Below are 57,671 nucleotides of genomic sequence, written 5' to 3' on the forward strand. Positions count from 1 at the left end.
AAGGCGCATTGAGACATATTTATTATGTTAACTGCATCATTTGCGATAAAAAGCTTGTTTTGTTAGTCAAATGCTGCAATAAACACCAGTAGCAACCTGATTTTATAGAATATAGCGTTTTTATAAACGCTACTTGTAACAGTTCTTTTTGAGAAGGAACACGTTTTTCTAAAAAGGTCTAAACGTAAAATATCAGATATAGATAGTATTTAAACGAATGTTTCGTTTATCCCATATAGGCAAGCGAAACATTCAATGATGAGTAACCAATGAAGGATAAAAATATGGCCGGTCAAACGTTGTACGACAAACTTTGGAACGCTCACGAAATCACCAAACGTGACGATGGTTCAAGCCTGATTTATATTGACCGCCATTTGTTGCATGAAGTGACAAGTCCACAAGCATTTGAAGGTCTGGAATTGGCTAATAGAGCGCCATGGCGTTTGTCTGCCAATATCGCAAGCCCTGATCATAATGTACCAACCGTATCCAAAGAACGATTAGAAGGAGTGCCTGGTATCAAAGATAAGGTATCTCGCCTCCAAGTCGTCACATTGGATGATAACTGTACCAAATTTGATATTGCTGAATTTACTATTAACGATGCTCGTCAAGGTATTTTGCATGTGGTCGGACCAGAGCAAGGTCTCGTGCTACCGGGCATGACAGTGGTTTGCGGGGATTCACATACCGCCACACACGGCGCGCTTGGCTGTTTGGCTCATGGTATCGGTACCTCTGAGGTTGAGCATGTCTTAGCAACGCAGTGTTTGATTCAAAAGAAATCAAAAAATATGCAAGTCCGTGTCACCGGTAAGCTTGGGGCTGGCGTGACATCGAAAGACGTGGTGTTGGCTATTATTGCAAAAATTGGCACGGCAGGTGGGACAGGGTATGCGATTGAATTTGCAGGCCAAGTGTTTGAAGACATGAGTATGGAAGGTCGCATGACCGTTTGTAACATGGCGATTGAAGCGGGCGCTCGTGTGGGCATGGTCGCCGTCGATGACACTACCATTGATTATGTTAAAGGTCGCCCTTATGCGCCCAACGAATCACAATGGCAGCAAGCAGAAAGCTATTGGCGCACTCTATCTTCAGATGATGACGCGGTATTTGATGCAGTCGTTGAAATTGATGGTAGCCAAATAGCGCCGCAAGTATCTTGGGGAACCTCTCCTGAAATGGTCGTTGATATTACGCAGTCAGTGCCGACTCCTGATCAAGCTGTTGATGAGGCGCAAGAGGAAGGATGGTTGCGCGCTTATACTTACATGGGGTTAGAAGCAGGCCAAAAAATCACCGATATTCAGCTTGATCGTATTTTTATTGGCTCGTGTACCAACTCTCGCATCGAAGATTTGCGTGACGCTGCTGCTGTGATCAAAGGCCGTAAAGTTGCCAATAATATTAAAGAAGCCATCGTGGTTGCAGGCTCTGGACAAGTGAAATTGCAAGCAGAAGCAGAAGGGCTTGATGCAGTATTTACTGAGGCTGGGTTTGAGTGGCGTGAGCCGGGCTGCTCTATGTGTCTTGCAATGAATGCCGATAAGCTTGAGCCGCAAGAGCATTGTGCCTCTACGTCTAATCGTAACTTTGAAGGTCGTCAAGGCAATGGTGGGCGCACGCACTTAGTCAGTCCAGCGATGGCAGCAGCAGCAGCGCTCGCGGGCCACTTTGTAGATGTCAGAACCTTTTAAGGTGGATATTACTTTCATTAGTCAGTGACCAATACTCATCAATGACAATATTCTTTAATGACGATATAGTTGATAGGACATTTTATGCAAGCTTATAACACGCAAACGGGTATCGTGTGCCCACTTGATCGCGCAAATGTCGACACCGATCAAATCATTGCCAAACAGTTTTTAAAGTCTATTAAACGGACAGGCTTTGGCGTGAATCTATTTGACGATTGGCGTTATCTCGACGATGGTTATCCGGGTCAGGACAATAGCACCCGTGTTATTAATCCAGATTTTGTTTTGAACAAACCGCGTTACCAAGGTGCGACGATTTTGCTAGCACGTAGAAACTTTGGTTGTGGCTCTAGCCGAGAACATGCGCCTTGGGCGTTATCAGAGTATGGTTTTCGTACGGTTATCGCACCGAGCTTTGCTGATATTTTTTATAACAATTGCTTTAAAAACGGTATGTTACCGATTGTGTTGGATGAAGCGATTGTTGATACTTTGATGAAAGCCACCTTCGCCAATGAAGGCTATCAGCTAACCGCAGATCTTGAGCGTCAGGTGGTGATCACGCCGACAGGTAAAGAATATGCTTTTGAAGTGGACGCGTTTCGCAAACATTGCTTATTAAATGGGCTTGATGATATCGGATTGACGTTGCAACAAAGCGACGCTATCAAAGACTATGAACATAAGATGATGCAAAAAACGCCTTGGATATTCAATGACGTACGCGCATAAATGACAAGTTTATAAACGACGGTTCATATTGCCTATAAATGCGTGGGACAATAACAATGTCGCGTTAAGTTGAGTTATGGCGGTGAACTGGCTAAAATAAGAGACAATTTTTTATATTATTTTATTATCTTTCTTATAAATAGTAGCCGCCATTATGAATAAAAAACATTATGCGTTATGGACAAGCATGACTTTTGCCGCAAGCCTATTGTTATCAGGCTGTCAGGTATTAACCGGGTATCAGCAAATAGACAAGGCAGACAACGCAACGGTATGGACAAATAAGATTCAACCTATCGATGGTGAAGTGAATATTGCCTGCGTGGGTACATATCACTGCGAAATTGTGCAGATAGATAGAACGTTGGTTATCTCGTCTGACAGCCATGAACCCGTTGATTCAAGGATGCTGGCAACTTTGCCAAGTTACGACAGCGCTAAAAGTCCTACAGTTAACAATACGACAACCGCACCAATCAATATCGATATGAAGCCATTAATTGGTAAAAAAGACATAAAAATAGTTCCTTTGTCCGCATCTGCTATGCCAGGTTTGACCAATTATTACGCTCGAGTCATGCCTGCCAAGCACGAAGTACATGTCAATTTTTATCCAGAAAATAATAGAGACTATGTAGAACGTTTTGCCATGATTCACGACTTTGTCGACGCTGGCACCTACCAGCTACGTGCTTATCAAAAAAAATCCGCTACAAATTCTGGTAGCTTGTTAGAAACGGCATCTCCTGAACCGCTATGTATTGATCTGCTACAAGGCAGTCAAGTAAAGCGTCGATTCTGCAAGCAGTTGGACGCTGAACATCAAGGTGAGTTTGTGGAAACTGGAATGAGTAAGGCGTCATTAAAGGTGTCTAACGATCAAAAAATTAGCGCATAAAAGTCATATATTATTATTTAAAAGTTATTCTGCACTTTTTGCGACAGCTTTCGCGCCAATAATATAAATCAATTAATCAATAAAAACTTACCCGTTTAAAAGGACCAGTATGGCAACGATTTTAACATTAGCAGGCGATGGTATCGGCCCTGAGATTATGACCCAAGCTATTGATGTACTCAATGCGGTCAATAACACCTTTGAGTTGGGTTTGACACTTGAATCTGGTTTAATCGGTGGTGTGGCCATTGATGCAACTGGTGAGCCTTTACCAGATGAGACTTTAGCGCGCGCACGCGCAGCAGATGCCGTATTGTTAGGAGCGGTAGGTGGCCCTAAATGGGATGGAATTGAGCGCAGTAAACGTCCAGAGCGCGGTCTACTAAAAATACGCGGTGAGCTTGGATTGTTTGCAAACCTACGAGTGGCAAAGCTGTATCCGCAGCTTGCTAACGCGTCAAGCATCAAACCTGACATTATCTCAGGCCTCGATCTATTAATCGTGCGTGAGCTGACGGGCGGTATCTATTTTGGAGAGCCGCGCGGTATTCGCACATTAGAAAATGGTGAGCAGCAAGGCTACAACACCATGGTCTATAGTACGAGTGAGATCAATCGTATCGGCAAGGTTGCTTTTGAATTGGCACAAACGCGGGCGCAAGCAGCGGGTACGGCACCAAAGGTTTGTTCAGTGGATAAAGCCAATGTTTTAGAGGTCACTGAATTGTGGAAGCAGACGATGATTGCGCTACAACAAGCCAATTATAGTGATGTGGCTCTATCTCATATGTATGCTGACAACGCTTGCATGCAGCTGATCAAAGATCCTAAGCAGTTTGATGTGATGGTCACAGGCAATATGTTCGGTGATATTTTATCTGATGAAGCGGCAATGCTAACTGGTTCTATTGGTATGTTACCGTCAGCGAGTTTGGACGAAGCGGGCAAAGGTATGTATGAGCCTTGCCACGGCTCAGCGCCTGATATTGCGGGACAAGATAAAGCCAACCCATTGGCGACGATCTTATCTGTGGCAATGATGCTTCGTTATACCTTTAAGCAAGAAGCAGCTGCGCAAGCCATTGAGCAAGCAGTCAGTGATGTTTTGGACGATGGCCTACGTACAGTAGACATCTTAGATCGCAATGAGTCAGGACTAAAGCAAGTAGGTTGTAAAGAGATGGGCCAAGCAGTATTGGCCAAATTGGTATAAGTACAATCGCTCTGCTACTGATCACTTTTATACAGCCAGTTCAAACACAATTGATACATGAATAGCGACGTGCTACTGGTTTAAATTTTGCTTGCTTGCTTGCTTGTTATGCTTTCATAGATAGAGGCAGCGAAAACTTATCTCAGTAACATTGTATCGGTTTTAAAATGAATCGACTATATAAGTTTATATGGTTTTATTTACCCATAAATTGTTTAGCAATTTATGGGTTTTTTATTGCCTATAAATTGAGAGTTTACTATTAAGATATATATGGATAAAAAAGAATTTAAAATATTTATAAATCGACAAGGCCATTAACAGAGTTACTGTATAACGCGAGCCCTTTTAACACAAAGCTGTTATATGCTCACAGAAGAATATGACAATATAGGGTGCTTGTAAACAATAGAAATTCATGGTCAATTTAATGAATCATTATTTAATACGGAATAATAAACCCAAGCATACGAACAATAAATTTTAAAGAATTGGAATTTTTTTGATTCAAGTAACCATAGTTGATCAAATATAAAATAAATACAGCGTGACCGAATCAAATTTAGCCATCGTATAAAAAATCAAACTGAGTATTTTTATAAAAATTAGGAGCATTCAATGTATCAAGTAAAGAAGATAAGCACAGCGATAGCCACCATTGGTCTTTCTACCGCCTTTTTGATGAGTCATAGCGTTGCAGCAACCCCCGACAATATGAACACTAATCAGGCAACAAGTACGATCACTAATAATAATATGAGTCCGGTAACGAATGGTGTTAGCCAGCAGCCGACAGGGGATAGTAAGACGGTAAATTCGCTTAATAAGCTACTTCCTACCATAAAATATACGACAGACAATTTGCCCGCAATGGCAGAAAAGGTAAATACGGCAACATGGAAAACGGGTGAAAAAATAAACCGGACGACAGGGGCAAAATTGCAGGCACTATTAAACTGGCACTATAATGGCGTGGGACCTGTGGATGGATACTGGGGTAAAAACACGCGTAAAGCCATGCAAGCCTTCCAAAAAGCCAATGGTTTGAGTGTCACTGAAGATTTGAACAATGAGACATGGCAAGCGCTGACTAAAAATGAGAAGTTGATGTCACAGCCAGTATTAGTGAGCTATCAGTTAAGTGAGGCAGACGTTAATGTTAAAACCATCACGATACCTGCTGAAGCAGAAGAAAAAGCCGAGCTTGAAGGCATGTACTATGAAAGTCTTATGGAAGCCTTAGCAGAAAAGTTTCACGTTAGTGAGGAGTATCTAAAAACCCTTAATCCTAATGCCAAGTTCACTGCGGGTGAGACGATTACGGTCTATAATCCGGGCAATCCCAATACCAAGTCTGTTAGCCGAGTCGTCGCTGATAAGAATACTGAGACATTGTACGCCTATGATGATAACAACGAGTTAATCGCCAGTTATCCAACAACAGTGGGCAGTACGGCGACACCGTCGCCTACCGGTACACATACGGTAAAGGTGAAAGTACACGAGCCTAACTATACGTACACGGCTGATGATGGTACCAAGTCTATTATTCCGCCAGGACCTAATAACCCCGTTGGTTTGGTTTGGATTGGTCTTAGTAAACCTACTTATGGTATTCATGGTTCGCCAGATCCGTCTCGTATCAGTCGCCAAGCATCAGCAGGTTGTGTGCGCCTAACCAATTGGGATGCGTTAGCGCTTTTGGGCGTGATTAACAATGATGCTACGGTTGAATTTAAATAAAGGATAGAAGTAATTAAAAGTAATACTTCGATGATTTATAAAATTTAGACAAAAAAATACCGCTGAGACTAGCGGTATTTTTTATGGTAAAAACAAAACACTTAAATCAAAACTAAAACATTGATAGGCAATAATGAGCAGGTTAGCATTTTCATTATTATTATCAGTTAAACCACTCAAGCATTCATATCAAAGGTGATGTTATTTGACAATCGCCTGCAAGTATCTGAATACTCTTATAACCATTTTAGTTGAAAAATAAGGATTTAGTTTTTGCCACGATAAGTAATACGACCTTTAGATAGGTCATAAGGGGTCATTTCAACTTTAACCTTATCGCCCGTTAAGATACGGATATAGTGCTTACGCATCTTGCCAGAAATGTGCGCAATGATTTCGTGTCCGTTTTCTAAACGCACTTTGAACAAAGTATTTGGAAGGGTGTCGATGACTTCACCTTCAAATTCAATAATATCGTCTTTTGCCATAATTTATATCAATCGATTAAAAATAAGCCCATATTATACGTAAGTTGGTCGATTAAAGCAATACAGAACCTGGTTTTGACTTGACAGCTTGTAAGTGATATGTATGCAAGTCTATATTATTTAGTCGGGTAAGTTTAACCAAACAGGGGTCACAGGAGCGTCAGGTAGTAATCGTTGAAAGTGCTCAGGATAGTAAGCGTTGATAAAGTATAAGCCATCACCAGAAGCAGTGGGCGGTGCTATAGTACGGTCTTTTTTATGCAAAATGTTCAAAAAATCTGTTGGCGCAAGCTCATGTCTTCCGATAGCGTATAACGTACCCATCAAGTTACGAACCATGTGATGTAAAAACCCATCTGCCTGAATATCAAAAACAATGAACTGACCATGCGCAAAAAGGTTGGCATGACTAACGTTGCGTACTGGCTGATTGGATTGACAGGCTGCCGCGCGGTAGCTGCTAAAATCATGAGTTCCAACAATGTCAGCCGCTGCCAGCTGCATCGCGGCCAAGTCGAGCGGCTCGTAAATATGGGTGACTTGATGGTTAAGTATCGCCGGACGCTGAGCTTGATTGAGCGTAATATAACGGTAGCGACGAGCAATCGCACCAAAACGAGCGTGAAAGTCAGCTGGCATTGGTTGAATCCAGCGTAGAGCAATGTCATCGGGCAAAAGGCTGTTGACGCCGCGTAACCAGTTGTGGGTAGGGCGATAGGCACGGGTGGTAAAATGCGCAATCATATTGCTGGCATGAACGCTGGCATCGGTACGCCCAGCCGCAACAACCTCTACGGATTCATTGGCGACTTTACCGATGGCCACTTCTAACGCTTGTTGTACACCCATTACTTCTCGTTGCCGCTGCCAACCATGGTAATGCGTGCCCAAAAACTCAATGGCAATGGCTAACGTATAGGTTGGAGTAGGGTCAAGCTCGCTGGTTTGGTTTTCAGCCACGATTTCAATTTTAGACATTGTATTTTTAAAGCTTATAAAGTGAGACAGAAGGAATGGTTTTTATCTTTTTTTAATGGTGATATCCGTTTGGCTGACATTGTTCAACCAGCGCTGTTTGCGTCTTGCTGGGCTGTCATAACGGAGTAGCAACCATAGCAGACGCGCGTAAATAGCGGGAATTGTTAAACGACCACCCGCAATGACATGATGCTCGTACTGCCAACTACCGGCCGCGTAATTATCGCTAACACCGCCAAATGGGCATTGGCTGGCACCTATCACCATATGGCCTTTTTTATAAGCAAGATCTAATGTATCTGCTAATGTTTTTGAATAAGGCACATTGCCTGCCCCAAATCCCAATAAGATAATGCCAGATGGTGGCTGTGACAATACCGCTTGTAATTGATGATTGATGGTTTCGGCGTCATTGGGCAAACAATAAATGGCTTGTACACGCACGCTCTGAGCACGTTCTTGTATCTCACCCAAGACTTTTTGCTGATCATCAAGCCAATGCTGGCGACGAGTATCTGGTAGGTTTTTTATATAACTATTGGCCGGATATGCCGCTCGAGAGTGACCAGTAAAGGCCATTAAATCATGACTGTGAATCTTTTGAACCGTTTGTGCAGGCCATGCCTCACCGCCAAAATGAATCTTGACACCAGATTCACCAGCGCCTGCCAGTCTTAAAGCTTCATTGAGATTGTCCCAAGCGTCGCTGTGCGCATCGACACAATAAGTATGCAGCTGTTCAGCGTCTAATAACGGACGCATACTGCCAGTGAGGACAATACAAATATCACTGCCTGCAAAGGCTTCTGCTAAAAACGCGCCCAAATAACTTAAGGTGTCTGTCCCAGTGATCAACACAAATTGCCTATGACCTTGCTCATAAGCTGCTAATATCAGCTGATAAAAATGCACAAAATCATTGGGTGTTAACTGACTGCTGTCTTTAATCAGTGAATTGTTCAACCATGATATTTTTGATAAATGGGTGGCGCTCTCTTGATCTGACAGCAGTTTTTGTAACACAGGTAAAAACACGTCTGCTGATAACGATGCTAAGGGTTTGCCATAACTACCAAAAGTACCACCAGCGTAAATCAGTTGAATAGGATCGGATATTGTCTTTGTCATAGTAGAGATGGCTTAGTTGTGAGGCGATAAAAGAAAATAGAGGGGATAATAATAGGGAATATGTCTGTCGAATGCAAAAAAAACAGCAAGTACTCTATGTTATACAACCAAAGAGTACCTGCTGGAGAGTACTTGCTGAATAGGAACCAACCTATTTATTATGCCGTACGCTGAAGCAGTATTTTTGCTTGGTTTTGCTGCTCGTCATTACCGCGTGCTACGACTTCATTTAATAAACGCTTGGCACTATCGTATTCACCCAATTGGATGTATTGGTTGGCTAAGTCTAGTGTCACTTGGTTGCTATCCAATGACTTTACAAAGTCAAAATCAGCTGAAAAACGTGATGAGAAGTCTTCTGCTGATTCAGCGTCGCCATCGGTCGTAACAACAGTGTTGTCTGTAACAGGCGCTACAGAAGTAGGTACTGTTGAATCTTCCAACCCAAAGTCATCACTGAATAAAGTGTCATCTGCTATTAACGTATTGTCATCCAATACCAAGGTGTCAGTTGGGGCAGTTGGGGTGACATTGGTCGTTTCAGTAAGGTCGTTTTCTAAATCATTGTCATCGAACCGTACTTCTTCAAGGTTGATGTCTTCAAAGCTGTTGCTTGTAAGATTCTCAGTTTCAAGATCTCTACTTTCAACGGGACTGTCTTCAAGGTTGTTGTCTTGAGTACCAGTGTTTTCGAAATCGTGGTCTTCGAGCACAAAATTATCAAAGTCGCTGTTATCTTCCAAACTAGCTTCTTCACTACTAGTTTTTTGAACACTAGGCTCTTCCAAACGAAGTTCTTCAGTACGAGGCGTCTCATCTTCTAACGGGGTTTCCGTGCTATCTGATGCATCAAAATCATCTAAAGATAAAACAAAGTCATCCTCATTGTCCTCAATGGAGTCAACAGTCAAGGCTTCCGGTAGCGTTTCATTAGTATTGGTTTCAGTATCCGTTACTAAATCATCAAAATCTAGAATGAACTCATCGCTTTCTAACGCTATCTCATCACGAGTGTCATCAGAACCGCTGGTAGCGACAGGGATCTCTGCTGGCGCACTACTGTCTTCAGATACGTCAAAATTAAAATCAAAGTCGCTGATATCGCTATCGGTTTCATCGCTATTAGTTTCATTGGTAGTAGGGTTATTGAGGCTTTCACTGTTTTCTGTGTCTAATGAGGTGACAGGTGTGGTACCAGTTGCCGCTGGTTGGTCGAAATCATCTTCAAAATCGCTTAGCGTCAAATCAAAGCTATCTTCTACCGCGTCGGTGCTTGAATTGGCTTGATCAAACTCACTGAGGGCGATTTCATCATGACTTGAATCATCCGATAGAGTAGGACTGTCATCTTGAGCCATTGACTGATCCGATGACGGCTTTTGGTTATTTGCTTGGTTATCAACGAACTGGCCGGTAGGTAAGTCAAAGTCAATACTTTCAAAGTTGGCATCATTTTCTACGGGTAATTCTTGCGCTGCAATTGGGCTTTGCTCTTCAAAAAACAAACCCTTTAACTGATTGGCCTGCGCAATACTTTTTGCGTCATTATGCGCTTTAATGGCATCGTAAACTTGGTTAAAGTTTTCTGGCTGATCAATAGTGGCGTAGATGCCAAGCAGCTTCAATAACAGCTGGCTATCATTCGGCTTTTCAGTGAGGCCGCGATCAAGCGTTTCAATCGCTTTGTCATAGCGCTGTTGATCTATAAAGCGCTGAGCAATCGTAATGTGATCGAATTTTTTATCAATATCCTCACGGCTGTGAGTCGCAGTATCACTATTCGTTTTAACCGCTGGTGTTACAACCGCCGCTTTCTTTTCTGTTTTGATAGCGGGTTGTACTGAGGGCTCTTGGGCTTTCTTTTTGCGCAATACTAAACCAGCTACTAACACGATAAGCACCAATCCGGCGATGATATATAGCATATTGTCCATAGTTACTCCCACGCCTATGATCATGGCATATTGCATTGATCAGTCAGGCAATTATTGATTGCGTAGTTTTTTAAGACGAGCTTGTAGCTCAGCCAGTTTTTGGTTTTGTAATTGAATTTTTTTAGTATAGCTATCAAGCGCACTACTGGTCTTTGATAATTGTTGAGCTTGCGTCGCTGTGCTTTGTCTCGATGACTTGAGCGTCGCCAATATATCTGTGCTTAGACCTTTTCCTGTTTTTGTGGCGGATTTGGTTTGCGTACCGTCTGCACTACCACTACGATCGGGCGCAAGTACAGAGAACTGCGCTTGTGGTAGTGTCTGAGTTTTGGTTACCGCCGGTGTTTCAGGCGGCTTGGACGCCTTTGCTATCTCAGAGGGTTTTTTAGAAGGGGGTTGAGCACGCTTTGTCACAGCAGGCGTACTCGCTCTGCGGCTATATTGTCTTTGCGCGTTGATTGCCGATTCTAGTTTTTTCTGTGAGGGAATAACGTCGTAACTGGGCAAGCTTAGTTTGGCATCTGCTTTTAATTGATCGGCGTCTTTATTAATGAAAGCATCTGGGTTTTGTGCTTGAATCTGCTTCATCACTATGGGGACGTCTAGATTATTTTCTTGTGCAATTTGCTGCGCAATAAGCCATAAGCTATCGTTGCGTTGTACTTGATATTGCGCAGTAGCGCTACTGGCGCTTACATCACTAGATACCGCATTATTGTCAGATACAGCCGTGCTAGTGATGGCTTCAGACGCCGTGATATTAGTAGGTATGTTGCCAGTCGAGGCAGTGGTATTAGTAGTCGTGCTAGGATCTGAGTTGGGGCTCAAAGCATTAACGGCATCAGTATCTGTCGTCGCTACAGTAGGGGAAGCTGCCACCATATTTGCCGCTTTTTCGCCACTTGGTTGTATCTGACGAGTGACTTGTATATTGAGAATATCCAACTGTTTGTCAGTAACGACTGGCGCAGGTGTCTCATTAATGATATTGCTGGCAACGTTCTTATTATTAAAGGCATTATCGTTAGAGAAATTGTCATTAGAGAAATTATCGTTAGAGAAATTGTCATTAGAGACATTATTGATAGCATTGTCAGTTACATTGCTGCCAATAGTATTTGCATCGCTCGTTCTAGCATTTGCATTGGGACGGCCATTATCCAATTGTCCATTGTCCAAACGCCCGTTATCCAAACGATTGGGGGCATAGGCAAGGTTGTCACCTTCTGATGGGGTCGCAGTCGGTGCTGTGACACTAGGGGCTTGTACAGCAGGATTCTGAATACTGGGTACTGGCACATTAGCCACTGGCAACCTAGTAGTACCTGATGCATTTGTCGATGGCTGAGACGCTGATAAATCAGACGTTGACATTAAAGGCGGCGGTGCCCCTTTTCTGACAGTCAGTGGTCTGGCGTTACTCGCGGATACGCTTGGTAAGTTCGGTTTTGCAGCGCCTGTCACAATGCTTTTGGGTGTTTTAATAGGCAGACTGTCATTTAACGGCATCAACAGTGTTTTGGGAATGACATTGCGTTGACCTTTGTCATTGATGGTCAATACTACATCTGCAAAAGGTTTGGAGACAGGCTTTGAGGTGGTAATAACGACTTGACCGCTGGTCGCAGAGGTGGGCCTGAAGCGCACCGTCATCGAGTCGGTTTGGGTGAGTCCCATTTGCTGATAAATCGCAGAATTTGCCAAACTGGCTGAAAAATCTGCTGCTCGAATATCTGTGACCACAATGCTTGCGACTAGCGGCTCATGTTGGGCTGAGGTGACCACTGTTTTACCAATCGTAGCGGCATTTGCGCTTGAGGACAGCGCGGCATAGCTTATAGAACAAAGTAATGCCATCGATATCGCGCGATGTACGGTAGTCAAGCGATGAGATAAATGACAAGACATGAGCCGCCCTTTAGGATATAAGTTATCTTTGCTGTTATAACAAAATACCGTCTAGTTTACCAGCTTATTTCACAACTGTTGTGACCAATAAAGAAATGCCTGCACAATGTTTACTCGGCTTTTTTATCAAGCAGCATGGCGTCCCCATAACTAAAGAAGCGATATTGTCTTTCAATGGCATGCTGATAAGCCTGTTCGATGGCCGCTTTACCAGAAAATGCTGAAACCAGCATTAATAAGGTCGATTTTGGTAAGTGAAAATTGGTCAGCAATCGATCTATCACGCCAAACTTAAAACCTGGGTAAATAAAGATGTCCGTGTCGCCTGACCAGCTAGAGAGCGCTTGACCATTGACCGCGGTTTTTTGATACGCCGTTTCAAGGACGCGCGTCACCGTGGTACCAACAGCAATGACTTGATTGCCGTTTGCATGGGTCTGATTAATGAGCTCGGCTGTTGCTTGTGGCAAATGCGCATATTCACTGTGCATGGTGTGATTAAGTAGGTTGTCTGTCTTGACGGGAGCAAACGTGCCTGCGCCAACATGCAGCGTAACAAACGCCGTATTTACACCTTTTGCAGCAAGTTTTTCCAGTACCGACTCATCAAAATGCAAGCTTGCAGTTGGGGCAGCCACGCTGGCAAGCTTGGCTGGATCATGAAAAACCGTCTGATAACGCGTGTTATCCGTATCATCGGCATGGCGCTCAAAGTAGGGCGGAATAGGCAGCTCACCATAGAGCTCGAGATGCGGCAAAATAGGCGCGTCGAACGCCAAAACAAATAAGTTATCCTGACGACCAATCATCACTGCCGTCATATGCCCATCAGCAAGCGCCACGCGTTGCCCAAGCTTCAGCGCCTTACTGGCCTTTACATGGCAAAGTGCGATGTGTTCTTGATTAACAGGCTCATCATTCATATCCGTTAAGTGTAACGTTAGTGCCTCAACCTCTGAGAGGTTGACCAACCGCTCGATTAATACCTCAATCTTACCGCCCGTGTCTTTTTGACCAAATAAGCGCGCTTTCATCACTTTGGTATCGTTAAACACGATCAGATCACCGGCATTTAATAAGTCGGGCAACTCAGCAAATAAACGATCCTCTACACTGGCCGTATTTTTCTGATTATCAGTGGCTAAATGTAGAAGTTTTGAGGCGGAGCGCTGTGCTAAGGGATAACGAGCAATCAGACTGTCCGGTAGCTCATAGTCATAATCATCAACACTGAGATAGTCTAAGACAGCGTTGTCTGTATCATTATCAATTTGGGTGCGAGTCGTAGAATCTAGAGGATGAGAATCAGTCATAATCAGTCTTTAAAGGAAGGTAAATTTTGGCGTCATTGTAGCAGAAATGAGATTGTGAAAGCAGCGTTTAATAGAAGGAATTGATGCACCTTGACGCTAGTTAAATCATGCAAATAGCCTAAGCAAAATATTTAAAATCTTATTAAAATCTATTCACCATTTATAATTAAAAATATCATTCAAATAAGTTTAGCTGGGGCAATACCTGCGCGGCGGGTACTAATGATGAGAAGGTAACTCCTACCAGTCGAATCGGTAGCTGACGCGGGATATCTGAGAACAACTTATCAAGCCAATAATGAGCAGATTCGGCACTATCAAAAGCAGTCGAAAGCGTGTGTGAGCGAGTGATTTGGGTAAAGTCTGCGTATTTTATTTTGAGCGTAATGGTATAAGCGATAAGCTGCTTCTTTTGTAATTGACTGAAAGCATCCTCGTTTTGCTCATAAATCTGTACTCGTAGTGCATCATCATCGTTTAAATTCTCTGTAAAAGTGGTCTCCGAACCGACAGATTTATGCGTGCGCTCAGACTTTACAGCGCGCTCGTCACGGCCATGGGCAATATCATGATAAAACTGGCCACGCTTGCCAAACTCTTGTACCAACACAGTGGCTGACATGCTTCGAAGGTCAGCACCATTATTGATTCCCATGGCATGTAGACGCTGAGCGGTAGCTTTGCCAATACCGTGAAAACGCTCGATAGGTAATGTACTGATAAAGGCTTCGGCATCTGCTGGTGTAATGACGGCGATACCGTTGGGTTTATTGATATCAGAGGCAATCTTGGCTAGCATCTTATTAAAAGATACGCCAGCAGAAGCGGTCAAACCTGTATGCGCTAAGATCTCAGCCCTGACCCAATTGGCCATTAGCGTGGCTGAACCTTGATGGACTTGCAGTCCGGTGACATCTAGATAAGCCTCATCCAATGATAATGGCTCGACATGCGGCGTTAAGCGATACATAATTTGGCGGATATCATTGCTGACTGCTCGATAAACGTCGAAGCGCGGCCGGACGAAGATCACTTCTGGACAACGTTTGCGCGCCTCATAACAAGACATGGCAGAACGCACGCCAAACTGACGCACCTCATAACTGGCGGCTGCTACAACGCCGCGACCACTTGGATCGCCGCCGACCACCAAGGGTTTGCCGCGCAGCTCAGGAAAGTCGCGCTGCTCAACACTGGCGTAAAAAGCGTCCATATCTATATGGATAATCTTACGTGGGCTTGGAGGTTTAGAGGTTGTCATAGACTTTATTCTACCTGACATAAAGCTTTGATTCAGTATCAATTATGGCCACAAGCCATATATAGTTGATTCTAAATAACATGGATATAAGAAAGAATAGAGCGGGACTGGAACCAATTTTTCTTGCTTGCTGTGCCTTCGCAGGCAAGGGCATCAAAAAATGAGTCCCATTCTCGCTGTGTCTTTTTTATATTGGATTGACTATAACTATGTATTTAAAAACAGTGCTCAAACATATATTTGGTTAAGCTAAAATTAGCACTTAATAAAATATGTACAATGATTGGTATGTAAGACTAGGGCAACGTGCTACTAAGATAAGTTTTGCTTGCTTGCTGTGCCGGCGCAGACAGAGGCTACGCAAAATTTATCTTAGTAGCATTTCATTCGTTTTATTTGGTATCAACCATATGTGATGTGGTCATTTATCACAAACCATATACTGGCAAATATTACTACATGACTGATATTCAAAACGGAGTTTACTTGTGAAGAAGTTCGAAGAAATATGTCTGTTGGTCATTGATGACATCAAATCTGGTAGAAAAAAAGTGGGGGATAAGATACCTTCCATCCGAGCGATGGCAGAAAAACACAAAGTGTCTAAAAATACCGTTGTCACAGCCTATAACGTCTTGCTTGATCAGCACTGGATCAAGGCGCTGCCTAAGTCAGGATTTTATGTGGGTGAAGATTTGTCCAATACAGCGCTGCTAAACTCGACTCCTTTTTATACGGGCATTGATCTATTGGAACAGCAAATGATCGACCAGTCCCATCATAAACCTGGTGCGGGCCGTTATCCTAAGGAGTATATGGACAAGCTAAACCTAGAGCGCTACTTAGGGCAGGCAAGTGACAGTTTTGGGAGTGAAAGCGCTGAGCTGGCACACTTCGACCGTGGTAATGGTGATCCGGCAGGCAATGTGTTACTTCGAGGATTGATTGTCGATATCTTAAGCAAACGTGCGTTAAAGGTTGATTCGCAAAACGTACTATTGACCTACGGTACTAATCATAGTTTGGATTTGATTATCAGGCAGTTTTTGTCCAAAGGCGATCATGTCATCGTAGAGTCTCCTGGCTATTACCCGCTATTTAGCAAGCTTGAGTTGCAGCATGTTGGTATCAAAGCCATTAAGCGAACTAGACTTGGTTTGGATGTGACTCATTTAGAATCCATCATTCTTCGATTCCAGCCTAAGATTTTATTTTTGCAGCCTTTTGCCCAGAACCCGACAGGGACAGACTTGACGGTTCAAAACATGGCGGATATTGAAGCATTATGCATCAAACATAACGTACTCATTGTTGAAAATGATCCGTTTTTATTAGCAAGAGACGGCGCTGCCAGTTATTTTTTCAATCAAAACTGTCCCGTTATTTATGTCAGCAGCTTTTCAAAAACAGTGTCTGCTTCAATCAGATGTGGTTTTATCGTCGCCTCTCAAGCAATGATTAAATCACTCACGCGGCTAAAGATGATCACCGTCATTAATACCTCGTCCATCATGGAAAATATTCTCAATCATCTGATCACCAGTGGCACGTTGACCAATCATCTACAAGCGCTTAAACACCTATCTGCTGAAAAATCAGCCGCTGCTATCACTGCGCTAAATAAAATCGAGGGACTCACACTTTACCCGCACAATCCTAGCGGTAATTTTTTGTGGTTTCGTATTCCTATGGATGACAAAAAAGCGGTCAATGATGCCAAAGACAACAATATTTTTATCGCGCCAGGCAATCTTTTTTTTCCATCGGATCCGGCTTATTTTGCGTTAAGAGTGAATAAGTTTTATATAGACAAAACCACGGTTAAGTTTATTAAAACTATCATATTCAATAATCGTTAGATCCTATTATTACTCGTTATTGAAAACTATCCATTCTACTTTTAATGATGTTTTAAGTGGTTTTTAGTCCAATGTTCAACACGTCCTAGAGAAAATCACTCTGTATTTTCTCAAAAGATGCTGATATTTACAGATATTTTCGTAAATGTATTCAGTCAGATATATCGCTCATTTTCCCAGCAATCGCCTGTCCTAATGCAAAAAATTATACTAAAAATGGGTACAGTTTTCTGTGAAAAAGCTACTCTGTACCCTTGGAAGCATCTGCTGCCCATGATATTTCTATTAGAGCTGACGCTACCTATTAGACTATGGATAGGCTGGCGGGTAGAAATATGACAAGGAAGAGATCAACGCTCAATCACGAGGAGAAGGAATTTGTTGGCACTATTGGGATTTTTGACCATTGCGGTATTTTTGGCCCTGATACTAACTAAGAGAGTGTCGGTAATAGTTTCACTGATTTTAGTACCGATCATTTTTGCTTTGATTGGCGGTTTTGGTAGTGAGCTTGGCACCTTTATGTTGGATGGCATTGTGAGTGTGGCGCCCACAGGCATCATGTTAGGCTTTGCGATTTTGTTTTTTGGTGTGATGAACAATGCAGGCTTGTTTGATCCATTAATTTCAAGAATCTTAAAATTGGTTAAGGGTGATCCGGTAAAAATCACCATCGGCACGGTTGTCATCGCGATGATCGCTCACTTGGATGGCTCTGGCGCTTCCACTTTTTTGATTACCATTCCTGCACTGCTACCACTTTATAACAAGCTAGGCATGAGCCGTATTGTGCTGGCTGGTATGGTCGCGCTTGGAGCTGGGACGATGAATCTAACGCCATGGGGCGGGCCGACAGCGCGCGCGGCCGCTGCATTGGATGTCAGTACCGCCCAGCTATTCAATCCTATTATTCCCGCCTTTATCGCAGGTGTGCTCTGGATTATTTTTGTGGCTTATCTGGTCGGCAAAAAAGAGCGCAAACGCTTGGGTATTCAGGAGATGGAGCACAGCTTACAAGACGAGCTGACGGAAGAAGAACGCGGTATGCGCCGTCCAAAACTGTTTTGGTTCAATTTGGTTTTAACGGTTTTGACCATTGTAGCTTTGGTGCAAGTTTGGCTGCCGTTACCGATTGTCTTTATGGTGGCGTTTGCCGTCGCTGTACTCATCAACTATCCCAAACCGAATGATCAAATGGATCAGATCAAATCGCAGTCTGTGGGTATGATTACCGTTGTTTCTATTATTTTTGCGGCGGGTATCTTTACAGGGATTCTGTCAGGTACAGGCATGATTACGGCGATGGCGACCTCTTTGGTCAATATTATTCCAGATTCAGTAGGCGGCTTTATGGGCGTCATTGTCGCTACCATCAGTATGCCGCTGAGTCTTATCTTTACACCCGATGCGTATTACTTCGGTGTGATGCCGATTTTGGCAGAAACAGGCAGTGCTTATGGACTTGATCCGGTGCAAATTGGTCAAGCGTCTATGCTTGGACAGATGACAACTGGATTTCCTTTAAGCCCGCTCACTGCCTCAACGTTTTTGTTAATTGGTTTGGCAGGGGTTGAGCTTGCTGATCATCAAAAATTCGTTTTTAAATGGGCGTTTGGTACCACCATCGTCATGACCATCGTGGCTGTGATCACAGGTGTCATTATATAAATAGAAACGTCATATAAATAGAAAAATAGGGAAGTATGTTATGAAATCTATCAAAATCGGCTCGGGTGCAGGGTATTCAGATGACCGATTAGAGCCCGCCCTTGATATCATGCGACATGGAGAGGTCGACTATATTGTTTTTGAATGTCTGGCAGAACGAACGATTGCTATCGCGCAGCAGCGAAAAATGAAAAACTCGCAGCATGGCTATGATAGCTTGCTTGAATACCGTATGGAGCAAGTGTTACCGCTTTGCGCTGAAAAGAGAGTCAAAATTGTCACCAATATGGGGGCAGCCAATCCGAAAGCTGCTGCTGAAATGATCAAACAAATGGCTGAAAATCAAGGTTTGCATAACCTCAAAATAGCAGCCGTCACAGGTGATGATGTGTTCTCAGAAATCGGCCGCTATCAGAATCAGACGCTGCTAGAGAACGACAAACAGATCAAAGACCTTGGTTCATCAATCGTTTCTGCCAATGCGTATATCGGCGCGGCAGGTATTGTACGAGCACTAGAAGCAGGTGCAGATATCGTCATCACTGGTCGCGCCGCTGACCCCTCATTATTTCTAGGCCCTATGATTTATGAGTTTGGTTGGTCGTTTGAAGACGCTGAGCTCTTAGGTAAAGGCACGATAGGCGGCCATTTGATGGAATGCGGTGCGCAAATCACAGGTGGGTATTTTGCAGACCCCGGCTATAAAGACGTGCCGGAGCTTTGGAACGTAGGCTTCCCCATTATGGAAGTCGACGAACAAGGCGATTATCACATTACCAAATTGGCAGATGCTGGTGGTTTGGTGTCGTCAGCCACCGTAAAAGAACAGTTGCTATATGAGATCCATGACCCTGCCAATTATCTCACGCCTGATGTGATTGCTGACTTTTCTTATGTCCAAGTCGAAGAAGTGGCAAGCGATGTCGTCAAGGTATGTGGCGGCTCTGGCAAACCAAAGACGGGCTTGCTAAAAACCAGCATCGGCTACAAAGACGGTTATATCGCGGAAGCAGAAATCAGCTATGGCGGTGCAGGCTCAGTGGCAAGAGCGCAATTGGCCAAAACCATTATCGAAAAAAGACTGGCTGCCCAAAGTATTGAGCCAATTGAGATGCGTTATGATTTTATTGGTCTCAACTCTTTATACAGCAATGCGTTCCTCGATACACAAGAGGTGCCAGAAGCAAGGCTTCGGGTTGCCGCACGAACAGACGACGAGGCAGTCGCTAACGCCATTGTGCGAGAAGTCATGTCTCTTTACACCAATGGGCCAGCAGGGGGCGGCGGTATTCGCTCGAATATCAAGGAAATTGTCTCTATAGGTTCCATTTTGATTCCGGAAGCAGACACAGATATTAACGTTTCATATTGGGAGGTAACCTAATGAAATTACGCGACATAGCCCATTCCCGAACTGGTGACAAAGGCAATATATCCAATATCTCGCTAATCGCTTTTAAAGCAGAAGATTACGAGTTGATTAAGCAAAAAGTGACAGAAGCGACTGTAAAAGAATGGTTTAAAGACATCGTACAAGGCGACGTTGTCCGGTATGAGTTGGCAAACCTTAACGCCTTTAATTTTGTCATGTATGGGGCACTAGGCGGCGGTGTGACCAAGTCATTAGCACAAGATATGCATGGCAAAAGCCTAAGCTCTAAATTATTGGATTTAGAGATATAGATAAAAACTGGTAAAAATAAGAATTGTTTTTTGATATAGTCGATACTCAATAAAATCGATACATGACATTATAGGGCGCGGCTGATACAAATTTTTCTTGCTGGCTGCGGCGTGGCTGACAGAGGTGGCAAAACATTCATCCCAGACGCGCTGACTCTTTTTATAGTGATCTTACTATAAGCAATCCACATGAGTCTTTAAAGAGAGTGCCTTTATTTAAAGGTACTCTTTTTTGTTGAACATCGATTAATATATACTCTTCGATATCTCGACCTTTATTGATTATAGGTCATTTATCAGTTATCTAACGCATAATGATGCTCAAGATTTGACTAAAAAGGGAATAAGAAAATGAAAGGGATTACACGTTTTTCAAATAGTTTGATGGAAAAGTATCTGCCAGATCCGTTTTTGTTCGTCATTATCTTAACCGTGGTGATTTTCGTTCTCGGTTTGGGATTGACCGACTCTTCACCAGTACAAATGGTTGCCTATTGGGGAGAAGGGTTTTGGGCGCTACTGGCGTTCTCTATGCAAATGGTGCTGGTGCTAGTAACGGGCTTTGTACTCGCAAGCAGTCCGATATTTAAAAAGGGACTTGGTAAACTTGCAAGCTTTGCCAATTCGCCTAGCAGCGCCATTATTTCAGTGACCTTGGTATCACTGGCAGCCAGTTGGATAAACTGGGGATTTGGTTTGGTGATTGGGGCACTATTTGCCAAGGAGCTGGCGAAGCGGGTTGAAAACGTTGATTATCGCTTGCTGATTGCCAGTGCGTATTCTGGATTCATTATTTGGCATGCAGGTTTTTCAGGCTCCATTCCTTTGTCAATTGCGACAGAGGGGCATCCATTCGCTGATAAGATCGGTATTATTCCAACGAGTGCCACTATCTTTGCCACTTATAACTTAATCATCGTGGTTGCGTTGGTCATTATTGTCCCTGTATTAAACCGTCTAATGATGCCAAAAGCAGAAGACACGGTGACCGTCGATCCCAAGCTTTTGGTTGATCCTATCGCTGAGGAAGTGCCAGAAAAATCTGACATGACGCCAGCAGAGCGGTTAGAGAATAGCTGGACATTATCGATGGTCATCGGCCTGATGGGCATTGCTTTTATTGTTTATTATTTTGTCCAGAATGGCTTTGCGTTGACACTCGATTTGGTTAACTTTATGTTCTTGTTCCTTGGTATTATATTTCATGGAACACCTCGTAAGTATTTGATAGCGGTGCAAGAGGCCGTCAAAGGAGCGGGCGCTATCATTGTACAGTTTCCGTTTTATGCAGGCATTATGGGCATGATGACCGCGTCTGGTTTGGCGGCTATTATGTCAGAGGCATTCGTTAGTGTGTCGACAGCAGACACCTTACCGCTTTTTGCTTTTTTAAGCGCCGGACTGGTTAACTTCTTTGTTCCCTCAGGTGGCGGACAATGGGCGGTACAAGCGCCGATTATGCTAGAAGCGGCAGACATGCTTGGTAGTGATCCAGCAAGAGTAGCGATGGCTGTGGCGTGGGGGGACGCGTGGACCAATATGATTCAGCCGTTTTGGGCATTGCCAGCGCTCGCCATCGCAGGACTGAAAGCCAAAGACATCATGGGTTTTTGTGTCATTGTTTTATTCGTCAGTGGCGTTGTGATTGGGCTGGGCTTGTTGTTCTTATAAATAGAAATTAAAGGGCGAAGCCTTGCCTTTATAGGTGAGGCTTTTTTTTGCAAGATAGAAATGAAAGTAAGAGTTCAAGCAAGTTGTAAAAGTAAATTTTTATCAATAAAACAGTAATAAAGAAGATTACTGTCAATTTTACTGTTAAAAATATCAGTTCGAGATAAAAGTATTTACATATTCAAAGACAACAAAAAATCCCCAACCCTTATGACGTATGGGCTAATTGGACTTGCTTATACTACTGCTTGCTTGTACTACTATATGGTACCAGTAAAAGATACAGACTTAGCACAAGATATAGTTTCACCGCCACCGACGAACCAGAACCTAAATAGTGACAGCGGAAATACAGATGGTCATAATAACAAGTGGGCATGGGGTATAGCTGCAAGTGCTTTTTTTCTAGGAGCTATTGGGGTAATAGCATGGGGTATAGCAGTAGTATTTTCTTTTATAGATTATAAAAAGTTTAAAGAAAAAGATATAGAAATATCGCCAAAATGGATGGTTTTTATACCCATCTTCTCTGCACACGACAAAAAAATCATCCCCAACCGATTTTCATGGGTTTAGGGGTTAAAAAACTAACTAACTGTCGAAATACAGTCTTATCATTGTTAAAAAACACCAAACGAAGGCCCTCAATCAACAAATCTAGGCCAAGCGCAAACATACTAGCTTGAGGGCGAGAGTTTGACTTCAACTTGCGTTTTAACGGCTTATCTTTCTCTTTATAAATACCGACATGATAAGCCCAACAAAATGCTAAGGCATTAACTGCGACTAATTTACTGACCCGATCAAGATAGGTTAAGTAGGTATCTTCAAGGTTAAAGCCACGGCCTTTTAAGCAAGCAAATAAATTCTCAATTTCCCAACGCTTAGCATAGCTCGTCATCGCATCCACTGTTTCTAGTTAATTGGTCGCGACAATCACTAAACCGTGGTCTTTATCACGCTTGGCAAATACTCGAAATAAACAAAAATCGACAGTCAGTATCCACCCATGTCGATATGTTTCTTGATGGCTAACATAGCGCAATAATTCTTTAATCTGTACCAAATTGCCATGATTATTTCTCACTTTACTGTTCTTCTTAATACGTATGGCAAAGGGTATGTGATTATGCGTGAGCCAGTTAAACCATTTTTCGCCAACAAACTCTCTGTCTGCTAGTATCATCTCAAGGTTATCTTTGCCAAATTGTTTGATAAACCGCTCAATAAGTTCACAGCGTTCAAGATGGTTTGTATCACCTCGCTTATCTAGCGTTTGCCAGTATAAGGGAATGGCTATACCTTTATATACCACCCCTAGCATAAAGATGTTGAGGTTTCTTTTACCCCATTTCCAGTTGGTACGGTCAATGGTTAAGGTGACTTTGCCTAGCCCAAATGGTCGATATATCATCAAAGCCAGTTGATCGTAGTCAATCCTCGCTTCGGCGATAAATCGTTGTAGTCTGCGATAGTGACTGTCGGTCTTGCCACCATTAGGGATGTGTCTTGCTATTTTTTTTAAGATTACTGCTTTGAGCAGTAATCAGGGCGAGTATCATTAGGCTCAAACAAGTGATTCTTGCCTTGTTCATGCTCAGGTTTTGGCTTAAAGTTGCATTAAGTCTGTTAAGGTTTGGCATGGTCTAATTCGTCATAAAAATTACTATTATGCCTTTGCTTTAACAGACTTTTTTGTTTTTTTTGTCGTGTGTAGAGAAGAATAAGTTAAAGATTTTTTTACTAGCTGCTTTAGCGATAATCATTATCTAAGATAATCTCGTTAAAGCAGCCATGACTTAACTCTTAAATATTAAAAGTTAAGGGTAAATTTGAAAAATTAAGGAGTTAAAATGACTTTACGACATTCTTCTTCACGCTTTTCGAAAATTTCATAACCTTTAGCAGCGTCAGACAAATTCATACGGTGAGTAATAATAGCTTCAGGTGATAAATCACCATTTTCAATATATTCTAATAATTGCGGTAAATACTTGTGTACATGGGTTTGGCCCATTTTGAAAGTAAGCCCTTTATCAAAAGCGTCACCAAATAAGAAACCGTGAATGGGTCCTGCATACACACCAGGAACACTAACGACCCCGCCACGACGCACAGCTGCAATACATTGACGTAAAGCTGCACCACTTGACCCTTCAATTTTCAAATTGGTCATTATTGTTTCTAGCATACTGCCTTTGGCTTCAAAGCCAATCGCATCAATAACGCCATCAACGCCGCGATGTCCTTTGGTCTGTTCAATGATGAATTCAGCAGCATCTACCTTATCGAAATTAACCGGAATAGCCCCGTACGTATCTTTGGCATACTGCAAACGGTAGTCATTATGATCTACCACGAAGATCTGCTCAGCGCCTAACATTTTGGCACAGGCTGCTGATAATAACCCCACAGGCCCCGCACCATAAATAGCTACGGTTGAACCTTTAGTAATATTGGCATTAGTCACGGCCTGCCAAGCAGTCGGTAAAATATCTGATAAAAATAAAACCTTCTCGTCTGAGAGTGAGCCAGGTACTTTGAACGGACCAAAATTACCTTTAGGAACCCGTACAAATTCTGCTTGTCCACCAGGAATCCCACCATATAAATGGCTAAAACCAAATAAAGCAGCCGGTGGCGGAATTATTTTTTTATTAATAGCAGCGCCTGGGCCTGTATTTGTAGTCTCACAAGCAGACATTAGGTCATGCTGACAGAAAAAGCAGTTACCACATGCGATAACAAAAGGAATAACAACTCTGTCGCCTTTCTTAACAGCAGTGACTTCAGAGCCTACTTCTTCAACCACACCCATAAACTCATGACCGAAAATATCGCCTTCCTCGGTTGCAGGCATTTTGCCACGATACAAGTGTAAATCTGAGCCACAAATTGCAGTCGCAGTCACACGTAAAATAACATCATCTTTTTCTTGCAGTTTAGGGTCTGGGACATTGTCCACTCGCACATCTTTAGCACCGTGGTAGGTTAGAGCACGCATAATTTCTCCAATTAAGTAAAGATTGCAAAAGCTAGATAAACAATAAGCTGTGATAATACAAGATAAAAAATTATTAGAATCAGTGGTTTATGTTATCTAAGTTACGTATTATTCAATTATATTAGCACCTTGAAAATCGAGATTTATAATTAACGTGTGTTAAAAAGGTTGCGTGTTGTAAGTAAAAAGCGTAGTCGTGTAAACTAAGATGAGAGGGAAAACTATGTTGGGATATGGATGATTTAATTGCATTTATGAAGTGAATGTACATGTTGCCAATTCTATTGAAATAAATATTAAGGCAAATTACTAATTATTAGAAACAGTGTTAGTTTCTAAAAAATAAGTATAAAAAAGCCCTAGTCTTTATGATTAGGGTTTTTTTTATATATTGTGCCATTAGGTCTGACCATGAGATACAGCATAGGGTGGTTTTTGACAGAGACTAGGTATTCTTTGTCATCGGCTTTATGACTACTGATACTGCGGTCGGAGCTAATAGGCTTGCGAGCTTCCATGACTGATACCCCAATGTACATTTAAAAACCAGTGTACATAGTAGTGTACATCAGATGCATGGATTAGGATAGATAACACAGGACAGTATAAGACGCCAGATACAACAAAGCCCCTGATATCAGGGGCTTTAGCTATTCTATAAGATAGTATAGAACTATGTATTGGTACCAGTGGTCGGACTCGAACCGACACGCTTTTAAAGGCAACGGATTTTGAATCCGTCATGTCTACCAATTCCATCACACTGGCATGTTAGAAGATAATATCTATTATTGATTAGCCATAATAGTTCTTATCGAATTGGGCTACAGGGTTAACTCTGTATAGGCTGCGTATTATAGCAGCCTATTTTTAGCCGTCAAGAATTATTTTAAATTATTTACAATTAAGTCTTTTAAATACTCATTATCCAACAAACGCACGCTCAACAGCATAGTCCGCTTGTACACCCATACGCGGTGACACGGTCAAACCAAAGTCGTCCAAAATCGCTGAGACATCTGCGTTAAACGGCATACTGCCACATATCAAGACACGGTCATCGTCTTTGTTGATTGGCGGCAATCCAATGTCTTCAAAAAGCTTGCCTGACGTCATCAAATCGGTCACACGGCCTTGGTTTCTAAATTCTTCACGAGTCACCGTTGGATAGTAGATGAATTTTTCGCGATACCATTCGCCAAAGATCTCATCATTAGGCAGCTCGTTTTCGAACATGTCGCGATACGCCAAGTCTTCTGCGTGACGTACACCATGAACCAAAATGATTTTCTCAAACCGCTCATAAACTTCAGGGTCACGCGCCAATGCCAAAAATGGCGCCATACCAGTCCCTGTTGAGAGCATGTATAAGTGTTTGCCTGGGAGCAGATCGTCTAGTACCAGCGTACCTGTCGGCTTTTTGCTGACCAATAACTCATCGCCCACTTTGATGTGCTGCAAACGCGACGTCAATGGACCATCTGGAACTTTGATAGAAAAGAACTCTAAATGATCTTCATAGTTCGGGCTAGCAATTGAGTAAGCGCGTAACAGCGGCCTGCCATCAACAACGATGCCAATCATCGCAAACTCGCCATTGCGAAAACGTAAGCCGTCATCACGAGTGGTTTTGATGCTAAATAGAGAGTCATTCCAATGATGAACCTCTGTGACCGTTTCGGTGCGAAGTTTTGACATAAAGTCCTCGTCAATAAGTTGCTATCTTTGTCGTTAAATTTAGATGAGTATTAAATAAAGGTTTTCAATGTTAGATTACAGCGTATAAAGAAGTCTCTGAACCGTGATAAGTGTCTACAGAGCTGTCTTGCAAACATTAATTTTGTGAGCGTTCGATGATACCATGAATTTACTGACCAAAAATCTGAGCGCTATTCTAACATTTTATGGAATGTTGTCAGTATGTAGAGAGGGCTTGAAGGTCTATAAAAACGTACCATAGCGTACGATATGAAAAGGCTGGCATCGAATTGCTTGCTCATCATACCAAACTTTAAAATAAAAATCCGTCCAGCAGCAGTGATGCAGCATGATAAAATGGAATATCGTTAGCGAGTAATTTTGTAAGATTGGGCAGATGGGTTTGATAAAAGCATCTTGTCATTGATGGAGTGGGTCTATGGGTTATGACAATAGGTGTCGTGACAACGCGTCTCAAAAGGAGGAGCACCGTGCGCCAATCATTGGTTATCACCGTGCGCCGTTGACGCAAAAATTCGGTGCGCCAAGGCAGCCCAATTTGGTCGCAGTGACCAGTATCATCGAGATGTCATCGCCTTACGATACGCCAGCGGCTTTTATTGGTTTAGAGGCATTCAGTCACATTTGGGTCAGTTGGCAATTTCATCACAACTATATCGACAAGGACAATAGGCTTAATAAAACAGACAGCGGTTTTCGTCCGCAAGTACGACCACCAAGATTGGGCGGCAACCAAAAAATAGGGGTGTTTGCCAGTCGCAGTATGTATCGACCGTCAGCGCTGGGACTGTCTGTCGTCAAGCTTGAGCGTATTGAGATCATAGAAGGTCGCGCGTTATTGGTTATTAGTGGGGCAGACATGATAGATGCCACACCGATTATCGATATCAAGCCTTATATCGCTTATAGTGATGCTATTACCTATGCAGAGAGTGGCTTTGCCCCAGCTGCGCCTGTGTCGTTAGACGTAACCCTCACCGAGTCCGCTTCTCAGCAATTTATCAATCTGGTTAATCGAGGGCAAGTGAATAAAAGTATTACTGAAGCGACTGATACAAAATCTGTTACGATCTCTGCTCGTCTTCAGCAAATACAAAGCCAATTACTCGCCTCTGATATCGATACGATTAAAGCGCTTATCGCGCAAGACCCGCGCCCCGCTTATCGCCGTGATGACACAAAAACGTCGTTTGTGATGCGTTATAAGTCTATCGATGTGACCTTTCGGTTGGTCGAATCAAGGAGTTTACAAATAACCGATATGGTAGAGGTGAGGGGGTAGCGTGCCAAAAACGCCTCATCGCGCTTATTGCTTAGTCCTTTATTAGTAATAGAGTAATTGTTTATAAGGCTTTACACTAAAATCCATTTCTACATGAATTCGTTGCCAATAATAAAAGAAGCAAAATATGTCTGTACAGAACTATTCAATCGTGATTGATTTGCGTTGGTGCCTAGATGAATTGTTGGCAGACAAAGTAATCGATCAGCGTGGTTACAATCTTGTCATTACCAGTCGTCGTGATAAGGCGCAGCATCCACTATTGACCATCAGCGAGTTTGGTTTACCAAATGGCCATGCTCTTGATCAAAACGCTGAAACCAAATTGACGCTTACATGGCTGAACCAGTGGCTGGCAAGTAAAGCAGGGGTGTCACTGATTCGTATTGATCCTCTGAAAGTCGATGTCCCAGCCGTAACGCAACTGATGTCCTTTGAGTATGCACGCTCGCAACATATTTTACCGATTGAAGTAAAACTTGATGAAGTGATCATCGGTACAGATCAGCCGTTTTATACGGATTGGCAGGCGAGTATCGAAAAGCTGATAAAATCTAGAAGCTACCGCACAGTTTATATCAGTCCTGATCAGATTAGTCGTTACCGGCGGGAATTTTATCAAGTCACGCAAGCGATAGCAGGTGCGAATAGTGTCCATAAACGAGCAGCGGCAGATGTGACCAATGTCGAGGCATTATTGCAACTGGGTGATAACACCAACCCCGATGCCAATGACCAGCACATTGTCAGAGTCGTCGACTGGCTATTACAATATGCTTTTGAGCAGCGTGCCAGTGATATTCATCTAGAGCCGCGTCGTGAGACAGGTAAAGTGCGATTTCGTATTGATGGCGTGCTCCACACCGTTTATGAGATGCCGCTGGCCATTATAGTGGCCGTGACGGCACGTATCAAAATCCTAGGGCGGCTCAATGTTGCCGAAAAACGCAAACCGCAAGATGGCCGCCTAAAAACGCGTACACCAAAGGGATTAGAGACTGAACTGCGACTGTCTACCATGCCGACGGCTTTTGGTGAGAAATTAGTCATGCGGGTATTTGATCCTGAAGTACTGGTGCGCTCGTTTGCTCAACTTGGTTTGTCTGGCAAGCAGCTTGAAACGTGGCATGAATTGACCGCGCATCCCAATGGCATTATTCTCGTTACAGGTCCGACAGGCTCAGGGAAAACCACTACTTTATATAGTACGCTTAAACAACTGGCCACTGAGCAGGTCAATGTCTGTACGATTGAAGACCCTATTGAGATGATAGAGCCTGCTTTTAATCAAATGCAAGTCAATGCGGGCGTCGATCTATACTTTGCTGACGGTATTCGCTCATTAATGCGTCAAGATCCTGATATCATTATGGTGGGTGAGATTCGCGACGCTGAAACAGCAAATATGGCCGTACAAGCTTCATTGACAGGGCATTTGGTACTTTCAACGCTGCATACCAATGACGCGCCGAGCTCCTTAACGCGTTTGCATGATTTGGGTATTCAGCCATTTTTAACGTCAGCGACTATATTGGGCGTAATGGCACAGCGCTTATTACGGACACTCTGTCCGCATTGTAAACAAGCCATTGAGGTCACGCCAGAGAGTGAGATTGCCATTCAGTGGCAAGAGCTGGTGCAGCCTTGGCGTGCTACGTTGCCTACTCAAATTTATACGGCTCAAGGCTGTGAACACTGTCGTCATACTGGTTATCAAGGCCGTGTTGGCTTATATGAGATCATGCCATTGTCCAATGAGTTAAAAAAATTGGTGGCTGCTGATGCAAGTTTAGACGTGCTCAAACAGCAAGCGTACCGAGAAGGGGTGCAACCGCTGCGTTTGTCTGGCGCAAAACGTATTAGCGAAGGAATCACCACCATAGAAGAGGTGATGCGCGTTGTGCCACTGCACTGATCATTATTGCACTGATTATCATTATGAAAGGCGGTATAAACTAGTCAACCAAGTTCACGTGGTCTCGCAACAAAAGCGATCAATACTAGCGACCCGTGGTAAGTAAAATCGAACGCCATTCTACTAGTGTACTGTTAAACCCTACTTGAAAACAGCCTTCTTTAGAGCAATAAATACTCTGACAACCTTTAATTTTCAACACGCCCTAACCTAGCAGTACCTAATCTCGTTTTTTTATTTAGTCGTTTTATTAACGAAAACCTTTTTTTAATGTGAGTGCTTATGTTTACTGATACCCATTGCCATCTCAACCGTTTAGATTTAACCAAATACGATGGTCAACTGTCTGGCGCGATTGCCGCGATGAAAGACGCCAATGTCACCCGTGCTATGGCTATTATGTGTGATTTTGAAGAATATGATAACATCACTAAGATTGTTCAGACTTATCAGGATGAAACGCTCAATCTTGGTATGAGTGTGGGTATTCATCCTTGTGAGGATATCAGTGTCTTACAATCAGCTACGACTGAACGCCTGATAGAAACCGCTAGTGCCGATCATGTGTGGGCAATTGGAGAGACAGGATTGGATTATTACTGGTCAACGGAGAATAAAAAAGAGCAGCAAGACAGTCTTGCGCGTCATATTCATGCCAGTCAACGTCTAAAAAAACCACTGGTGATACACATGCGTGATGCCAAAGAAGATACGATTGATATCTTAAAAAGTGAAGGCGCTGAACATGGCATTATTCATTGCTTTACTGAAGATTGGGAAACAGCAAAACGCGCGCTGGATTTAGGATTTTATATCTCATTTTCAGGTATCGTTAGCTTTAAAAGTGCGCAGACGATTCAGGACGCCGCACGCAAAATGCCGAAAGATAGAATGCTGATCGAAACGGATAGCCCTTATTTGGCTCCTGTTCCCAAACGCGGCAGACCCAATGAACCTGCTTATGTACCATACGTCGCTGCTTATATCGCAGAAATGTATGGTTGCAACGCACAAGAAATAGGCGAATTGACTGCAAAAAACTTTGAAAATTTACTAGCACAGTATCATTAAAATCGTTATGCTATGACCAATCAGTCATTTATCAGTCCGCTATGTGGCTTATAGGCTGAGTGATTTTAATGATAAATTTGAATACGTGATTGCCCATGTTTATTTAGAAAAATAAGCGTACCTTCTGTTGAAACTGCCAAGCCGTCCTTGCATAGACTTCTACTTTTTGCTGATGCGCTAACATAAACAACGGTGGTATGCTTAATCTTGTCAGATTTTAGGAGGGATTATGAGTCGTCAGCATCAGTTCAAGGCACGAGAAGAGAATATCTTAGCGATGGCAGAGCAACTACTACTCGAGTCGGGCGATGGTGATATTACTTTGGACAGTTTGGCAGATCAGCTCGATTTGGCTAAAGGTACACTGTATAAGCATTTCTCCAGCAAGGACGAGCTTTATTTGCGCATTATTATCCGCTATGAAGAGCAATTATTTGATATCAATCGTATAGATGACTGTCCATCAGCAGGCGTGGCCCGAATGATTTTTCAGCAGTTGTTCAATCCGCAAAAAGCAATGCTACTTAACCAAATTGAAGAGCGCTTAGCGGCATCGGTGACTGGTCTTAATCGCTTATTTGGCGAGCTATATGATATTCGTCGTCAGCGTATGAAACGTCTGATCGATATCATTAGTGCGTATTTAAGGGATGAGCATAGTAGTCTGAGCACTCGTGATTATTTGTCCTCTATTTGGGCAATGGGTCAAGGCGGGGCAGGCCTGTTGAACTCAAGCTTCTATCAGCGTTATTTGGGCCGCCGTGATACTCTACGTTATGCTTTTGTGCAGCAAATGCTTGAGCTGCCAAGTCATTATCCTGCTGAGGATAATGAGGTTATGGATGAAGACATGCAAGAGCTCGTAGAGCAAATTGACACTGAATCAGAAGAGCATCGCAATGCCAGTTATTAGTGTGGTTATTACCTGTTAATCTATTGACGCTTAGTTTATTAGTAAGGCTACTCAACGCTTCTCGTGTTGTCATATTCTATATTGCAGCACGCTTCAATCTCTATTTTTTATCATCTCGACAACTGACATCACCTCTCCACATACGACAACCTACTCATAGGCTTATAGGTGCAATATGCCGGTCACTGCCAAGTCTCAGTCCAGCTCAGCCACTATTTGCTATGTAGGCTTGATTCGTCAAAGTTTTTTGCCTGATAAGACGGACAGTCATTTATTGCGTTGTCCTTATCGACGTGAAAAACGGTTAATAGATAACGCGTCTATGGTATATCCACCCAACCCTGGTCGATCACAAAGAGGCTTTACCCTTGTTGAGATTGTGGTCGTGGTGGTCATTCTATCGATATTTGCGGGCATGATGAGCTTGTCCGTTGGTAGTAGCGAGTCCCGAAAAAACCGTGCCTTTTATGAGCATCTTACCGATTCATTGAATTATGTTCGATTGCTATCTGCTGAGCGCATGCAGCCTATGGGCTTGAGCTTACAAGCGGACAAAGAGGGACAGGTAAAACCTGTGATTGTCACCTTATCGAACCCTTATGTGGCTTATCAAACCGCAGATACGGTACCCAATAGCATCGATGGTCGCCCAAAAAACGCCATGGAGTTGTCTGCTGATCTGACGGGCATGTCAGGAGAGGGCGACAATCAACCGCCAACCCCAAGCTGGGACGTTGAGTCAGAAGTCAGCCTGCCTGATTTGCCAGCTGGTGTCAGCTTAAGGGTACAAAGTTTGGCTTCTAGTAATTCATCTGATACGGAAACAAGGCAGTTACAGCCTTGGTTTGCCGATCAAGCAGTGCCGCAGATACTATGGTTCGGTACAGGGCAAGCCGCGCCTGTCACTCTTGAAGTAATCCACAATTCTCGTCTGGTCGGTGAAGTGATTACGATCATGCCTGATGGCAGTATGATGATTGGACAGGGGTCATAGTTGATGGCTCTTTTATCCAAATCATCTCCTGTTATTGTCAAGAGAGCATCTTCTAAATCCAAACATGAGAGCGGCTTCACTCTCATCGAGGTCATGGTGGCTTTGGCCATTTTGGCAGTGGTTGCTGTTGCTGCTAGCCGCGCGAGTAGCGCTTATCTTAGCTCCGTTGATGTGTTGCGTACCCGCACGCTGGCTCATTTTGTTGCCCAAAACGCAGCGGCAGATTTGCGTATTCAAGACACCTGGCTCACGGCAAATAGTACGCAGAGTCTCAACGCTCAAGGTCGGGACTGGCAAGTAGTCATGACGGTTAGTGATGCGATTACGCCCTCATTAAAAAAGGTGAACATCGCGGTTGCACCTATTATAGATGGGCAAACAGGGACGGTAGTGACAGATATTGATGTGGTTGTTAGCAATAGCAAACAAGAGAGTGGCAGTCTAGATCTAGGCCGCATACCCTCTCAGGCCGCCAGTATGTCAGGACAGACAGGGGGCAATCCGTGAGGCAGCAACATGGATTTACTTTGCTTGAACTGATGGTTGCCATGGCCATCTTTGCGATGCTAGCGGTCGCAGGCTGGCAAGTGTTTGATGGTGTCAACCGAGCACGTGAACGGGCGCAATTTCACGCCGATCATTTGGCAGTATTGCAATATGCTTATTTGCAATTGCAGCAAGACATGGGACAAGTCATTCCTTATCAAGCAGCCAGCACCCAACAAGAAGGTGTCGCCAGTAATCGTAATATTGCCAATGCTGACAACGGCGCTCAAACCAATGATATAGTGCCTGAGCCTTTTATGCGCCTAGATGGCGAACATATAAGCTTTATGCGCTTTGCTGATCCCGATCCGCGCTACCAGAGCAGTGCGAGCATACAGCGTATCGAATACGTTTTTGTGGAAGACCGCTTGATTCGCCGTCAATACACAAGCTTAGATGGCGGACGTGATAGTGTCAGCTTAGACAGCGTATTGCTAGAAGGAATAACTGCCGGACGCTGGCAAGCGTATCTACCAGCATTGAGTCCCAAATTCCCTGATGAAAATGGCAGTAATAATACGGACGCGCCGTCTGGACAAGCAGCTGGTTTAGGGAGCGCACAGCCTGAGACCGCACTGTTGCCAAAAGGAGTGGCATTGAATTTTACTTATGAGGACATGCCAATCACTTGGCAATGGGCACTGACGCCGCCACCGATCGTGCGTAGTACGAATCAAAACGCACCTAACAATGTCGATAATGATAATAGTAATGGCGACAATGGCAATGACGAGAACAATAATAGCAGTAATGGATTCAGCGATAACGCTAATGGCAATATAGAAAACAGTGATTGAGTAGGGCGCATTAATTGAAAAGGTAGTACCAAAATGTATCACGTGATTGATAAGAAAGGCCATTTATGTCAATGACAGCGCACTCTCAGCGCGGCGTCGCGCTGCTCACTATTTTACTATTGGTGGTCAGCATTACGGTGGTTGCAGGCGCTATGCTTGCCAGCCAAAAGATAGCGATTAGGCGCAGTGGCTTGTTATTTGATCAAGACCAGCTGCTACAGGACATCCATGTTGGTCAACAGCTGGCCATCACCATGATTCGTGCTGACGATAAGCTAAATGATACGGATAGTGAGCAGGACATTTGGGCGCAGCCCTTACCGCCGTATAGTTTGGGCACGCATAGTATTGGTATCGAAATGCGTGATGAGGCCAGTCGCTTTAATATCAATAATTTGTATCAAAATGGCGCTGTGAATACCGCCGCCTTGGCTGTTTTTCAAAGACTTTTGACCCAGTTGAATGTAGAGCCTGATATTGCCGTGGCGGTACTTGATTATCAAGATCCAGACGGCGAAGTGTATGAAGATGGTGGCAATGAGAGTGTGGTATATGCTCAGCAGTCGAGTGCCACTGGCAACAGTACATTGCCAAATCAGCCTTTTTTGAGTATTGACCAGTTGCATGAGGTTCGAGGCGTCACTGATGAGGTATTAACGACGCTGCGCCCTTATATTACAGCAGCGCCTTACTATGTGCCTATTAACGTCAATACTGCCAGCCCCGTTCTGCTTGCTGCATTGATGGATGGCGCGACCAGCGAACAGATGCAAGGGCTCGTCGATATGAGGTCTAAGCAAGCGCTCGAGTCTATTGATGATTTGTGGCAATTGCCAGTTTTAAGCACGTTGGATGAAACACAACGACGAGATCTCACGCCCTTATTAGCAGTGGACAGTCAGGCTTTTATGGCGCTCATTACTGTGACTGACACTGCCAGTGTGGACGCGAGTAGCGGTCAAGCAAGACAGCGCTTTGCCACGGTATTGATTAGTAAAACTGCGATTAATGATGCAGTAGCGAACGGCAGTAACAGTAATTTAAATAACAGCAATTCCAATAACAGCAACTCCAATGACGGTGCCAGTGCTAATAATTCAAATCCCAGTGGTACAAGCGACGACAAACAAGCAAAAGACGTTCAAGTCGTGACGCAGCGTTTGTGGGCGTTTAGGCCAAGTTTTTGATAAATTTTGAGCACGCATCGTCAGTCTTTTAAACGTGTCTCTTCGCTAGACTTCCAATTGTAAGCGCCATAGAACAGCATTTGTGCTTGGCGAGTGCAGTTATGGAGCATGAGCTGTTTGTTTTCTTCAATCACATTGAGATCAATCTCATCGTCATGATCTTCGGTATAAGTTAGCTCTAACCAGTCGATGATCCACGAAAAGAACATGTTGACGCCAGCCTCGGCCAATAAGCGCCGGTCATAGGTATTAATATGAGTAAATGCGGGCTGTAGCGCCAAGTCTTCGGCCAAACTGTGCGCGTGCTTTTTTACCAGCTCGTTGATCGCTTTACGGACAGCTTCTGAGCCACCATAACGCTCACTGACTAAAAACTGCCAATAATAAGGCTGGTCGCTGACCATATATAAAAATAGCTGAATGCTCTTGGCAATTTGGCGATCAAAGCTGCGTTTGCGGCCAATTTGCAAACTGTCACTTAGTATCGCTAGCGTACCGCCAAGCTCTTCTACCACCAATGCGCGCCCAAGCGACTCCATGTCATCGAAATGCCGATAAAAGGCAGTCGGTACAACGCCGACTTCACGGGTGACTTGTCTGAGGCTAATAGAGCTAAAAGATTGCCCTGTCATACATAAATCAAGCACTGCATTGAAAAAGGCGTGCCGAGTTTGAAGTTTCTTCTGTTCGCGACTGCTCATAATGTTTCAGAATTATCCAGTAAAGGTTTATCATACTTATTTCAGCGAATAAATACGACCAAAATAAATAACTTGTTTTAATCTATTAACCCATCATCGACTAAACGACTGTACCCCAGTGTCCTTGTAATTCCTGTGCCAATCGATACGCTTCATGATCATTCATACCGGTAATAAAGTCCAAGATGTTTAAAACGTTGTGGTAATGGTCGTCTGAAAGCTCACGGCGATGCTCATCAAGGTGCGGCTGTAGTAATTTAAGCAATCGCTGCTGCTCAAATGACATAGGTACTGTCATGGGCGCTGCCTGATTACCAGCCCAAGCGAGGGGCATAAAAGCATCGAGCAAACGATGCAAACATTGATTGGCCATTAGCTCCATTCTTACTTTGCTTGGATGGTTGAAGATTTTCTCGCGTGCCAACTGCTTGGCTCGATTGATGCCATTTTGCACGTCTGCCTCACAATGATCAAACAAGCTACCGTTTAGCTTTCCAGCCAGCATAGCGTCATTATTGGTAACAAAAGCGTCGGTGACGGTATTGACCAGTCGCATCATAGCGCGTGCCCGCAAGGACGCCAAGCTTTGCCTGACTGACATGTGGGCGGGCAAATGAATACTGCTGGGACGCTCGCCAATCAATTCATAAAAGATACTGGCCACCTCGGTATAGGTTAGCATATTCAGATTAATGCCATCTTCTAAGTCGATGAGGGCATAGCAGATATCGTCCGCCGCTTCTAACAAATACGCCAAAGGATGACGAGCAAAGCCATCATGCTGCTCGGAGCGCGGCAAGTGCAGGGTAGCTGCCAACGCTTCTAACTGTGATGCTTCACTTTCAAAACAGCCAAATTTCTGTACGTTGTTGCTGATACGGTGATTATTCACATCGTTACTGTGCGCCGCAAGCCAAGGGTATTTCATAAACGCACCCAGCGTGGCACAGGTCAGCCGCATACCATCTTTATCAGGATGATGCTCGTTGCGCACCAGTAGTCGGAAACCTTGAGCATTGCCTTCGTATGCCAACAGATCGAGCTGCGCATTGATATCTAGGTTTTGTAAGATGGCTTGAGGCTTAGGCTGCCTAAACCAATCACGAATCGCATACTCTCCCGCATGACCGAACGGTGGATTGCCAATATCGTGAGCGAGGCACGCGGCTTGTACAATCACCCCAACGTCGGCTGGCGAGACTCCAGTTGGAAGACCATTATCCAATGTATCATGGAGTTTTTCAGCAGCCATCATGCCTAAAGAACGCCCAATGCAGGACACCTCAAGCGAATGTGTCAAGCGCGTATGAATACCGAGCTGATTGGTTAAAGGATGGACTTGGGTTTTTTGATTGAGCTGGCGAAAGGAGTGAGAAAAAACCAGTCTGTCATAGTCTTTATGGAAGTGCGAGCGTGCCGTTTCGCCCGCTTTAGGCGTTTTGGTTGATCCAAGTCGCTGGGCGCTGAGCAGATGTGCCCATTGTGTGGTCGCGTTTGAAAATGATTGGTGGTTAGACATTATTATAATTATCCCAATGATGAACGGACGTATTTGTTCTATTGCTTCTTAGCATAGCAAAATAGTCGCGTGGGTTCATCTATTGTTGTTGCCTGCTTTATAGTCAGACAACGACCGCTTGTAAGGGTTTAATTATACAAAGGCTAGGATGTAAATAATATATAGTCAGTTGAAAATACAACGGTTATATAAATTTAAACGCGCTACTAGCACAAATTTTACTTGCGTGCTGTGCCTGCGCCGACAGAGGCTACGTAAAATTCATCCTAGTAACGCTATAACACTTTTGAGGTGTTAAACAGGGCAACCGGCTAGTGAGATAAATTTTCTTGCTTACTGTACCTACGCAGACAGAGGCGGCGCAAATTTTATCTCAGCAGCACGGTATTTATTTTATAGGGGCTTGCCTATATGTTCCCTAATAAGTTCTAGCCGTCTGTTTTTTGGCAATCGAATAAAATTGCTTCTTCACCTTCAGCGACACTACCGTCTAATGTTTTGTTGCTTAATACGGCTTTGGTGGCGTCAGCATTCAATTGCCATCTCATACCCGCATCATTTGCAATCCCAATATCAGTCTCATATGCGGCACCCGTATTGTTAGAGTTAGGTAGTGCCATCGCTGTCAAGTCATACTCAACGCCATCGATCAATAAGTGTGCGCTGGTAGCAGGTTGGGTGCTATCCTCAGGGTCATAATGAGCTTCAATGGTTTGTTCGGGCTGACAGTTATAGGTGGTCATGTCTGCTGCATCATGATGGTGTCCATCATGGCTGTGATCATGTCCGTCGTGTTCATCATGGCTATGGTCGTGGTCGTGCTCTTCATGACTGTGACCTTCATGAGTATGGTCATCTTCTTCATGGTCGTGGCCTTCATGATCTTGTTCGTGCTCATCGTGTGCCTCATCTACTACCGCAGCATCATCAGTGGTTTGCGGCGTCTCGGTTTTTTGTTCACAGCCTACGCCTATCAATAAAAAGGTAAAGCAAAGTAGAGCAGTCTTAGAATGAGTACGGGTAAGCGCTATCATGGAAAATGCCTTAATAAATAACAAAGTAAATGAATATAAGTATTAAAATTGCTACGTTATAATATAACATAAAGAGCATAAAAAAAACCAACATAGATTGCTCTACATTGGTTTTTATATCGAAGTCAGAATAGAATCAATCGATTTTAAAGAAAGTATGGTTCTACTGGGAGAAATTTTGCGAAGCATCTGTCACGCTCGCGAACAGCCAGTAAGGAAAATTGATACCAGTAGAACACGATGATTGTATGTATAGTCGATTCTAAATAAAACAGATACGTTATTTTATGGCGCGGAACTAATATAAATTTTTCTGGCTTGCTGTGCCTACGCCGACAGAGGCTGCAAAAAATTCATATCTGTCCCGCTGACTCGTTTTTATACCGAACTCACTATACAGTCTTTATTTTGGAATGACGGTAGATTACACGTTGAATCTAAAGTGCATTACATCGCCATCTTGTACGATGTAAGTTTTACCTTCTAGACGTGATTTACCAGCGGCCGCTGCGCCTTTTTCACCGTTGTACTCGATAAAGTCATCATAAGCAATGACTTCGGCACGGATAAACCCGCGCTCAAAATCCGTATGAATCACACCAGCCGCTTGCGGGGCTGTGGCACCAATAGCGACTGTCCATGCACGCACTTCTTTGACACCAGCGGTAAAGTAAGTCTGCATATCAAGCAGGTCATAACCGCCACGAATCACTTGATCAAGACCGGCCTCTTCCATATCCATCTCAGCCAAGAAGTCTTTTTTATCGTCTTCATCAAGCTGAGCGATTTCAGATTCGATTTGGTTGCATAGGGCGATGACGATTGAGTCTTCACCCGTGGCATAATTGCGTACGGCATCTAGGTATGGATTGTTTTCAAAGCCATCTTCACTGACGTTTGCGATATACATGGTTGGTTTTAAGGTGATTAAACCATAGCTTCTGATGAGTTTTTTCTCATCACTATCAAGGTTGGCTGCACGCGCCGCTTTACCTTCTGCTAGTAATGGCTCAACTTTTTTAAACACATCAAGCAATGCTTGCGCGTCTTTATCACCACCTTTAGCCTTTTTAGTTTGGTTGTGGATTGCACGCTCAACCGCTTCTAAATCGGCCAATGCCAATTCAGTATTGATGGTTTCGATGTCATCAATGGGGCTGACGCGACCATCAACGTGTACGACGTTGTCATCATCAAAACAACGTACCACATGAGCGATGGCATCGGTCTCACGAATATTGGCTAAGAACTGGTTGCCCATGCCTTCACCTTTTGAAGCGCCCGCGACAAGACCTGCGATGTCCACAAATTCCATCGTCGTTGGCAATACGCGCTCAGGATTGACGATGTCAGCCAATTTCTTTAGGCGTGGATCTGGCACAGGTACGATACCTGTGTTGGGATCTTTGGTACAAAATGGAAAGTTTTCAGCGGCGATACCCGCTTTGGTCAAGGCATTAAACAGGGTGGATTTACCCACGTTTGGTAGACCGACGATGCCGCAATTAAAACCCATAACGTTCTCTCAATGTAGTCATAAAATCAGTTGATAAACAACTTGGTTAAATAGTAAATCAAAATTGCGCATATTGTAGCAAATTTCACTCAATAGGGGTGAGGTTGTTATACTGGTTAAGCGCATTTTCATGACACTGTATCTGCAAGGTTTGGCGCTTACACTATTATGATAAGCTACGACTTATGATTCTTATTAAACGCCCATCTATCTGTTTTGCTAAGGACAGATGGCGCTGCACCCTTCGTCACAGGCAAGACCGTATAATGAAACCTAAGATTTTTGATACCAGTCATTATGACTATCCGCCAAACTTCGTTGAGATGAAACCCAAGCTTGCGCGTCTTGAACAGGCAATTGAAAAACTCGAAGCCAATTTGATACGGGCAGATGCGGAGGTGTTAAATCAGCGGCTCGCCAGCTCAGCACTGGAAGTGGATTATGCCAGTGAGTTAAATGCGGATCAGTTGTTGGCGGCGACCACGATTGAGGGCAAGGTATTGGTCATCGCTGGAGCAGGCTCTGGTAAAACCAAAACGCTAACGTATAGAACCAGCTACTTAATAGAAAATGGCGTGTCGCCCAAAGAGATTTTATTATTGACCTTTACACGTAAAGCGGCCAATGAAATCAAAAGTCGCGCCCAGACGTTGCTGGCAAGCAGTCGCATCAACGACGGTCAAAAAGAGGGCAAAGCATTGAATGGGATTACCAGTGGTACTTTCCATTCATTTTGCAATAGGGTACTGCGCCAATATTCAGGTCTACTTGGTATCAATCCGCGCTTTACGATTTTGGATACGGGCGATAGCGAAGATGCCATCGATCTGATCAATAAAGAGAAAAAATATCCAATTAACGTCACCGTTCAAGCATTTCCGCGCAAAAAAACGCTGCAAAAAATATTTTCAACATCGAGAAATCGCCGCATCTTGATTCGTGATTTGATTGAGAGCAGCTATCCTGATATCGCGACTCACATCCCTATTATTGAACAGCTGGCCGTTGATTTTCATGAGTATAAGCGCAGTAATCATTTATACGATTTTGATGACATTATCGGTCAAGTAGTACGTCATCTGAGAGACAATGAGAAGTTTCGCAAGCTTTTACAAAACCAGTATCGTTACCTGATGGTGGATGAGTACCAAGACACCAACATCCCCCAAAAAGCGTTGATTGATTTGATCTGCCAACCTGAGTCGGTGTCATTGATGGTTGTGGGTGACGATAACCAAAGTATTTATGCCTTTCGCGGGGCCAATTACGAAAATATTCTATTGTTTGGCGAGACGTACCCTGAGGCAAAACTTATCAAGCTTGAGCAAAACTATCGCAGTACGCCCGCTGTTTTAAATTATGTCAATGCGTTGTCAGCGCAAATTACTTTGGGTTATCAAAAGCAGTTGTACTCTGGCGCACTGACGGCGGGCGTAAAGCCCGTATTTTGCCGATTAAGCGACGAAACCAAAGAAGCGAAGTACATCGCTGATACGGTTTTGGCACTCAAATCGGAATATGACTATAAAGATTTTGCTGTGTTATGCCGCACGTCGTTTCAATCCAACTACATACAGCTTGAGTTGATGGAGCGCCGCATACCGTTTATCGTTGTCGGCGGTATCAAGTTCATCGAAAGACGTCACATTAAAGACGTATTGGCCTTCGTTAAAATACTCTATAACCCCAATGATACGATTGCGTGGCATCGTATTTTGACCTTGTTTAAAGGAGTCGGATCGGTCACTGCCACGCGTCTAACCCAAGCCATTACCGCTGATAACAACTCCTTTGAGCCATTACTAACCGCAAAGTTTGCCAAAAAAAGCACACAGCTTGCACCCCTGTATAAAGTATTGAGCGAATCCAGCCAAGCAGAAACCGTTGATACCATTATCGAGCGGATTCTTGCGTTTTATATACCCATCTTAAAAATCAATGAAGACAACTGGCGTGAGCGCAGTGAGGATTTTCGCGTTTTAACCAACTTAGCGGCAGAGCACGACAGCCTCGATAGCTTTTTAGAAAATCTGGCACTCGATCCACCCAATGATTCAATCGCCACAGTTGCAAAGACCGAGCAGGCAGAAGAAAGTAATGACAAGTTGACGATCTCTACCATTCATAGCGCGAAAGGACTTGAGTGGCCAGTGGTATTTGTGAATTCTTTGGTCGATGGCATGACCCCGCACCATCGCTCATTGAGTGATTTTGAAGCACTGGAAGAGGAGCGTAAGTTGTTTTATGTCGCTTGTAGCCGTGCTAAAAATCGGTTGTTTTTAACCGCGCCAGATTACTTTGCGAGTTACTCAGGGTACTTTGATAAAGTATCGCGGTTTATCGCAGAGTTGTCTGCTGAAAAGGTAACAGTTGAGACGATTAAAAAGTCTATTAAAGAAAGTGATGAGCCGGTGTGGTGGTGAGAGTTGAGTTGAGAATGGTTATTCCTTTTAAAAATGGCTTTCTATTAAATTCATAACCAAAGATGTGTCGCCGTAAAAATATTTTTTAGATAAGGGTTTAATATTTGGCTCAATGCGTTATATTACCACCTTATAATTTAGACCCCTATATTTTGACACACTGTATTAATATCCTATGAGAAGGACAGGTTATGCGCTATGAAGTGATCGTTATCGGTGCAGGTATGGTTGGTACCTCAATTGCATGGCATTTGCAAAAAAACAATTCAAACGTGCTGCTGTTAGACAAGAAGCTACCAGGGTCAGAGACGTCATATGGTAATGCTGGGCTGATTCAGCGTGAAGCGATTCACACTCATCCTTTTCCTCGTCAGTTGACGGAGATGATCCGAGTACTGCCCAACCAAGGGACTGATATTCGTTATCGCATACCCGCAATTTTGCGTTACCATCAAGCGCTGCTTCAGTACTGGAAATACTCTACGCCTGCGTCAGTCAAAAAGATTGAGTCTGAATGGCAGACGCTGATTGAGCATTGCACCAGTGAGCATCAGACCATGATTACCGCATCTGGCGCCGATGAGCTGATTACTCGTGAAGGGTGGTTGCAATTGCATCGCTCTGAAGAGACCTTAAAAGAAGCCATGGCGTTAGCGATAGATGCCCGCGAGCAAGGCGTTGAGCACAACGTATTGAACGTTGAAGAGTTAAAAGCCATGGAGCCGAGTGCCAATTTTGACGATTTCGTAGGCGCGATTCATTGGCTTAACTCATGGCAAGTGTCCAACCCAAGCTCATTGGTAAAAGCCTATGCCAAAAATTTCCAAGACATGCAGGGTACGATCAAAGAAAGCGATGTAAAAGACATCGTGCAAGAGGCGGATGGCTGGAAAATTATTACTGACAGCGAAACCTACTATAGCGATAAGCTGGTGATTGCTGCAGGGCCTTGGTCTAACGATTTGATCAGACCGCTTGGTTATGATTTGCCATTGTTCCCAATGCGTGGCTATCATCAGCACTTTAAAGTGACTGATAAAAATACGATCAAGCACAGTATGTTTGATATGGACAAAGGCTTTGTCATGGGTCCGATGCAGCAAGGCATTCGTATCACCACGGGCGCTGAGATGACGACCATGAATGCGCCGAAAAACTTCGGGCAATTAAACACCGTATTGAAGTTCGCTAAAAAGATCTTACCGTTAGAAGACGCGGTAGAGAGTGAAGCGTGGGCGGGATCGCGTCCTTGTATGCCAGATATGAAGCCTGTGATTGGCCCGGCGAATAAGCACGAAAAATTGTGGTTTGCGTTCGGACATAGTCATCAGGGCTTTACACTTGGGCCGATGACGGGACGTCTTGTAGAAGAGATGATTCATGAGAAGCCTTTACTGGTTGATCTTGCGCCGTTTAGTGCTGAGCGTTTTTCTAAATAAACGCGCGTTCAGCATATTTAGCACAGACTTAAATTTATAAATTGAAGGTATATGACATGATAAAAAAGCTACATAGTACTCCACGCATGAGCAGAATTGTCGTCCATAACAAGACTGTATACTTATGTGGTCAGGTCGGTAATGCAGAAGACGATATCAAAGCGCAAACATTGACTTGTTTGGAAAAAATCCAAACGTTATTAGAAGAAGTGGGTAGCGACAAGTCGAAGCTACTATCTGTCACGGTTTGGATCAAAGACATGGCAGACTTTGCCGCTATGAATGAAGTCTATGACAAATGGTTTGAAGGCATCCAGCCACCAGCGCGTGCTTGCGGCGAGTCAGCGTTGGCACGTCCGGAACTACTGGTTGAGATGATCGCTATTGCCGCTGAGTGATAGATTGATTGTAATAGCTGTATAAAAAAAGGACATGATAGCGATATCATGTCCTTTTTTGTGTCTTATAAATCTTCTCAGTACAGTTAATAATGCAAGCATTTTTTACAAGCCATAGAAGTAAGATTGACTTAAATATTAAACATATGTCCTATAAAATTATGAGTTTCTTATGTTACCTGTTATTATGTACTAGCAACAATTCTGAGATAATTAATACATTTAAAAATATCTTTTTTAACTGACGACCGTGTTTTTACAACATATTTTGAGGAAGGTTACGTGGAAACGATAGGAATAGTTATAGTTGTTATTGCAAGTATCATGTGTCTTATTTATAGTATCAAGTTAATCATCATTGCCTTTCAAGAGTCGGTACTTTGGGGACTACTGTATTTGTTTTTTCCATTTGCTAACTTATATTTTATTATCACTCGTTGGCAAGAATGTAAATCACCATTCTTGAAAACGCTTATAGCTGTTGCGTTGATGATCTTAGGATTTATAATAGCTGCATAACAATAGCAACGTCATTCTCCTTTGAACGTGTTCATATAATCATTAACATCCTTTCCATACCGCATGGCGCTTTTCGATAAAGGCGTCGATGCCTTCGCTGACATCGTCCGTCATCATATTACAGGTCATGACGTCGCTGGCATACTCATAAGCGTCTGCTAACGACATCTCTAATTGTTTATAAAACATGTCTTTGCCTGTTTTTACGGCGACCGAAGATTTGGTAGTAATGGCCTCAATTAAAGACTTTAGGGTTGTGTCTAATTGATTCTTTGGTGCCACACGATTAATCAGGCCTTGCTGTAGCGCTGTACTGGCACTGATGAATTCGCCAGTAATAAGCATCTCAAAGGCGTGTTTACGAGATAAGTTGCGACTGACCGTGACAGCGGGAGTGGAACAAAACAGTCCGACGTTGATTCCAGAAGTGGCAAACTTAGCGTTATCAGAAGCAACGGCTAAATCACAAGCGGCGACCAATTGACAGCCAGCTGCGGTTGCGATGCCTTGTACCTTTGCGATGACTACCTGCGGCATATTATTGATGGTTAGCATCATGCGACTGCATTGTTGGAATAGTGCTCGGTGGAACGCCGCATCCGTGTTTGCCCGCATCTCTTTTAAGTTGTGACCCGCACAAAACGCTTTACCCTTGGCGGCGATGACCACCACTTGAATACGGTGGTCTTGAGCAATACTGTCCAGCTCAGTTTGCATAGCAGAAAGCAGCTCAACCGATAAGGCGTTAAATTGTTGTGGACGGTTTAGGGTGAGAGTAACGACGCCGCGCGAATCATGGCTGTCTTCTCTAATAACCAAAGGCTCGTTTATGTCTGTCGCGGAGGGGGATTCGGTTTTATTTGGGCTAGAGGTCATCGTTTATCATCCTTGATAAAAGAGAGTAGGTTTTGAGACAACATCTTAGCAATGTTATCTATTATTACCTAAATAGTAGCACGCCTTATCGCAAAATGGCGGGTCTTTGACAGTAGTCAATAAAAAATAGCACCTTCAATTAATGAGGGTGCTATTGATTTAAGGGTAAATAGAAAAGAGAGCTGGAGTAGGGTCAATATCGATGAACAAATACGCCAATATGCCAAAGAACGTTTTTTATCGTACGCTTTGACCCAATCGCATGGCCGCAGCAATATTAACAGCGGTGGTTTCAATATTGTGATAAGCCGCGCTTAATACATTGTCAATAGAGTCTATTCTCTGAATACTCGGCATAACGACGTCGAATTGGGTCGTCTCAGCAGGCTTTAACCCATCCACACTACCGCAAATAGCAATGACAGGTGTGTGGCTAGCTTTAGCGAGCTGACTGATACCGCCAGCGACTTTTCCCATCGCGGTTTGTGCGTCAAGCTTACCTTCGCCTGTAATCACCAAATCTGAATCGGCAATATGCTGTGATAAGCTGGCAACTTCGGCCACCGTATCAAAACCTGACTTTAGCTGAGCACGGCAAAAGCCCATTAACGCATAACCAAGTCCGCCTGCTGCACCAGCGCCAGCGACTTCCTGACACTTCTCATAACCGTGCTCGTCACAGATGGTGGCAAAGTGACCAAGTGCTTTGTCCAAATCAATGACCTGCTGTAGACAAGCGCCTTTTTGTGGGCCAAAGATAGCGCTCGCGCCCAATTCACCGCATAAAGGATTGGTCACATCACAAGCCACTTCAAATACCGTATCTAGTATACTTGCATGAAAACCCGTATTGTCCAGTCGCTGTAGGTTGGCAAGCTCGCCGCCACCTTGACCCAACATATTGTCATCAGCGCCATGAAATGTCATGCCAAGCGCGGTTAGCATCCCAAGTCCTGCGTCATTGGTTGCACTACCGCCCAGACCGATAATAATGCGTTTGGCACCTTCAGCCAACGCATCGGCAATCAGCTCACCGACGCCATAACTACTAGCAATAACAGGATTACGCTCTGCGACCGTCAGTAGATGCAATCCGCAAGCTTGCGCGATTTCAATGACCGCAGTGGCATCCGGTAACAGTAAGTATTTGGCAGTAATGGGTCTCATTAATGGATCGTGGACGCGCACTTCTTTCCAGCGTCCACCCAGCACATAGGACAATACCGCAGAAGTACCTTCGCCGCCATCCGCCATGGGCAATAAGGTATATTCAGCGTTTGGGAATACCTGACTAAATCCAGACTGGATTGCATGGCAAACATCCAACGCCTCTAAGCTTTCTTTAAACGAATCGGGAGCGATTAAAATTTTCATAAAACTCTCTTTGAGTAACTCAGCGGATATCTTAAATAAATACTAAGGTCAATAACCAGATAAACACAATACTGGTCACGCCTTGAATACCAGTTGCCATGGAATGGGCTTTATATGCTTGAGCAACACTCATACGGCTAAACTGACTAACAATCCAAAAGAAGCTGTCATTGGCGTGCGAAACCGTCATAGCACCAGCACCCACCGCCATGACACAAAAGACCCGACCAAGCTCACTGTCGAGACCAATTTGACCCAGCAAAGGAGCAATCATCGCGGAGGTGGTGACCAAAGCGACAGTGGTTGAGCCTTGGGCAGTTTTTAGCGCAGCAGAGACAATAAACGGCATAAAAATACCCAGTCCTAATGCCGATAAAGTCGTACCTAAGTAATCGCCAATTGGGGTCACTTTTAGCATGGCACCAAATGCACCGCCGGCGCCAGTGATCAATAGAATAGGCGCTGCTACCACCAAACCTTGTGAAATGCTGTCGCTAATTTGCTGCGTTTTTTGTTCTGAATTGATCAAAAGGAAGGATAAAAACAGACCAACCAGTAGGGCGGTGAGTGGATTACCAATGAATACCAAGATGTCTGTCAACATACCACTGCCAAAGGGTGCACTTGGAAGATTGGCAACTGACGATAAGCAAATTAATAAAATAGGGACGATAATCGGTAAAAACGCCATGGTTGCCGAAGGCAGATGGCTATAATCATCACGCGTTTTCATACCATCAGGCATTGCTGCTGCTGGGGCGTCTTCTGCATCTATGTTGTCAGGCGTGGCATTCAAAAAGCGATTCGACCACCACCAGCCTGCCAATACAGCAACTGCTGTCACAACCACACCCACCATGATGACCAAGCCTAAATTCGACTCGAGTCCCAAGTTACCTGCCGCCGCGATCGGGCCTGGTGTGGGTGGCACGAAAGTGTGGGTCGCATACAAACCCGTTGCGAGCGCAATACTCATCGCCACGCTAGAGACTTTTAAACGCTCAGCCAAAGACTCTTTTAAAGAGTTCAAGATAATATAACCTGAATCACAGAACACCGGCACTGACACTACTGCTCCCACAATAGACATGGTCAACGTTGGGAAGCGTGGGCCTAATACTTTAATGACGGATTCCGCCATGACGATAGCGGCACCTGTTTTTTCGAGGATCAAGCCAATAATCGTACCAAATACGATGACCAGACCGATATAACCTAGAATACCACCAAAGCCATCAGAGATTGTCTTAGCAACCGTGTTAAGCGGTACTTGATAAAAGAGTGCGACCAAGAAAGCAGATAAAATCAACACTAAAAAAGGATGCCACTTTAGTTTTGCGGTGGCGAAAATAATAAAAAGAATGGTCAGCACAAGCCAAAATACGATCATTACTGCCTCTGTATCGTTAATATCTTCGTTAATTATCCATGCCGCTTTCACTTAGCTGAGCATCAATAATGATAGGTATTTTTAAAGGAGCATATTCTATCGCAAATACGTGCTGCGAGGAAACCTATTCGACACAGATATGAGGTTATTGATAATAAAAAGCCCATACTATGACAGTATGGGCTTTTTATTTTATGTCTACCATATTGTTTACCACAATATTGACGCCTGTATATTTTGGCTTTGAATAGCATGTACTATGATTTGTTGTACCTGATTCTCTGAGTGAACACATTGCCATTTAGTTTGCGACTAAGCTATCTTATCAAACCAAGCTTTGCTGTTTTCAGCGACGGAAGAATCAAAGCTCACATAAATACCTTGCTCATCCAAAGTGGCATACCAATGATCTTCGTTATTATCAGTCAATAACTGAAAATATTTATTATTCACAATTCTGCCTACGGTGTATACCTCACCTTCTGAATAAAAACTGTTACCGCGTATACATAGCAATTTATCATTAGTCTGTATCATATAATCTTGCCCTGTCAGTGAATAAGAAACGAACAGCATAGCAACTCAATGAATGGTAATAAAGGTGACTTTATAGACAGTATCTTATCGTTAAGTATAAGCTTTCCATCCTATCTATTGCAAATAGTTACGGGACTATGTCACTTATTGAACAAACAAGTAAAGAGTGGATTAAAGTCATTCACTTATTAAATTGTATGCCCTCGGAGCTTGACTTGACATTGTGCCAATGAGCGCTCATAAAAAAAGCCAGCAACTTAACGTCACTGGCTTTTTTTATTAAAAACTTAGATATTCAAAAAATTACTCTTCAGAATAGTCTTCGTTTTCGTCTGCAACTTCATCATCATTGTCTAGATCGTCGTTGTTACCATCTTCAGATAGGATGGTGACTAAGATGCTAGCAGTAACGTCATGATGCAATTGGATATCAACATTGTATTCGCCAATCTGACGCAGAGTGCCTTCAGGTAGCTTGATTTCAGCACGGTCAACTTCTAGACCTGAGTTAGTCAATGCTTCAGCGATATCACGAGTACCGATAGAGCCAAATAGCTTGCCTTCGTCACCTGATTTAGCACGCATGATTACATTAACGTCAGTCAATGCATCAGCACGTTCTTGAGCAACCGCTACCTCTTTTGCTTCTTCAGCTTCAAGCTCAGCACGACGTGCTTCGAACTTTTCAATGTTAGCTTTAGTTGCAGGTAGTGCTTTGCCCTGAGGGATAAGAAAGTTACGTCCGTAACCTGGTTTTACATCGACAGTTTCACCGAGTTTACCAAGGTTGACGATACGCTGTAACAAAATAATTTGCATGAGTCATTCCTAGTTAACGGTTAACCTTGATGGTTATCAGTGTATGGAAGTAGCGATAAATAACGAGCTTGCTTGATAGCAGTCGCTAGTTGACGCTGATATTTAGTAGACGTACCGGTAATACGGCTTGGTACGATTTTGCCATTATCACTAATATACTGTTTTAGCAATTCAACATCTTTATAATCGATGTGAGTGATGCCTTCAGCAGTGAAACGGCAGAATTTGCGACGGCGATAGAAACGTGCCATGAGTATTCTCCTTTAATTAGTCTTCACTGTTGTCGTTGTCGTCATTATCGTTTTCACGATTGTCTGGACGACGAGTAGTTGCTTTGCGTGCGCGTTTTTCATCGGCATTCTTGGCTAACTGCGACTCTTCAGTGACAGCTTCGTCACGGCGCATAACTAGACTACGAATGATCGCGTCGTTATAGCGGAATAATTCTTCAAGTTCAGCCAAAGTCTCGCCGTCAGTTTCAATGTTGAAAAGAACGTAGTGAGCTTTGTGAATCTTGTTGATTGGGTAAGCCAGTTGACGACGGCCCCAATCTTCTAAACGATGGATAACACCGTTGTTGTCTTGAACTAACTTGATGTAGCGCTCAACCATGCCAACCACTTGGTCGCTTTGGTCTGGGTGTACAAGTAGCACCAGTTCGTAATGTCGCATTATGACTCCTTACGGATTAGTAGCTATTAACCCTATGTTAATAGCAAGGAGATTTATAAGGTAAGCTTAATCTCGGCAAATACAGCAGAGCAGAAGCTTAGTTTATAAAGCGCCGTATTATAACAGTACTTAATGATTAACACAAAGGTTAATATCAAAGCCCGCTATACTTTATCATTTCTAAAAATTACGGTTAAAAATAACGACCAATAAAGAAGCAACGCTTAGCGTTGCTTCTTTATTAATTGAACAGAAACTCTATTAGAAAATACGCTATTTAATCTTTGGCTCTTTTACCAATTGGCTGTTGTCTGCTTTTACTACTAACGTCTTAGCAAGTTTGTCATGCCAGCCAATATTTTCAGGGCTTTTCGATGCCATGTAATAATGAATAGCAACAATGACAAACCCTAAAAAGCTTGTAAATGAGAACAACAAGTTATAAATAATAAAAAGAAGCAAGGTACGAATGCCAACCAGTTTGGTAAATGAGGGCAAACGATGGGTGGTTTGATCAACGACACGAATACCCGTCAATAGCTTGCCAAGTGACTGGCCACGTAGTGTGATAAACACCAGTTGCAATGCAAATAGCCCAAAAACCATGACCTGTGACATCATGAGTGTGCCACTAGGAATGCTTTCCATCAACGTCATAGAGTATTGGTAAGCGACGTCCATATTTTGGATGTTTTGGAATTTACTATAATCCACATCCATTTTGGTCAAAGCGATTACCAAGGGAACAATGGCTAATACATACAACAAACCGTTGATAGCCGCTGCCAATACACGCGACATGATGGGCGCAAGTACAACGTCACCGACGACCTTGTCTTTATCAGAGCCTGCTTTATTAAGCGTAGATTTGTTTAAAGACACATTGTTATGCGGGGTGAGATGACGGTTGGTTGTCATGTCTATTTTCGCATCTTTACTCGACTCTTTTGGACGTTCAGGCTTACCATATAATCTATCTAAAGAGACAGACTTGTCCTTTTGTCCATGATTAGCATTGTCTTCAGGGAATATTGTGACATTATTAATGATAGAGTCATTAACCTCTGAAGCAGGTTGGGCCGGTCTATAGACGGTTTGATTGTTGGTCAATTGACCAACGCGTTGCCATTGGTCTAATCCTTCATGCCACATCAAATCATCCAGCAATACTTCACCAGATGCCAACATAATATTAAGCTGCTCCAAATTATAGGGGCCAGCTTGTACGTTATTTCGAGCAAGGAAAATCTGCATAGTTGCCTGCATAGTTAGTCATATCTTAAGCCATTATATTAGGGTCTATCTGAAAAAATCAAATAGACCCTAAACGTTGTCTTTTTAATGACTGTGTGAGTTACCCGTGTATAGTCAATACTTAAGAAAATCGATACCAGATATTACAATGCACGACTGGTAAAAATTTTCCTTGCTTGCGGTAGCGTTGCTGACAGAGGCGACGAAAAATTTATCCCAGTCATACGGTATCTTTTGAATTCTGACCTGACTATCACTTAATATTGTAACTTAACGTGATGGCTTATTTTGCTTCTTCACCTGCTAAGAAGAACCAAGTATCAAGTACTGAGTCTGGGTTCAATGACACTGAATTGATGCCTTGTTCCATGAGCCAGTAGGCAAGATCTGGATGGTCTGAAGGGCCTTGACCACAGATTCCCACGTATTTGTTTTGCTTACGGCAAGCGTCGATAGCCATCGACAATAGCTTCTTAACCGCAGGATCACGCTCATCAAATAGGTGTGAGACGATACCTGAGTCACGATCAAGACCTAGTGTTAGCTGAGTTAGATCGTTAGAGCCGATTGAGAAACCGTCGAAGTATTCTAAGAACTCTTCTGCGAGTAACGCGTTGGTTGGCAGCTCACACATCATGATGACGCGTAGACCATTTTCACCACGTTTTAGACCATTTTTACCCAGTAGCTCGATGACTTCTTTTGCTTCACCTGTGGTACGTACGAATGGAATCATGATCTCGACGTTGGTCAAGCCCATCTCATCACGTACGCGTTTTAGTGCTTTACATTCAAGCTCAAAGCAGTCACGGAAGTTATCAGATACGTAACGACTGGCACCGCGGAAACCAAGCATTGGGTTTTCTTCTGATGGCTCGTATAACTTACCGCCTAACAAGTTAGCGTATTCGTTTGATTTGAAATCTGACATACGAACGATCACTGGCTGATCCATAAAGGCAACGGCTAGGGTTGAGATACCTTCGACCAATTTGTCGACGTAGAAGTCAACAGGTGAGGCATAACCTGCGATACGCTCATGAATGGCTTGTGAGATTTCACGTGGCAAGCTGTTCATGTTTAGCAAGGCTTTTGGATGCACACCAATCATACGGTTGATGATGAATTCAAGACGTGCAAGACCAATACCTTCGTTTGGCATTTGGGTAAATGAGAAGGCACGGTCTGGATTACCCACGTTCATCATTACCTTGAATGCAAGCTCTGGCATAGATTCTACAGAGTTGGTCTGTATTTCAAAGTCAATCTGACCTTCATAGATGAAGCCTGTGTCGCCCTCGGCACAAGAAGCCGTTACGTCTTGACCATCAACCAATAATTCGGTGGCGTTACCACAACCAACGATGGCAGGAACGCCAAGTTCACGCGCAATAATAGCGGCGTGACAAGTACGGCCACCGCGGTTGGTAATAATGGCAGAAGCACGCTTCATGACTGGTTCCCAATCAGGATCAGTCATGTCTGATACCAAGATATCACCGTCTTCTACTTTGTCCATCTCGTTTAAGTTGGTCACGATACGCACTTTACCAGAACCGATACGTTGACCGATTGAGCGGCCTTCGCACAATATTTTGGCATCAGTGGTGTCAATGATATAACGCTCCATGACATTGCTGTCTTGGCGGCTTTTTACGGTTTCAGGACGCGCTTGAACGATAAAGATTTCGTTAGTATCACCGTCTTTTGCCCACTCGATATCCATTGCTTGACCATAGTGTTTTTCGATGGTCATGGCTTGTTTGGCAAGTGAGGTTAGCTCTTCGGTAGACAACGAGAACTGCATACGATCTTGTTTTTCAACATCAACGGTTTTGACTGATTTAGATGTACTGCCTTCATCGCCGTAGATCATTTTCTTGTGCTTGCTGCCAAGATTACGGCGAATAACCGCAGGCTTGCCATTTTCTAGCAGGCGTTTTGAGATGTAGAATTCGTCTGGGTTGACCGCACCCTGTACCACCATTTCACCAAGACCATAGCTTGATGTGATAAACACAACTTGGTCAAAACCACTTTCTGTATCTAGCGTGAACATCACACCAGCTGCGCCCGTTTCTGAGCGTACCATACGCTGTACCGCAGCAGACAAGGCCACACCTTCGTGCTCAAAACCTTTGTGAACACGATAAGAGATAGCACGGTCATTATAAAGAGAGGCAAAGACTTCTTTAATAGCCAGTAGAACGTTATCAATACCGCGAATGTTTAGGAATGTCTCTTGTTGACCAGCAAACGAGGCATCTGGCAAATCTTCAGCAGTGGCAGAAGAACGCACCGCAACGGCGATGTCTTCGCCGCCACTCATGGTTTCAAATGATTGACGCACTTCTTGCTCAAGATCCTTTGGCAGCTCTTGCTCAATAATCCACGTACGGATCTTTTTACCCGTTGCAGCCAGCTTGTTGACGTCATTGACATCTAATGTTTTAAGCTCGCTATTGATCTTGTCAAGCAAGCCTGTTTCGGTCAAAAAGCGATTGAACGCATTTGAAGTTGTGGCAAAGCCGCCTGGAACACTAACGCCTAGATCAGAAAGATGACTGATCATCTCGCCAAGCGAGGCATTCTTGCCGCCGACCATCTCAATATCGTCTTTTCCTAGCTGATCAAGATTGATTACAAGTGCTGTAGATTGCGCTGCCATGATAACTCCAGAAAATAAGGTTATTTAGTAAAGATTATAACGGTAAATTATACCGCTATATTTTGATAATTTCGAGGGGTTAAACCAAAAAACTTGTTAAAAAGATACAAATTGTCGAGTTTGCTACATAATTATGAGAAGCGATCTTATTTTTTATTGGTCAAGCACTTGTAAAGTAGGGCAGAAAGACAAAGACAAGATGTCATTAAAGCAAAAGAAAAGTGCTACATACGGTTGTCATATGCTAGCTATTGGAATAGATGTTTCTCACTGATTGTTCAGGCGCGTAACAGAGGTTTCGCAACATTCACTTATTCGCGACATTCACCTTAATAGAAACGTACGCTTTTTAAAATAGAACGACTATAACGATAGGTTATGATAAATAAGACCGCTAAAAGCGTGGATTTTATAGTCAGTTTTGAAGTTCACTTCTAAGTTTGTCTATAAGTGTACGCCTGTAACATTGATTCCTATTAAGAGGCTAATATGCGTATAATAGAGAGCATAAATAGCCGAAGCTTATTATTTATCATACGAACATACGAATGTCGGTTTTGATATCGAATGCGAACACTTATATAGGTATTAAATTCTTATAAGTGTCACAGTAGTTTTCAATCAGCCAGAGACGGATGAAAGCTGACACTAAGCACAGGTAACTATTGTCCTACCAATTGAGGTGCCAACGTTATGTACTTAAGTAGCCCCGCTGAACAAATGAACCCCACTATTCAAAACCGCAATGCGCTAAATTTGGACAGCTCACAAGCCGTTAGAACGGCGTTCTTTATCTCAGATGGCACCGCCATTACCGCTGAGACACTTGGCCGTGCTATTTTGAGCCAGTTTGCCTCAGTGCCTTTTGAGACACGGGTACTGCCTTATGTAGATAGCCTAGAGCGTGCTGAAGATGCGGTTGAACAAATCAACATGGCTTATCAGCGAGACGGGCTGTTGCCTTTGGTATTTGATACGATAGTAAACCCCGATATTCGCGAAAAAATCAACTCAGCCGAAAGCTGTAATCTAGATATGTACGAGGGATTGATTGGGCGCGTCGCAGAAGAGACTGGAGTGGAGCCGGATGGACATTCAGGTCATGCGCACGACGATGTGGACTCAGAAACTTATAAAGAACGTATCGATGCAGTGCATTTTGCTTTAGACAACGACGATGGCGCGCGTACGCGTCATTACAATGCCGCCGATATTATTTTGATTGGGGTATCACGTTCGGGCAAAACCCCAACGTCCTTATACTTAGCGCTACAGTTCGGTATACGCGCCGCCAACTATCCTTTGACGGAAGACGATCTGTACGACAATCAGTTACCAAAAGCCTTACGTGAGCATAAAGACAAGCTATTTGGTTTGCTTATTGATACCGATCGCTTGGTAAAAATCCGTCAAGAACGCCGTGCAGGCAGTCGTTATTCTAGCTATCAACAATGTCAGCAAGAGCAGCGCGCGATACAAGGGATTTATATCACGCATGGTATTCCCAGTTTGGATGTATCTGAGATGTCGGTTGAAGAAATCGCCACTCGTATCTTACAAATGACTGGTCTCAAACGCCGCATTGGCTAATACTGATTCACTTTAAAGCACCTAAACAATATTAATATACGTCATCTAATACCTGTCATTATCATATAGAGAATATTATGATCGCATCTTATAAGTCGAGCAAAACCCCCTTATTATTGGCCAGTTTGCTCAGTATGACGACCTTACTCAGTGCTTGTCAGAGCTCACTTTTTGCGCGTGATCCCGTACCTGAGCCGCGCTATATTCCAACAATCGTATTGGGTGAAGCGCAAACGCTGACCATTATGCCGAATCGGGTTGCCTGTGCATCGACATTGCCAATGCAGTGCTTACTGGCCAAATCAAGCAAAGATGGCAGTGTGTTTCAGATTCCTTACGATTGGATTGATGACTTTAAGCCCGTTCTTGGTACAGAGTACGTGATCAATGTGCGTCCACAAATTGACGAAGGCCAGCAAAGTCTTACCGGACATTGGACCCTGCAAAACGTAGTGTCACAACGTATGGTGGCCATGCCTTAATAAAGTGGCTTTGATTCGGCTATGCCTTGCCTTAACTTAACCACGCTTTGACTGAGCCATGCCTTGAGTCAGTCACAAACTGAAGATTAAATACATAAGTAGATATAAAGAGGACACGATGGTAAGTAAAAATCCAAACGATGCTGTTAATAGCGATGCTACTAATGATGTCAATGAAGACACGCATACTGAAGTGTCAAATAAAGAAAGTGGCCGTCCGTCAAACCCTGAGCATACGGAAAGCAAGGCCAAAAAGCAAAAAATTGAGCAAACTCACGAACAAGTCACCGATGATGTCATGCATCATCCTGACCTTATCAATCCGCTTGATGACACGCGGATTGATATCAAATCTGGTTTCGCCAAAGATTTAAACCGTCTCAAAAGCGATGACCATGAGTATGAATACGATGCGGTCGTCTTAGGGGCAGGTCCTGCTGGTGAAGCGGCTGCCATGAAGCTGACAAAATCGGGCAAAAAAGTGGTGGTGGTCGATCCGCGTGATCAAGTCGGCGGTAACTCCACGCACGTAGGTACGATACCAAGTAAAGCGCTACGCCAATCCGTGTTTAACCTTATTAACTTTCGCCGTGACCCCATGTTTACCAAGGCGATGGAATATAAGCAAGTACCTTTGAATAGCGTGCTGGCAAATGCCCGCCAAGTGATCCGCCGTCAAGTCAATACGCACACCCGCTTTTATGAGCGCAATCGCATTGAGGTCATCCAAGGTTGGGCAAGCTTTGTTGACAAGCATACTTTACGGATTGAAGTAGATGAGAATGTTTTTGAAACCATTACCTTTAATAAAGCCATTGTCACTGTTGGTAGCCGTCCATATCGTCCTGA

General features: G+C 43.5%; 48 protein-coding genes, 1 tRNA gene and 1 pseudogene (1 of these 50 only partly in view). 25 read left to right on the top strand and 25 right to left on the bottom strand.

Annotation, left to right across the window (positions count from 1 at the left end):
- Positions 1 to 284 precede the first annotated feature (284 nt).
- The 5 genes from leuC (at position 285) to AAJP47_RS08645 (ending at position 6,292) form a co-directional block, all read left to right on the top strand.
- On the top strand, positions 285 to 1,703 hold the full coding sequence (gene leuC / locus AAJP47_RS08625; RefSeq protein ID WP_346717514.1) for a 3-isopropylmalate dehydratase large subunit: 1,419 nt from the start codon (positions 285 to 287) through the stop codon (positions 1,701 to 1,703).
- 84 nt (positions 1,704 to 1,787) lie between these two features.
- The gene (gene leuD / locus AAJP47_RS08630; protein WP_346717515.1) at positions 1,788 to 2,438 is read left to right on the top strand and encodes a 3-isopropylmalate dehydratase small subunit; all 651 of its coding nucleotides are present in this window, start codon (positions 1,788 to 1,790) and stop codon (positions 2,436 to 2,438) included.
- A 154-nt stretch (positions 2,439 to 2,592) separates the two neighbouring features.
- Complete coding sequence (locus AAJP47_RS08635) at positions 2,593 to 3,336, top strand: hypothetical protein (protein WP_346717516.1); 744 nt, start codon at positions 2,593 to 2,595, stop codon at positions 3,334 to 3,336.
- 109 nt (positions 3,337 to 3,445) lie between these two features.
- A complete protein-coding gene (gene leuB, locus AAJP47_RS08640) occupies positions 3,446 to 4,549 on the top strand; it encodes a 3-isopropylmalate dehydrogenase (protein WP_346717517.1) in 1,104 nt (367 codons plus the stop codon).
- A gap of 618 nt (positions 4,550 to 5,167) precedes the next feature.
- Positions 5,168 to 6,292 carry a L,D-transpeptidase family protein gene (locus AAJP47_RS08645; protein WP_346717518.1) on the top strand — a complete coding sequence of 375 codons (1,125 nt, stop codon included), beginning with the start codon at positions 5,168 to 5,170 and terminating at the stop codon, positions 6,290 to 6,292.
- A 266-nt stretch (positions 6,293 to 6,558) separates the two neighbouring features.
- Here the strand turns inward: AAJP47_RS08645 and infA are convergent, their stop codons facing one another.
- The 7 genes from infA to dinB all read right to left on the bottom strand — a co-directional run bounded on the left by infA (position 6,559) and on the right by dinB (position 15,302).
- Entirely contained in the window at positions 6,559 to 6,780 is a 222-nt protein-coding gene (gene infA, locus AAJP47_RS08650; RefSeq protein ID WP_021814850.1) for a translation initiation factor IF-1, read from the bottom strand.
- Positions 6,781 to 6,900: 120 nt separating this feature from the next.
- A complete protein-coding gene (gene truA / locus AAJP47_RS08655; RefSeq protein WP_346717519.1) occupies positions 6,901 to 7,758 on the bottom strand; it encodes a tRNA pseudouridine(38-40) synthase TruA in 858 nt (285 codons plus the stop codon).
- Between the two features lie 42 nt (positions 7,759 to 7,800).
- Entirely contained in the window at positions 7,801 to 8,886 is a 1,086-nt protein-coding gene (locus AAJP47_RS08660) for an asparaginase (protein WP_346717520.1), read from the bottom strand.
- Positions 8,887 to 9,044: 158 nt separating this feature from the next.
- Positions 9,045 to 10,820: a FimV/HubP family polar landmark protein gene (locus tag AAJP47_RS08665; protein WP_346717521.1), complete on the bottom strand. Its 1,776-nt coding sequence runs from the start codon at positions 10,818 to 10,820 to the stop codon at positions 9,045 to 9,047.
- Between the two features lie 51 nt (positions 10,821 to 10,871).
- Entirely contained in the window at positions 10,872 to 12,728 is a 1,857-nt protein-coding gene (locus AAJP47_RS08670; RefSeq protein ID WP_346717522.1) for a type IV pilus assembly protein FimV, read from the bottom strand.
- A 110-nt stretch (positions 12,729 to 12,838) separates the two neighbouring features.
- Positions 12,839 to 14,041 (bottom strand): tRNA preQ1(34) S-adenosylmethionine ribosyltransferase-isomerase QueA, encoded by a 1,203-nt coding sequence (gene queA, locus AAJP47_RS08675; protein WP_346717523.1) that lies wholly within the window; start codon positions 14,039 to 14,041, stop codon positions 12,839 to 12,841.
- A 175-nt stretch (positions 14,042 to 14,216) separates the two neighbouring features.
- Positions 14,217 to 15,302: a DNA polymerase IV gene (dinB, locus tag AAJP47_RS08680; protein WP_346717524.1), complete on the bottom strand. Its 1,086-nt coding sequence runs from the start codon at positions 15,300 to 15,302 to the stop codon at positions 14,217 to 14,219.
- A gap of 488 nt (positions 15,303 to 15,790) precedes the next feature.
- On the opposite strand from dinB, the gene AAJP47_RS08685 reads away from it, so the two are divergent.
- From AAJP47_RS08685 to AAJP47_RS08710, 6 genes are all read left to right on the top strand, one after another.
- Complete coding sequence (locus AAJP47_RS08685; protein WP_346717525.1) at positions 15,791 to 17,161, top strand: aminotransferase-like domain-containing protein; 1,371 nt, start codon at positions 15,791 to 15,793, stop codon at positions 17,159 to 17,161.
- A 378-nt stretch (positions 17,162 to 17,539) separates the two neighbouring features.
- Entirely contained in the window at positions 17,540 to 18,829 is a 1,290-nt protein-coding gene (locus AAJP47_RS08690; RefSeq protein WP_346717526.1) for a CitMHS family transporter, read from the top strand.
- A 40-nt stretch (positions 18,830 to 18,869) separates the two neighbouring features.
- A complete protein-coding gene (locus tag AAJP47_RS08695; protein WP_346717527.1) occupies positions 18,870 to 20,213 on the top strand; it encodes an acyclic terpene utilization AtuA family protein in 1,344 nt (447 codons plus the stop codon).
- Positions 20,213 to 20,512 carry an AtuA-related protein gene (locus AAJP47_RS08700; protein WP_346717528.1) on the top strand — a complete coding sequence of 100 codons (300 nt, stop codon included), beginning with the start codon at positions 20,213 to 20,215 and terminating at the stop codon, positions 20,510 to 20,512. Before AAJP47_RS08695 ends, AAJP47_RS08700 begins: the two co-directional genes overlap by 1 nt.
- A 351-nt stretch (positions 20,513 to 20,863) precedes the next feature.
- Complete coding sequence (locus AAJP47_RS08705) at positions 20,864 to 22,183, top strand: short-chain fatty acid transporter (RefSeq protein WP_346717529.1); 1,320 nt, start codon at positions 20,864 to 20,866, stop codon at positions 22,181 to 22,183.
- A gap of 264 nt (positions 22,184 to 22,447) precedes the next feature.
- Positions 22,448 to 22,759 (top strand): hypothetical protein, encoded by a 312-nt coding sequence (locus AAJP47_RS08710; RefSeq protein ID WP_346717530.1) that lies wholly within the window; start codon positions 22,448 to 22,450, stop codon positions 22,757 to 22,759.
- A 171-nt stretch (positions 22,760 to 22,930) separates the two neighbouring features.
- Here AAJP47_RS08710 and AAJP47_RS13465 read toward each other — a convergent pair.
- From AAJP47_RS13465 to AAJP47_RS08735, 5 genes and pseudogenes are all read right to left on the bottom strand, one after another.
- A pseudogene (locus tag AAJP47_RS13465) lies at positions 22,931 to 23,090 on the bottom strand (transposase); the annotation flags it as partial.
- A gap of 12 nt (positions 23,091 to 23,102) precedes the next feature.
- On the bottom strand, positions 23,103 to 23,597 hold the full coding sequence (locus AAJP47_RS08720; RefSeq protein ID WP_346717778.1) for a transposase: 495 nt from the start codon (positions 23,595 to 23,597) through the stop codon (positions 23,103 to 23,105).
- A gap of 426 nt (positions 23,598 to 24,023) precedes the next feature.
- Entirely contained in the window at positions 24,024 to 25,187 is a 1,164-nt protein-coding gene (locus AAJP47_RS08725; RefSeq protein WP_346717532.1) for a zinc-dependent alcohol dehydrogenase, read from the bottom strand.
- A 681-nt stretch (positions 25,188 to 25,868) separates the two neighbouring features.
- Positions 25,869 to 25,955 (bottom strand) — tRNA-Leu (locus tag AAJP47_RS08730).
- Positions 25,956 to 26,111: 156 nt separating this feature from the next.
- Positions 26,112 to 26,885, bottom strand: coding sequence for a ferredoxin--NADP reductase (locus AAJP47_RS08735; RefSeq protein ID WP_346717533.1), 774 nt, complete (start codon positions 26,883 to 26,885; stop codon positions 26,112 to 26,114).
- A 439-nt stretch (positions 26,886 to 27,324) separates the two neighbouring features.
- On the opposite strand from AAJP47_RS08735, the gene tsaA reads away from it, so the two are divergent.
- The 8 genes from tsaA to gspK all read left to right on the top strand — a co-directional run bounded on the left by tsaA (position 27,325) and on the right by gspK (position 35,611).
- On the top strand, positions 27,325 to 28,188 hold the full coding sequence (tsaA, locus tag AAJP47_RS08740; RefSeq protein WP_346717534.1) for a tRNA (N6-threonylcarbamoyladenosine(37)-N6)-methyltransferase TrmO: 864 nt from the start codon (positions 27,325 to 27,327) through the stop codon (positions 28,186 to 28,188).
- Between the two features lie 127 nt (positions 28,189 to 28,315).
- Entirely contained in the window at positions 28,316 to 30,103 is a 1,788-nt protein-coding gene (gene tfpB, locus AAJP47_RS08745; protein ID WP_346717535.1) for a type IV pilus assembly ATPase TfpB, read from the top strand.
- 282 nt (positions 30,104 to 30,385) lie between these two features.
- Positions 30,386 to 31,174: a TatD family hydrolase gene (locus AAJP47_RS08750; protein WP_346717536.1), complete on the top strand. Its 789-nt coding sequence runs from the start codon at positions 30,386 to 30,388 to the stop codon at positions 31,172 to 31,174.
- Positions 31,175 to 31,403: 229 nt separating this feature from the next.
- Positions 31,404 to 32,087 carry a TetR/AcrR family transcriptional regulator gene (locus AAJP47_RS08755; protein ID WP_346717537.1) on the top strand — a complete coding sequence of 228 codons (684 nt, stop codon included), beginning with the start codon at positions 31,404 to 31,406 and terminating at the stop codon, positions 32,085 to 32,087.
- A 175-nt stretch (positions 32,088 to 32,262) separates the two neighbouring features.
- Positions 32,263 to 33,081 (top strand): prepilin-type N-terminal cleavage/methylation domain-containing protein, encoded by an 819-nt coding sequence (locus tag AAJP47_RS08760; RefSeq protein ID WP_346717538.1) that lies wholly within the window; start codon positions 32,263 to 32,265, stop codon positions 33,079 to 33,081.
- Between the two features lie 3 nt (positions 33,082 to 33,084).
- Positions 33,085 to 33,588, top strand: coding sequence for a type II secretion system minor pseudopilin GspI (gene gspI, locus AAJP47_RS08765; protein ID WP_346717539.1), 504 nt, complete (start codon positions 33,085 to 33,087; stop codon positions 33,586 to 33,588).
- Entirely contained in the window at positions 33,585 to 34,424 is an 840-nt protein-coding gene (gspJ, locus tag AAJP47_RS08770; protein ID WP_346717540.1) for a type II secretion system minor pseudopilin GspJ, read from the top strand. The genes gspI and gspJ overlap by 4 nt, the downstream gene beginning before the upstream one ends.
- A gap of 65 nt (positions 34,425 to 34,489) precedes the next feature.
- Complete coding sequence (gspK, locus tag AAJP47_RS08775; protein ID WP_346717541.1) at positions 34,490 to 35,611, top strand: type II secretion system minor pseudopilin GspK; 1,122 nt, start codon at positions 34,490 to 34,492, stop codon at positions 35,609 to 35,611.
- A gap of 20 nt (positions 35,612 to 35,631) precedes the next feature.
- Here the strand turns inward: gspK and AAJP47_RS08780 are convergent, their stop codons facing one another.
- The 4 genes from AAJP47_RS08780 to ychF form a co-directional block, all read right to left on the bottom strand.
- Positions 35,632 to 36,312 (bottom strand): TetR family transcriptional regulator, encoded by a 681-nt coding sequence (locus AAJP47_RS08780; protein WP_346717542.1) that lies wholly within the window; start codon positions 36,310 to 36,312, stop codon positions 35,632 to 35,634.
- Between the two features lie 100 nt (positions 36,313 to 36,412).
- Positions 36,413 to 37,831: a deoxyguanosinetriphosphate triphosphohydrolase gene (locus AAJP47_RS08785; protein WP_346717543.1), complete on the bottom strand. Its 1,419-nt coding sequence runs from the start codon at positions 37,829 to 37,831 to the stop codon at positions 36,413 to 36,415.
- A gap of 428 nt (positions 37,832 to 38,259) precedes the next feature.
- Positions 38,260 to 38,865, bottom strand: coding sequence for a hypothetical protein (locus AAJP47_RS08790; RefSeq protein WP_346717544.1), 606 nt, complete (start codon positions 38,863 to 38,865; stop codon positions 38,260 to 38,262).
- Positions 38,866 to 39,289: 424 nt separating this feature from the next.
- The gene (gene ychF / locus AAJP47_RS08795) at positions 39,290 to 40,381 is read right to left on the bottom strand and encodes a redox-regulated ATPase YchF (RefSeq protein ID WP_346717545.1); all 1,092 of its coding nucleotides are present in this window, start codon (positions 40,379 to 40,381) and stop codon (positions 39,290 to 39,292) included.
- 266 nt (positions 40,382 to 40,647) lie between these two features.
- Between ychF and AAJP47_RS08800 the strand changes: the two genes are divergently transcribed.
- The 3 genes from AAJP47_RS08800 (at position 40,648) to AAJP47_RS08810 (ending at position 44,641) form a co-directional block, all read left to right on the top strand.
- On the top strand, positions 40,648 to 42,804 hold the full coding sequence (locus AAJP47_RS08800) for an ATP-dependent helicase (protein ID WP_346717546.1): 2,157 nt from the start codon (positions 40,648 to 40,650) through the stop codon (positions 42,802 to 42,804).
- Between the two features lie 191 nt (positions 42,805 to 42,995).
- On the top strand, positions 42,996 to 44,243 hold the full coding sequence (locus AAJP47_RS08805) for an NAD(P)/FAD-dependent oxidoreductase (RefSeq protein WP_346717547.1): 1,248 nt from the start codon (positions 42,996 to 42,998) through the stop codon (positions 44,241 to 44,243).
- A 59-nt stretch (positions 44,244 to 44,302) separates the two neighbouring features.
- Positions 44,303 to 44,641, top strand: coding sequence for a RidA family protein (locus AAJP47_RS08810; RefSeq protein WP_346717779.1), 339 nt, complete (start codon positions 44,303 to 44,305; stop codon positions 44,639 to 44,641).
- Between the two features lie 561 nt (positions 44,642 to 45,202).
- On the opposite strand, the gene AAJP47_RS08815 is transcribed toward AAJP47_RS08810, so the two are convergent.
- The 9 genes from AAJP47_RS08815 to ppsA all read right to left on the bottom strand — a co-directional run bounded on the left by AAJP47_RS08815 (position 45,203) and on the right by ppsA (position 54,750).
- Positions 45,203 to 46,036: an enoyl-CoA hydratase gene (locus AAJP47_RS08815; protein ID WP_346717548.1), complete on the bottom strand. Its 834-nt coding sequence runs from the start codon at positions 46,034 to 46,036 to the stop codon at positions 45,203 to 45,205.
- A 237-nt stretch (positions 46,037 to 46,273) separates the two neighbouring features.
- On the bottom strand, positions 46,274 to 47,410 hold the full coding sequence (locus AAJP47_RS08820; RefSeq protein WP_346717549.1) for a glycerate kinase: 1,137 nt from the start codon (positions 47,408 to 47,410) through the stop codon (positions 46,274 to 46,276).
- A gap of 31 nt (positions 47,411 to 47,441) precedes the next feature.
- The gene (locus AAJP47_RS08825; protein WP_346717550.1) at positions 47,442 to 48,800 is read right to left on the bottom strand and encodes a GntP family permease; all 1,359 of its coding nucleotides are present in this window, start codon (positions 48,798 to 48,800) and stop codon (positions 47,442 to 47,444) included.
- A 312-nt stretch (positions 48,801 to 49,112) separates the two neighbouring features.
- Positions 49,113 to 49,337 (bottom strand): hypothetical protein, encoded by a 225-nt coding sequence (locus AAJP47_RS08830; protein WP_346717551.1) that lies wholly within the window; start codon positions 49,335 to 49,337, stop codon positions 49,113 to 49,115.
- Between the two features lie 303 nt (positions 49,338 to 49,640).
- On the bottom strand, positions 49,641 to 50,156 hold the full coding sequence (gene rplI, locus AAJP47_RS08835; protein ID WP_346717552.1) for a 50S ribosomal protein L9: 516 nt from the start codon (positions 50,154 to 50,156) through the stop codon (positions 49,641 to 49,643).
- 20 nt (positions 50,157 to 50,176) lie between these two features.
- Entirely contained in the window at positions 50,177 to 50,407 is a 231-nt protein-coding gene (gene rpsR, locus AAJP47_RS08840) for a 30S ribosomal protein S18 (RefSeq protein ID WP_010198808.1), read from the bottom strand.
- Positions 50,408 to 50,423: 16 nt separating this feature from the next.
- Positions 50,424 to 50,828 (bottom strand): 30S ribosomal protein S6, encoded by a 405-nt coding sequence (rpsF, locus tag AAJP47_RS08845; RefSeq protein ID WP_101205443.1) that lies wholly within the window; start codon positions 50,826 to 50,828, stop codon positions 50,424 to 50,426.
- A gap of 273 nt (positions 50,829 to 51,101) precedes the next feature.
- Entirely contained in the window at positions 51,102 to 52,094 is a 993-nt protein-coding gene (locus AAJP47_RS08850) for an RDD family protein (protein WP_346717553.1), read from the bottom strand.
- A 271-nt stretch (positions 52,095 to 52,365) separates the two neighbouring features.
- Positions 52,366 to 54,750, bottom strand: coding sequence for a phosphoenolpyruvate synthase (gene ppsA, locus AAJP47_RS08855; protein ID WP_346717554.1), 2,385 nt, complete (start codon positions 54,748 to 54,750; stop codon positions 52,366 to 52,368).
- 720 nt (positions 54,751 to 55,470) lie between these two features.
- On the opposite strand from ppsA, the gene ppsR reads away from it, so the two are divergent.
- From ppsR to sthA, 3 genes are all read left to right on the top strand, one after another.
- On the top strand, positions 55,471 to 56,340 hold the full coding sequence (gene ppsR, locus AAJP47_RS08860; protein WP_346717780.1) for a posphoenolpyruvate synthetase regulatory kinase/phosphorylase PpsR: 870 nt from the start codon (positions 55,471 to 55,473) through the stop codon (positions 56,338 to 56,340).
- A gap of 77 nt (positions 56,341 to 56,417) precedes the next feature.
- Complete coding sequence (locus AAJP47_RS08865; RefSeq protein WP_346717555.1) at positions 56,418 to 56,822, top strand: DUF4377 domain-containing protein; 405 nt, start codon at positions 56,418 to 56,420, stop codon at positions 56,820 to 56,822.
- Positions 56,823 to 57,120: 298 nt separating this feature from the next.
- On the top strand, positions 57,121 to 57,671 hold the 5' end (the start) of the coding sequence (sthA, locus tag AAJP47_RS08870; RefSeq protein ID WP_497198710.1) for a Si-specific NAD(P)(+) transhydrogenase. It continues 928 nt past the right edge of the window; 551 of the gene's 1,479 nt are visible here — the first part of the coding sequence; its start codon is at positions 57,121 to 57,123; the stop codon falls past the right edge of the window.

The organism is Psychrobacter halotolerans, assembly GCF_039680845.1.
Classification (GTDB): Bacteria; Pseudomonadota; Gammaproteobacteria; order Pseudomonadales; family Moraxellaceae; genus Psychrobacter.

Excerpts from the sequence above, each read along its gene's own strand:
- rpsR (WP_010198808.1), bottom strand. The coding sequence starts at position 50,407 with ATGGCACGTTTCTATCGCCGTCGCAAATTCTGCCGTTTCACTGCTGAA.
- AAJP47_RS08805 (WP_346717547.1), top strand. The coding sequence starts at position 42,996 with ATGCGCTATGAAGTGATCGTTATCGGTGCAGGTATGGTTGGTACCTCA.
- rpsF (WP_101205443.1), bottom strand. The coding sequence starts at position 50,828 with ATGCGACATTACGAACTGGTGCTACTTGTACACCCAGACCAAAGCGAC.
- AAJP47_RS08725 (WP_346717532.1), bottom strand. The coding sequence starts at position 25,187 with ATGCGTGCTCTAACCTACCACGGTGCTAAAGATGTGCGAGTGGACAAT.
- AAJP47_RS08695 (WP_346717527.1), top strand. The coding sequence starts at position 18,870 with ATGAAATCTATCAAAATCGGCTCGGGTGCAGGGTATTCAGATGACCGA.
- AAJP47_RS08720 (WP_346717778.1), bottom strand. The coding sequence starts at position 23,597 with ATGATATATCGACCATTTGGGCTAGGCAAAGTCACCTTAACCATTGAC.
- AAJP47_RS08670 (WP_346717522.1), bottom strand. The coding sequence starts at position 12,728 with ATGTCTTGTCATTTATCTCATCGCTTGACTACCGTACATCGCGCGATA.
- AAJP47_RS08760 (WP_346717538.1), top strand. The coding sequence starts at position 32,263 with ATGCCGGTCACTGCCAAGTCTCAGTCCAGCTCAGCCACTATTTGCTAT.
- AAJP47_RS08660 (WP_346717520.1), bottom strand. The coding sequence starts at position 8,886 with ATGACAAAGACAATATCCGATCCTATTCAACTGATTTACGCTGGTGGT.
- AAJP47_RS08710 (WP_346717530.1), top strand. The coding sequence starts at position 22,448 with ATGGTACCAGTAAAAGATACAGACTTAGCACAAGATATAGTTTCACCG.
- AAJP47_RS08755 (WP_346717537.1), top strand. The coding sequence starts at position 31,404 with ATGAGTCGTCAGCATCAGTTCAAGGCACGAGAAGAGAATATCTTAGCG.
- ychF (WP_346717545.1), bottom strand. The coding sequence starts at position 40,381 with ATGGGTTTTAATTGCGGCATCGTCGGTCTACCAAACGTGGGTAAATCC.
- AAJP47_RS08790 (WP_346717544.1), bottom strand. The coding sequence starts at position 38,865 with ATGATAGCGCTTACCCGTACTCATTCTAAGACTGCTCTACTTTGCTTT.
- AAJP47_RS08865 (WP_346717555.1), top strand. The coding sequence starts at position 56,418 with ATGATCGCATCTTATAAGTCGAGCAAAACCCCCTTATTATTGGCCAGT.
- AAJP47_RS08820 (WP_346717549.1), bottom strand. The coding sequence starts at position 47,410 with ATGAAAATTTTAATCGCTCCCGATTCGTTTAAAGAAAGCTTAGAGGCG.
- AAJP47_RS08750 (WP_346717536.1), top strand. The coding sequence starts at position 30,386 with ATGTTTACTGATACCCATTGCCATCTCAACCGTTTAGATTTAACCAAA.
- ppsR (WP_346717780.1), top strand. The coding sequence starts at position 55,471 with ATGAACCCCACTATTCAAAACCGCAATGCGCTAAATTTGGACAGCTCA.
- AAJP47_RS08700 (WP_346717528.1), top strand. The coding sequence starts at position 20,213 with ATGAAATTACGCGACATAGCCCATTCCCGAACTGGTGACAAAGGCAAT.
- leuD (WP_346717515.1), top strand. The coding sequence starts at position 1,788 with ATGCAAGCTTATAACACGCAAACGGGTATCGTGTGCCCACTTGATCGC.
- gspI (WP_346717539.1), top strand. The coding sequence starts at position 33,085 with ATGGCTCTTTTATCCAAATCATCTCCTGTTATTGTCAAGAGAGCATCT.
- tfpB (WP_346717535.1), top strand. The coding sequence starts at position 28,316 with ATGTCTGTACAGAACTATTCAATCGTGATTGATTTGCGTTGGTGCCTA.
- leuB (WP_346717517.1), top strand. The coding sequence starts at position 3,446 with ATGGCAACGATTTTAACATTAGCAGGCGATGGTATCGGCCCTGAGATT.
- queA (WP_346717523.1), bottom strand. The coding sequence starts at position 14,041 with ATGACTGATTCTCATCCTCTAGATTCTACGACTCGCACCCAAATTGAT.
- AAJP47_RS08815 (WP_346717548.1), bottom strand. The coding sequence starts at position 46,036 with ATGACCTCTAGCCCAAATAAAACCGAATCCCCCTCCGCGACAGACATA.
- infA (WP_021814850.1), bottom strand. The coding sequence starts at position 6,780 with ATGGCAAAAGACGATATTATTGAATTTGAAGGTGAAGTCATCGACACC.
- AAJP47_RS08705 (WP_346717529.1), top strand. The coding sequence starts at position 20,864 with ATGAAAGGGATTACACGTTTTTCAAATAGTTTGATGGAAAAGTATCTG.
- AAJP47_RS08645 (WP_346717518.1), top strand. The coding sequence starts at position 5,168 with ATGTATCAAGTAAAGAAGATAAGCACAGCGATAGCCACCATTGGTCTT.
- rplI (WP_346717552.1), bottom strand. The coding sequence starts at position 50,156 with ATGCAAATTATTTTGTTACAGCGTATCGTCAACCTTGGTAAACTCGGT.
- leuC (WP_346717514.1), top strand. The coding sequence starts at position 285 with ATGGCCGGTCAAACGTTGTACGACAAACTTTGGAACGCTCACGAAATC.
- AAJP47_RS08635 (WP_346717516.1), top strand. The coding sequence starts at position 2,593 with ATGAATAAAAAACATTATGCGTTATGGACAAGCATGACTTTTGCCGCA.
- AAJP47_RS08800 (WP_346717546.1), top strand. The coding sequence starts at position 40,648 with ATGAAACCTAAGATTTTTGATACCAGTCATTATGACTATCCGCCAAAC.
- AAJP47_RS08830 (WP_346717551.1), bottom strand. The coding sequence starts at position 49,337 with ATGATACAGACTAATGATAAATTGCTATGTATACGCGGTAACAGTTTT.
- gspK (WP_346717541.1), top strand. The coding sequence starts at position 34,490 with ATGTCAATGACAGCGCACTCTCAGCGCGGCGTCGCGCTGCTCACTATT.
- AAJP47_RS08785 (WP_346717543.1), bottom strand. The coding sequence starts at position 37,831 with ATGTCTAACCACCAATCATTTTCAAACGCGACCACACAATGGGCACAT.
- ppsA (WP_346717554.1), bottom strand. The coding sequence starts at position 54,750 with ATGGCAGCGCAATCTACAGCACTTGTAATCAATCTTGATCAGCTAGGA.
- AAJP47_RS08735 (WP_346717533.1), bottom strand. The coding sequence starts at position 26,885 with ATGTCAAAACTTCGCACCGAAACGGTCACAGAGGTTCATCATTGGAAT.
- AAJP47_RS08780 (WP_346717542.1), bottom strand. The coding sequence starts at position 36,312 with ATGAGCAGTCGCGAACAGAAGAAACTTCAAACTCGGCACGCCTTTTTC.
- AAJP47_RS08850 (WP_346717553.1), bottom strand. The coding sequence starts at position 52,094 with ATGCAGGCAACTATGCAGATTTTCCTTGCTCGAAATAACGTACAAGCT.
- truA (WP_346717519.1), bottom strand. The coding sequence starts at position 7,758 with ATGTCTAAAATTGAAATCGTGGCTGAAAACCAAACCAGCGAGCTTGAC.
- AAJP47_RS08665 (WP_346717521.1), bottom strand. The coding sequence starts at position 10,820 with ATGGACAATATGCTATATATCATCGCCGGATTGGTGCTTATCGTGTTA.
- AAJP47_RS08825 (WP_346717550.1), bottom strand. The coding sequence starts at position 48,800 with ATGATCGTATTTTGGCTTGTGCTGACCATTCTTTTTATTATTTTCGCC.
- dinB (WP_346717524.1), bottom strand. The coding sequence starts at position 15,302 with ATGACAACCTCTAAACCTCCAAGCCCACGTAAGATTATCCATATAGAT.
- tsaA (WP_346717534.1), top strand. The coding sequence starts at position 27,325 with ATGGGTTATGACAATAGGTGTCGTGACAACGCGTCTCAAAAGGAGGAG.